General features: G+C 71.1%; 48 protein-coding genes (1 of these 48 only partly in view). 27 read left to right on the top strand and 21 right to left on the bottom strand.

Annotation, left to right across the window (positions count from 1 at the left end; translation table 11 throughout):
• Positions 1 to 2: 2 nt before the first annotated feature.
• Positions 3 to 2357 (top strand): Tex family protein, encoded by a 2355-nt coding sequence (locus tag PV396_RS06420; RefSeq protein WP_319201303.1) that lies wholly within the window; start codon positions 3 to 5, stop codon positions 2355 to 2357.
• Positions 2358 to 2578: 221 nt separating this feature from the next.
• On the opposite strand, the gene PV396_RS06415 is transcribed toward PV396_RS06420, so the two are convergent.
• Both PV396_RS06415 and PV396_RS06410 read right to left on the bottom strand, forming a co-directional pair.
• Positions 2579 to 4222: an ABC-F family ATP-binding cassette domain-containing protein gene (locus PV396_RS06415; protein WP_319201301.1), complete on the bottom strand. Its 1644-nt coding sequence runs from the start codon at positions 4220 to 4222 to the stop codon at positions 2579 to 2581.
• A 48-nt stretch (positions 4223 to 4270) separates the two neighbouring features.
• On the bottom strand, positions 4271 to 5323 hold the full coding sequence (locus tag PV396_RS06410; protein ID WP_319201299.1) for an oxidoreductase: 1053 nt from the start codon (positions 5321 to 5323) through the stop codon (positions 4271 to 4273).
• A 90-nt stretch (positions 5324 to 5413) separates the two neighbouring features.
• Here PV396_RS06410 and PV396_RS06405 point away from each other — a divergent pair, with 90 nt between their 5' ends.
• Entirely contained in the window at positions 5414 to 6334 is a 921-nt protein-coding gene (locus tag PV396_RS06405; protein WP_319202272.1) for an FAD-dependent oxidoreductase, read from the top strand.
• Positions 6335 to 6506: 172 nt separating this feature from the next.
• Here the strand turns inward: PV396_RS06405 and PV396_RS06400 are convergent, their stop codons facing one another.
• The 4 genes from PV396_RS06400 to PV396_RS06385 form a co-directional block, all read right to left on the bottom strand.
• The gene (locus tag PV396_RS06400) at positions 6507 to 8465 is read right to left on the bottom strand and encodes a Xaa-Pro dipeptidyl-peptidase (RefSeq protein WP_319201297.1); all 1959 of its coding nucleotides are present in this window, start codon (positions 8463 to 8465) and stop codon (positions 6507 to 6509) included.
• A 236-nt stretch (positions 8466 to 8701) separates the two neighbouring features.
• A complete protein-coding gene (locus PV396_RS06395; RefSeq protein ID WP_319201295.1) occupies positions 8702 to 10885 on the bottom strand; it encodes a 3-hydroxyacyl-CoA dehydrogenase NAD-binding domain-containing protein in 2184 nt (727 codons plus the stop codon).
• Between the two features lie 67 nt (positions 10886 to 10952).
• On the bottom strand, positions 10953 to 12167 hold the full coding sequence (locus PV396_RS06390; RefSeq protein WP_319201293.1) for an acetyl-CoA C-acetyltransferase: 1215 nt from the start codon (positions 12165 to 12167) through the stop codon (positions 10953 to 10955).
• Between the two features lie 45 nt (positions 12168 to 12212).
• Positions 12213 to 13349: a CaiB/BaiF CoA-transferase family protein gene (locus PV396_RS06385; protein WP_319201291.1), complete on the bottom strand. Its 1137-nt coding sequence runs from the start codon at positions 13347 to 13349 to the stop codon at positions 12213 to 12215.
• A gap of 207 nt (positions 13350 to 13556) precedes the next feature.
• Between PV396_RS06385 and PV396_RS06380 the strand changes: the two genes are divergently transcribed.
• A complete protein-coding gene (locus PV396_RS06380; RefSeq protein ID WP_319201289.1) occupies positions 13557 to 14744 on the top strand; it encodes a saccharopine dehydrogenase family protein in 1188 nt (395 codons plus the stop codon).
• 21 nt (positions 14745 to 14765) lie between these two features.
• On the opposite strand, the gene mmpA is transcribed toward PV396_RS06380, so the two are convergent.
• The 4 genes from mmpA to PV396_RS06360 form a co-directional block, all read right to left on the bottom strand.
• Positions 14766 to 14912 (bottom strand): morphogenic membrane protein MmpA, encoded by a 147-nt coding sequence (gene mmpA, locus PV396_RS06375; protein ID WP_203690270.1) that lies wholly within the window; start codon positions 14910 to 14912, stop codon positions 14766 to 14768.
• 99 nt (positions 14913 to 15011) lie between these two features.
• Positions 15012 to 15713, bottom strand: coding sequence for an endonuclease V (locus PV396_RS06370; protein WP_319201285.1), 702 nt, complete (start codon positions 15711 to 15713; stop codon positions 15012 to 15014).
• A gap of 46 nt (positions 15714 to 15759) precedes the next feature.
• Positions 15760 to 16086: a plasmid stabilization protein gene (locus PV396_RS06365; RefSeq protein ID WP_319201283.1), complete on the bottom strand. Its 327-nt coding sequence runs from the start codon at positions 16084 to 16086 to the stop codon at positions 15760 to 15762.
• 65 nt (positions 16087 to 16151) lie between these two features.
• A complete protein-coding gene (locus tag PV396_RS06360; protein ID WP_319201281.1) occupies positions 16152 to 17276 on the bottom strand; it encodes an oxidoreductase in 1125 nt (374 codons plus the stop codon).
• A gap of 158 nt (positions 17277 to 17434) precedes the next feature.
• Here PV396_RS06360 and PV396_RS06355 point away from each other — a divergent pair, with 158 nt between their 5' ends.
• From PV396_RS06355 to PV396_RS06340, 4 genes are all read left to right on the top strand, one after another.
• On the top strand, positions 17435 to 17851 hold the full coding sequence (locus tag PV396_RS06355) for an SsgA family sporulation/cell division regulator (RefSeq protein ID WP_319201279.1): 417 nt from the start codon (positions 17435 to 17437) through the stop codon (positions 17849 to 17851).
• Between the two features lie 279 nt (positions 17852 to 18130).
• On the top strand, positions 18131 to 19801 hold the full coding sequence (locus tag PV396_RS06350) for an ABC-F family ATP-binding cassette domain-containing protein (protein ID WP_319201277.1): 1671 nt from the start codon (positions 18131 to 18133) through the stop codon (positions 19799 to 19801).
• 106 nt (positions 19802 to 19907) lie between these two features.
• On the top strand, positions 19908 to 20684 hold the full coding sequence (ddaH, locus tag PV396_RS06345) for a dimethylargininase (protein WP_319201275.1): 777 nt from the start codon (positions 19908 to 19910) through the stop codon (positions 20682 to 20684).
• A 210-nt stretch (positions 20685 to 20894) separates the two neighbouring features.
• On the top strand, positions 20895 to 21872 hold the full coding sequence (locus tag PV396_RS06340; protein WP_319201273.1) for an acyl-ACP desaturase: 978 nt from the start codon (positions 20895 to 20897) through the stop codon (positions 21870 to 21872).
• Positions 21873 to 21973: 101 nt separating this feature from the next.
• Here the strand turns inward: PV396_RS06340 and PV396_RS06335 are convergent, their stop codons facing one another.
• Positions 21974 to 22228: a WhiB family transcriptional regulator gene (locus PV396_RS06335; RefSeq protein WP_319201271.1), complete on the bottom strand. Its 255-nt coding sequence runs from the start codon at positions 22226 to 22228 to the stop codon at positions 21974 to 21976.
• Between the two features lie 247 nt (positions 22229 to 22475).
• Here PV396_RS06335 and PV396_RS06330 point away from each other — a divergent pair, with 247 nt between their 5' ends.
• Positions 22476 to 23267, top strand: coding sequence for a VOC family protein (locus PV396_RS06330; protein ID WP_319202269.1), 792 nt, complete (start codon positions 22476 to 22478; stop codon positions 23265 to 23267).
• Positions 23268 to 23379: 112 nt separating this feature from the next.
• Here PV396_RS06330 and PV396_RS06325 read toward each other — a convergent pair whose 3' ends face one another.
• A complete protein-coding gene (locus PV396_RS06325; protein WP_319201269.1) occupies positions 23380 to 24399 on the bottom strand; it encodes a LacI family DNA-binding transcriptional regulator in 1020 nt (339 codons plus the stop codon).
• Positions 24400 to 24474: 75 nt separating this feature from the next.
• Complete coding sequence (locus tag PV396_RS06320) at positions 24475 to 25521, bottom strand: multicopper oxidase domain-containing protein (RefSeq protein WP_319201267.1); 1047 nt, start codon at positions 25519 to 25521, stop codon at positions 24475 to 24477.
• A 296-nt stretch (positions 25522 to 25817) separates the two neighbouring features.
• Between PV396_RS06320 and PV396_RS06315 the strand changes: the two genes are divergently transcribed.
• Positions 25818 to 28247 (top strand): ThuA domain-containing protein, encoded by a 2430-nt coding sequence (locus tag PV396_RS06315; protein ID WP_319201265.1) that lies wholly within the window; start codon positions 25818 to 25820, stop codon positions 28245 to 28247.
• A 50-nt stretch (positions 28248 to 28297) separates the two neighbouring features.
• Positions 28298 to 30469 carry an OmpL47-type beta-barrel domain-containing protein gene (locus PV396_RS06310; RefSeq protein ID WP_319202267.1) on the top strand — a complete coding sequence of 724 codons (2172 nt, stop codon included), beginning with the start codon at positions 28298 to 28300 and terminating at the stop codon, positions 30467 to 30469.
• Positions 30470 to 30538: 69 nt separating this feature from the next.
• Here the strand turns inward: PV396_RS06310 and ligD are convergent, their stop codons facing one another.
• Complete coding sequence (gene ligD, locus PV396_RS06305; protein ID WP_319201263.1) at positions 30539 to 31549, bottom strand: non-homologous end-joining DNA ligase; 1011 nt, start codon at positions 31547 to 31549, stop codon at positions 30539 to 30541.
• A 74-nt stretch (positions 31550 to 31623) separates the two neighbouring features.
• Here ligD and PV396_RS06300 point away from each other — a divergent pair, with 74 nt between their 5' ends.
• Together PV396_RS06300 and PV396_RS06295 are read left to right on the top strand one after the other, a co-directional pair.
• Entirely contained in the window at positions 31624 to 32691 is a 1068-nt protein-coding gene (locus PV396_RS06300) for an ATP-dependent DNA ligase (RefSeq protein ID WP_319201261.1), read from the top strand.
• 149 nt (positions 32692 to 32840) lie between these two features.
• On the top strand, positions 32841 to 33860 hold the full coding sequence (locus PV396_RS06295) for a DUF3048 domain-containing protein (protein WP_319201259.1): 1020 nt from the start codon (positions 32841 to 32843) through the stop codon (positions 33858 to 33860).
• Between the two features lie 63 nt (positions 33861 to 33923).
• Here PV396_RS06295 and PV396_RS06290 read toward each other — a convergent pair whose 3' ends face one another.
• Both PV396_RS06290 and PV396_RS06285 read right to left on the bottom strand, forming a co-directional pair.
• Positions 33924 to 34709, bottom strand: coding sequence for an IclR family transcriptional regulator (locus PV396_RS06290; protein ID WP_319201257.1), 786 nt, complete (start codon positions 34707 to 34709; stop codon positions 33924 to 33926).
• Between the two features lie 111 nt (positions 34710 to 34820).
• Positions 34821 to 35285, bottom strand: coding sequence for a MarR family winged helix-turn-helix transcriptional regulator (locus PV396_RS06285; RefSeq protein ID WP_319201255.1), 465 nt, complete (start codon positions 35283 to 35285; stop codon positions 34821 to 34823).
• A gap of 221 nt (positions 35286 to 35506) precedes the next feature.
• Here PV396_RS06285 and PV396_RS06280 point away from each other — a divergent pair, with 221 nt between their 5' ends.
• The 8 genes from PV396_RS06280 to PV396_RS06245 all read left to right on the top strand — a co-directional run bounded on the left by PV396_RS06280 (position 35507) and on the right by PV396_RS06245 (position 42845).
• A complete protein-coding gene (locus PV396_RS06280) occupies positions 35507 to 36262 on the top strand; it encodes a CoA transferase subunit A (protein ID WP_319201253.1) in 756 nt (251 codons plus the stop codon).
• Positions 36262 to 36909, top strand: a complete 648-nt coding sequence (locus PV396_RS06275; protein WP_319201251.1) for a CoA transferase subunit B — start codon at positions 36262 to 36264, stop codon at positions 36907 to 36909. The genes PV396_RS06280 and PV396_RS06275 overlap by 1 nt, the downstream gene beginning before the upstream one ends.
• Before the next feature lie 8 nt (positions 36910 to 36917).
• Positions 36918 to 38120, top strand: a complete 1203-nt coding sequence (locus PV396_RS06270) for a thiolase family protein (RefSeq protein ID WP_319202265.1) — start codon at positions 36918 to 36920, stop codon at positions 38118 to 38120.
• A gap of 8 nt (positions 38121 to 38128) precedes the next feature.
• The gene (gene pcaH / locus PV396_RS06265) at positions 38129 to 38902 is read left to right on the top strand and encodes a protocatechuate 3,4-dioxygenase subunit beta (protein ID WP_319201249.1); all 774 of its coding nucleotides are present in this window, start codon (positions 38129 to 38131) and stop codon (positions 38900 to 38902) included.
• Positions 38902 to 39492 (top strand): protocatechuate 3,4-dioxygenase subunit alpha, encoded by a 591-nt coding sequence (gene pcaG, locus PV396_RS06260; RefSeq protein WP_319201247.1) that lies wholly within the window; start codon positions 38902 to 38904, stop codon positions 39490 to 39492. The genes pcaH and pcaG overlap by 1 nt, the downstream gene beginning before the upstream one ends.
• Positions 39489 to 40850, top strand: coding sequence for a 3-carboxy-cis,cis-muconate cycloisomerase (gene pcaB / locus PV396_RS06255; RefSeq protein WP_319201245.1), 1362 nt, complete (start codon positions 39489 to 39491; stop codon positions 40848 to 40850). The genes pcaG and pcaB overlap by 4 nt, the downstream gene beginning before the upstream one ends.
• On the top strand, positions 40847 to 41989 hold the full coding sequence (gene pcaD, locus PV396_RS06250; protein ID WP_319201243.1) for a 3-oxoadipate enol-lactonase: 1143 nt from the start codon (positions 40847 to 40849) through the stop codon (positions 41987 to 41989). The genes pcaB and pcaD overlap by 4 nt, the downstream gene beginning before the upstream one ends.
• Positions 41990 to 42053: 64 nt before the next feature.
• On the top strand, positions 42054 to 42845 hold the full coding sequence (locus tag PV396_RS06245; protein ID WP_319201241.1) for an SDR family NAD(P)-dependent oxidoreductase: 792 nt from the start codon (positions 42054 to 42056) through the stop codon (positions 42843 to 42845).
• Between the two features lie 25 nt (positions 42846 to 42870).
• On the opposite strand, the gene PV396_RS06240 is transcribed toward PV396_RS06245, so the two are convergent.
• Positions 42871 to 45552, bottom strand: a complete 2682-nt coding sequence (locus tag PV396_RS06240; protein WP_319201239.1) for an ATP-binding protein — start codon at positions 45550 to 45552, stop codon at positions 42871 to 42873.
• Positions 45553 to 45848: 296 nt separating this feature from the next.
• Here PV396_RS06240 and PV396_RS06235 point away from each other — a divergent pair, with 296 nt between their 5' ends.
• The gene (locus PV396_RS06235) at positions 45849 to 46823 is read left to right on the top strand and encodes a DUF2510 domain-containing protein (protein ID WP_319201237.1); all 975 of its coding nucleotides are present in this window, start codon (positions 45849 to 45851) and stop codon (positions 46821 to 46823) included.
• A 156-nt stretch (positions 46824 to 46979) separates the two neighbouring features.
• Here PV396_RS06235 and PV396_RS06230 read toward each other — a convergent pair whose 3' ends face one another.
• Entirely contained in the window at positions 46980 to 47597 is a 618-nt protein-coding gene (locus tag PV396_RS06230; protein WP_319201236.1) for a TetR/AcrR family transcriptional regulator, read from the bottom strand.
• 214 nt (positions 47598 to 47811) lie between these two features.
• On the opposite strand from PV396_RS06230, the gene PV396_RS06225 reads away from it, so the two are divergent.
• Both PV396_RS06225 and PV396_RS06220 read left to right on the top strand, forming a co-directional pair.
• Positions 47812 to 48609 (top strand): phosphatase PAP2 family protein, encoded by a 798-nt coding sequence (locus tag PV396_RS06225; RefSeq protein WP_319201233.1) that lies wholly within the window; start codon positions 47812 to 47814, stop codon positions 48607 to 48609.
• Positions 48606 to 49634, top strand: coding sequence for a hypothetical protein (locus PV396_RS06220; protein ID WP_319201231.1), 1029 nt, complete (start codon positions 48606 to 48608; stop codon positions 49632 to 49634). Before PV396_RS06225 ends, PV396_RS06220 begins: the two co-directional genes overlap by 4 nt.
• Before the next feature lie 102 nt (positions 49635 to 49736).
• Here PV396_RS06220 and PV396_RS06215 read toward each other — a convergent pair whose 3' ends face one another.
• Positions 49737 to 50642 carry a phospholipid scramblase-related protein gene (locus PV396_RS06215; RefSeq protein WP_319201229.1) on the bottom strand — a complete coding sequence of 302 codons (906 nt, stop codon included), beginning with the start codon at positions 50640 to 50642 and terminating at the stop codon, positions 49737 to 49739.
• A gap of 88 nt (positions 50643 to 50730) precedes the next feature.
• Entirely contained in the window at positions 50731 to 52785 is a 2055-nt protein-coding gene (locus tag PV396_RS06210; protein WP_319201227.1) for a phosphocholine-specific phospholipase C, read from the bottom strand.
• A gap of 304 nt (positions 52786 to 53089) precedes the next feature.
• Between PV396_RS06210 and modA the strand changes: the two genes are divergently transcribed.
• The 4 genes from modA (at position 53090) to PV396_RS06190 (ending at position 56417) form a co-directional block, all read left to right on the top strand.
• Positions 53090 to 53914 carry a molybdate ABC transporter substrate-binding protein gene (gene modA / locus PV396_RS06205; protein ID WP_319201225.1) on the top strand — a complete coding sequence of 275 codons (825 nt, stop codon included), beginning with the start codon at positions 53090 to 53092 and terminating at the stop codon, positions 53912 to 53914.
• Positions 53911 to 54813, top strand: coding sequence for a molybdate ABC transporter permease subunit (gene modB / locus PV396_RS06200; protein WP_319201223.1), 903 nt, complete (start codon positions 53911 to 53913; stop codon positions 54811 to 54813). Before modA ends, modB begins: the two co-directional genes overlap by 4 nt.
• On the top strand, positions 54810 to 55907 hold the full coding sequence (locus tag PV396_RS06195; RefSeq protein WP_416071344.1) for an ABC transporter ATP-binding protein: 1098 nt from the start codon (positions 54810 to 54812) through the stop codon (positions 55905 to 55907). The genes modB and PV396_RS06195 overlap by 4 nt, the downstream gene beginning before the upstream one ends.
• 90 nt (positions 55908 to 55997) lie before the next feature.
• A complete protein-coding gene (locus PV396_RS06190; RefSeq protein ID WP_319201219.1) occupies positions 55998 to 56417 on the top strand; it encodes a TOBE domain-containing protein in 420 nt (139 codons plus the stop codon).
• A gap of 321 nt (positions 56418 to 56738) precedes the next feature.
• Here PV396_RS06190 and PV396_RS06185 read toward each other — a convergent pair whose 3' ends face one another.
• Positions 56739 to 57421 carry the 3' portion of a C40 family peptidase gene (locus PV396_RS06185; protein ID WP_319201217.1) on the bottom strand. The gene runs 454 nt beyond the window's last position, so only the last 683 of its 1137 coding nucleotides appear in the window; its start codon lies off the right edge, out of view; it ends in the stop codon at positions 56739 to 56741.

Below are 57421 nucleotides of genomic sequence, written 5' to 3'. Positions count from 1 at the left end.
TCGTGACGACACCCGGGTCCATCGAAGTAGGGTCCATCGAAGGCAGGATCGCCGAGGAACTCGGCGTACGGGAGCGGCAGGTGAGGGCCGCCGTCGAGCTGCTCGACGGGGGTTCGACAGTGCCCTTCATCGCCCGCTACCGCAAGGAAGCGACCGAGATGCTCGACGATGCGCAGCTGCGCACGTTGGAGGAGCGGCTGCGCTATCTGCGGGAGCTGGAGGAGCGGCGGACCGCGATCCTCGAGTCGGTGCGCGAGCAGGGCAAGCTGACGCCCGAGGTCGAGGCGCAGATCCGCGGGGCCGAGACGAAGGCGCGCCTGGAGGACATCTACCTGCCGTTCAAGCCGAAGCGGCGAACAAAGGCCCAGATCGCGCGCGAGGCCGGTCTGGAGCCGCTGGCCGAGGGGCTGCTCGGGGACCCGTCCGTGGACCCGCTCGCCGCGGCGGCGGCCTTCGTCGACGCGGACAAGGGCGTCGCCGATCCGCAGGCCGCCCTGGACGGCGCCCGCGCGATCCTGACCGAACGGTTCTCGGAGGACGCCGACCTGATCGGCGAGGTCCGCGAGCGCATGTGGGTGCGCGGACGGCTGGCCGCGAAGGTGAAGGAGGGCAAGGAGGAGGCGGGCGCCAAGTTCGCCGACTACTTCGACTTCGCCGAGCCCTTCACCGCGCTGCCCTCGCACCGCATCCTCGCGATGCTGCGCGGCGAGAAGGAGGACGTCCTCGACCTGGTCCTGGAGCCGGAGGAGCCGACGGAGGGCCCTTCCTCGTACGAGGGGATCATCGCCCACCGTTTCGGGATCGCCGAGCGCGGCCGTCCCGGCGACAAGTGGCTGAAGGACACCGTGCGTTGGGCCTGGCGGACCCGGATTTTGGTGCACCTCGGCATCGACGTGCGCCTTCGGCTGCGTACGGTCGCCGAGGACGAGGCGGTCAACGTGTTCGCGGCGAACCTGCGCGACCTGCTCCTCGCCGCACCGGCCGGCACGCGCGCGACGCTGGGACTGGACCCCGGGTTCCGTACGGGCGTGAAGGTGGCCGTCGTGGACGCGACGGGCAAGGTCGTCGCCACGGACGTGATCCATCCCCACGTACCGGCGAACAGGTGGGACGAGGCGCTGGCCAAACTGGCCCGGCTCGCCAAGGAGCACTCGGTCGACCTGATCGCGATCGGCAACGGTACGGCGTCCCGCGAGACGGACAAGCTCGCCGGTGAACTCATCACCAAGCACCCGGAGTTGAACCTCACCAAGGTCATGGTGTCCGAGGCGGGCGCGTCGGTGTACTCGGCGTCGGCGTTCGCCTCGCAGGAGCTGCCGGGCATGGACGTGTCGCTGCGCGGGGCGGTGTCGATCGCGCGGCGGCTGCAGGACCCGCTGGCCGAGCTGGTGAAGATCGACCCGAAGTCGATCGGGGTCGGGCAGTACCAGCACGATCTGTCCGAGGTGAAGCTGTCGCGGTCGCTGGACGCGGTGGTCGAGGACTGTGTGAACGGGGTCGGTGTCGACGTCAACACCGCGTCCACGCCGCTGCTGTCGCGGGTCTCCGGCATCTCCTCCGGGCTCGCGGAGAACATCGTGGCGCATCGCGACGCGAACGGGCCGTTCACCTCACGGGCCCAGCTGAAGGGCGTCGCGCGGCTCGGGCCGAAGGCGTACGAGCAGTGTGCGGGGTTCCTGCGGATCCGGGGCGGGGACGATCCGCTCGACGCGTCCAGTGTGCACCCGGAGGCGTACCCGGTGGTGCGGCGGATGGTGAAGTCGGCGGGGAGCGGGGTGGCGTCGCTGGTCGGGAACACGGCGGTGCTGCGGTCGCTGCGGCCCGATGACTTCGTCGACGAGAAGTTCGGTCTGCCGACGGTCACGGACATTCTGCGCGAGCTGGAGAAGCCCGGGCGCGACCCGCGGCCCGCCTTCAAGACGGCCACGTTCAAGGACGGGGTCGAGAAGATCGGCGACCTGTCCTCCGGGATGGTGCTGGAGGGGGTCGTCACCAACGTGGCGGCGTTCGGGGCGTTCGTGGATGTCGGGGTTCACCAGGACGGGCTGGTGCATGTCTCGGCGATGTCGAAGACGTTCGTCAAGGACCCGCACGACGTGGTGAAGTCCGGTGACATCGTCAAGGTGAAGGTGCTCGAGGTCGACATTCCCCGGAAGCGGATCTCGCTGACGCTGCGGTTGGACGACGAGGCGGTGTCCTCCGGGGAGGGGCGGCCTCCTCGTGGAGGGCGGCCGCCGCAGCCTCGGCAGCGGCAACAGGGGCAGGCTCGGCAGCAGTCGCCTTCGCCGGCGCCCGGCAACAGCGCGATGGCGGATGCGTTGCGGAAGGCGGGGTTGGTGGATCCCAAGCGGCGGTGAGAGTTGCGTGATGCCGGGTGCCCTTGTTGGTAAGGGCACCCGGTGCCGAAGCTGACGCCGGGTGGGTCGCGCAGCCCGGCGCTGTACGGGGTGCCGCCGCGCCCACCCGTGCCGCCCCAGCGGCACGACTGCCCGCAGCTGGGCGGGCCTTCAGGGCGCGGGGAACTGCGCGGCCAGCCCCCGCCGGGCCGCAGACACGACCCAGCCGACCGAGCCCCCCCTCAGCTGAGTTCCGTCACCTTGCCGTCCGTCACCTCGAAGCGGCGTGTCACCTGTACCGCGTCCAGCATTCTGCGGTCGTGGGTGACCAGGAGCAGCGTGCCCTCGTAGGAGTCGAGGGCCTGTTCCAACTGTTCGATGGCCGGGAGGTCGAGGTGGTTGGTCGGTTCGTCCAGGACCAGGAGGTTCACGCCCCGGCCCTGGAGGAGCGCCAGTGCCGACCTCGTGCGTTCGCCCGGGGACAACGTCGCCGCTGGGCGTAGGACGTGATCCGCCTTCAGGCCGAACTTGGCCAGGAGCGTGCGGACCTCCGCCGGTTCCGTGTCGGGGACCGCCGCACAGAACGCGTCCAGCAGCGACTCGGAGCCGAGGAACAGCTTGCGGGCCTGGTCCACCTCCCCGACCACCACACCCGAGCCGAGCGTGGCATGGCCCGAGTCCAGCGGCACCCGGCCCAGGAGTGCGGCCAGAAGCGTCGACTTTCCCGCACCGTTCGCACCCGTGACCGCGATCCGGTCGGCCCAGTCGATCTGTACGGTCACCGGGCCGAGCGTGAAGCCCGCGCGGCGCACCTCCGCGTCCCGCAGGGTCGCGACGACCGAGCCGGAGCGTGGCGCCGCCGCGATCTCCATGCGCAGTTCCCACTCCTTGCGCGGCTCCTCGACCACGTCCAGACGTTCGATCATGCGCTGGGTCTGGCGGGCCTTCGCGGCCTGCTTCTCGCTGGCCTCGCTGCGGAACTTGCGGCCGATCTTGTCGTTGTCGTTGTTCGCCTTGCGCCGGGCGTTCTTGACGCCCTTGTCCATCCAGCCGCGCTGCATCTGGGCCCGGTCCTGGAGCGCGGAGCGTTTGTCGGCGTACTCCTCGTAGTCGTCGCGGGCGTGCCTGCGGGCGACGTCCCGCTCCTCCAGATAGGCCTCGTAGCCGCCGCCGTAGAGCTTGATCTGCTGCTGGGCGAGGTCGAGTTCGAGGACCTTGGTGACCGTGCGGGTGAGGAACTCGCGGTCGTGGCTGACGACGAGCGTGCCCGCGCGCAGGCCCTTGACGAAGCGCTCCAGGCGCTCGAGGCCGTCGAGGTCCAGGTCGTTGGTCGGCTCGTCGAGGAGGAAGACGTCGTAGCGGGAGAGGAGCAGGGAGGCGAGGCCGGCCCTTGCCGCCTGGCCCCCGGACAGGGACGTCATCGGCTGGTCCAGGCCGACGGTGAGGGCCAGGGAGTCGGCGACCTCCTCCGCCCGTTCGTCCAGGTCGGCGCCTCCGAGGTCGAGCCAGCGCTCCAGGCTCACGGAGTACGCGTCGTCCGCGCCCGGGGCTCCGTCCACCAGCGCCTGTGTCGCCTCGTCCATGACCCGCTGGGCCTCGGCCACGCCCGTGCGGCGCGCGAGGAACTCGCGGATGGTCTCGCCCTCCCGGCGTTCCGGCTCCTGCGGGAGATGGCCGACGCTCGCGGTCGGCGGGGAGAGGCGCAGTTCGCCCTGCTCGGGCTGGAGCAGCCCGGCGAGCATCCTGAGCAGCGTGGACTTGCCCGCGCCGTTGGCACCGACGAGCCCGATCACGTCCCCGGGCGCGACGACGAGGTCGAGCCCGGAGAACAGGGAGCGGTCGCCGTGGCCGGCGGCGAGGTTCTTGGCGACGAGGGTGGCAGTCATCAGGAGGCCGATCCTAGCTGCCGTCGGCGGGGCGTCGCGTCCGGGATTTCAGCGGGCCATCGGCTCCACCAGCACGGTTCCCGACGTACGCGCCACGATGAACGACTCCCCCTTCACCGCCTTCGCCTCCAGGGGGATGCGGTGCCTGCCGGGTTCGAGGATGCCGTCGAAGACCTCGAGGGCGTGGGTGCGGTACAGCCGGTCCAGTCGGTACGCGGTGAGGTGGACGCGGCAGGTGGAGGTGACCTCTATGCCCGCCTCTCCCCCGGCGGCGACCAGACCGGTGAGCCGGCGCCGTTCCAGCGGGCTGCGGTCCAGGGCGTGTTCGATCTGGGCGACGAGCAGCGGGACGATCGGGGCGAGACCGTCGACGTACGCCACCTCGACGCCCGCGCGTTCGAAGGAGTGGCGTACGGCGGCACGTTCCGTCTCCTCGATCGCCCGGCCGAAGGCGACCGCGCCGTAGCCCCGCAGTTCGTCGGCCGGCACGTCCGTGGCGTCCCGGGTGATGTCCGCGCCGATGCCGATGGTGCGCAGCGCGGCGGCGAGCTTGGCGAGGACGGCGACCCGGGCACCGATCAGCAGCACCCGGCGCCGGGCCGCGCCGGGCTCAGCGGAGCCCGGCGCCCCGGTGTTCCCCGCGGTGTCGAGGAGGGAGCCGAGCGCGTCCCGGTACTCGGCGCCGGTGAAGCGGAAGGGCCCGATGCCGTGGTAGCCGTTGAGCTCCAGGTCGGCATGGGTGTCCGTCTGCCAGGCGAAGTCGCGCCACACGTAGTCGTCACCCTCCCGCTCGATGGCCGCCGTCACGGCGCCGCACGCCAGGTCGGCGCACTCGGGACAGCCGTAGATGATGTACCGGCCGCCCTCCAGGGGAGCGTCCGTCTCCAGGAGCAGGGCGCGGACCTGGGCGGTGAAGATCGCGGGCGGGATGTCGGACGCGAGCGGGGAGACCGCGTCGAGGTCGGACAGTTGGTAGAGGAGGGGGCGCCCGTCGACGATGAAGTCGAGGAAGTCCCGGTGGACTTGGTAGTCACCGTTGGCGAGGACTCCACCGGCACGCATCGCCGGTGCCAGGCCGAAGGTGGCGTACTCGGCAGACATGGTGTGAGTATCCCCAGATCGGGACCGATCTGAGCACGGCATGACATATTCCGCTACGGTCCCCGGGTGAAGACGCGTGGGAGTGGTGAAGTGATCGTGGTCGGCGGCGGGGTCATCGGCCTCACGACGGCGGTGGTGCTGGCCGAGCGCGGCCGGCGGGTCCGGGTGTGGACGCGGGAGCCCGCCGAGCAGACCACCTCGGCGGTTGCGGGCGCGCTGTGGTGGCCGTACCGGATCGAGCCGGAGGCGTCCGCCGGGGAATGGGCGCTCACGTCGCTGTCCGTCTACCAGGAGTTGGCGGAGCGGCCCGGGGAGACGGGCGTACGCATGGTCGAGGGTGTACAGGCCGGGCTGCGGCTGGACGAACTGGGGCCGTGGGCCGGGCGGGTCCCTGAGCTTCGGGAGACGGGTGAGGGGCTGCGGGCCCTGCTGCCGTTGATCGACATGCCGGTGCATCTGGGGTGGCTGCGGGAACGGTTCCTCGCGGCGGGTGGCGTGATGGAGGAACGGTCCGTCAGTGATCTCGCCGAAGCCGTCGAGTCCGACGCGGTGGACGCCGTCGTCAACTGCACGGGGCTCGGTGCGCGTGATCTCGTGCCCGATCCGGCGGTACGGCCCGTGCGGGGACAGCTGGTCGTCGTGGAGAACCCGGGGATCACGACGTGGTTCACGGCGGCGGGGCACGGCGACGCGAGGACCACGTATTTCTTTCCGCAGCCGGGCGGTCTGATCTGCGGGGGCACGGCCGACGAGGACGAGTGGTCGCTCGTGCCCGATCCGGCGGTGGCCGAGGAGATTCTGCGGCGGTGTGCGGAGGTGCGGCCGGAGATCGCGGGGGCGCGGGTGCTCGGTCACCGGGTCGGGCTGCGGCCCACTCGTCATGCGGTACGGCTGGAGCGGGAACCGGTTTCCGGTGGGCGGGTGTTGGTGCACAACTATGGGCATGGGGGTGCGGGGATCACGGTCGCGTGGGGCTGCGCGGAGGATGTTGCGCAGCTTGTCGGGGGCTAGGGGTTGCGCTGGTCGGACGGATCTTTTGCTGCGGGCCGGTGGGGGCTTGTCGCGCAGTTCCCCGCGCCCCTGACCGGGGCGCTGCGCGCGCCCGGCCGTCCGACGAACGGGCGGGGCCGGTCGGACCCGGCCCGTTCGGCGGTCGGTGGGCGTCACTTGGTGGTGGGCGGTGTCATGCGGGTCCCGGGACGCGGTGGGTGGTGCGTGGGGCCTGGACGCCGTCGAGGAGGGGTGGGGTCGGGGTCGGGGTGGTCGCGACGGTGGCCGTCGTGGCCCGTGCGAACGCGGTCGTGCCGCCGACCAGGGGGACCCTGGCCGACGTACGGGACAGGTCCAGCGTCAGGGTCGGGGTGCTCGACGGAGGGTCGATGAGGTCCTTGTCCGTGCCCGCGACGATCAGGGCGAGACGGTGGCCCGCCGGGACGACGTGGTCGCTCGCGTGCAGGGCGAGGGTGATCCGGTACGGCTTGCCGGGGGTGAGCGGGAAGCCCTTGCCGGCCGCGGCGTGGTTGCCCAGGTCGGCCCAGCCCCGGCTGAAGATCGTGTAGTCGACGGCGGTCGTCTTCGCCCGCGTCGAGCGGAAGCAGGAGCTGTCGCCGGTGGTGCTCGGGCCCCAGCAGGTGCGGTCGGTGAGCGTGGTGATGCCCTCGGCCGCGTCGGCGTAGTCGCGGATGGTGTCGGGGCCGAGATCGACCAGGACGGCGGTCAGATGAGCCGTCGAGGTGCTCGGGGTGGCTGTCACGGTCACGATGGACGAGCCGGACACGCGCAGAGCCTCGGTGAGGGGCTTGGTGATGAAACCGGCCTTGGCGGGCGTGGGCCGGTCGATCTGCGCCGACCAGTCGGTCTCGCTCAGGCTCGGGTCGTCGGTGAACGTCGCTGTGCCGGACTGCTTGCGCAGGCCCAGGGTGCCCACGCCGGGCTGTGCGCCGGTGCCGGGGCGCAGGCTCACCGGGTGCGTGGTGCGGGGCGGCCAGACGGCCGAGGTGACCCACTGGTCGGGGTGGCGTTCGATGTCGGCCATGGGCTCGTCGTCGATGCCGTTGTCGTAGCCGAGGAGTTCGTGGTCGAACCAGCGGTGCAGGGTGTTGGCCCAGGCGGCGCGGCGGAAGTCGAAGGGGTCGACGTGGCCGGTCTGGGAAAGCCAGATCTTGCGCTCGACGCCGCGCTTCGCGAGGGCGTCCCACCACTGGCCGAAGTGCTTGGGGCGGACGTTGAGGTCCTGCCGGCCGTGGATGACGAAGACGCTCGCCCTGACCTTGCGGGCGTCCTTCGCGTAGTCGCGCTCGGTCCAGAAGGACGTCCAGTCGCCGCTGCGAGGGGCTCCGTCGACGATCTTCTGCTGTACGGCGGCGCACTTGGCGCGGGCAGCCGGGCTCTCGACGTAGTCGGACAGCCATTCGGGGCCGGAGTCGTAGAGGGGGGCTCCCTGGGCGAAGTAGTAGTCGTACCAGGAGGAGATGGCGCTGATCGGGACGATCGTTCTCAGTCCCTTGACGCCGGTGGCGGCGACTCCGTTGGCGATGGTGCCGTCGTAGCTCTTGCCGATCATGCCGGTTCTGCCGTTGGTCCAGGTGGCCTTGGCCCGGTCGGTGCCGGTGCGGCTCGTATAGCCCTTGGCGCGGCCGTTGAGCCAGTCGACGACGGCCTTCGCGGACTGGATGTCGGAGCGTCCGCCGACGTCGACACAGCCGTCGGAACGGTTGGTGCCGGCCAGGTCGACGCCGACGAAGGCGTAGCCGCGCGGTACGAAGTAGTTGTCGTAGAACAGCGGCATCTGGACGACGTTGCCGCTCGCGTCGTACGTCTTGCGCTGGCTCTCGTTGCCGCGTCCGCAGCAGGAGTAGTAGGGACTGGCGTCCATGATCACGGGTATTCTGCGGCCCTGCGCGGCGGGTTCGCGCGGCCGGACGATGTCGACGGCGACGCGGTCGGTCTTCCCGTCGCTGTCGCCGTCGAGTCCGGTGTCCACCCAGACGGCCTCGCGGATCGCGTTGTCGTACGAGTAGACGGGCCTGCTCTCCCGTGGTGCGCTGTGGGCGACGGCCGGGGTGAGCAGGGCGGCCATGAGTGCGGCGGTCGCCGCTGTCGCGAGCGTTCTCCAGGCTGTGAGGCGCGTGCGTTTTGGCATGCGCCGGACGGTACCGGGACCAACTCCCGTACAGAAGAGGGCAACTGGCCAGCACCCGCAGCCCGTCCGGCGTTTGAGAACAAGGCGCCGGCCGACATCTTCAGCCCGTCCGGCGTTTGAGAACAAGGCGCCGGCCGACATCTTCAGCCCGTCCGGCGTTTGAGGACAAGGCCCGTTCAGGGCCGTGGCGGGGGCCTGGGGGCGGCAGCCCCCAGACCGGGGCCCGGGGGCGAAACCTACCCGTCCCCGAATCCCTCCCCCCTCGCCGCCTTCTCCACCAGCAGCGCCGGCGGCGCGAACCGCTCCCCGTACCGCTCCGCCAACTCACGCGACCTGGCGACGAATCCGGGCAGGCCGCCCTCGTAGCCGTTGACGTACTGCAGGACCCCGCCCGTCCAGCCGGGGAAGCCGATCCCGAAGATCGAGCCGATGTTGGCGTCGGCGACCGACGTCAGCACGCCCTCCTCAAGCAGCCTCACCGTGTCCAGCGCCTCGGAGAACAGCATGCGTTCCTGCATGTCCACGAAGGGGATCCGCACCCCCTCGGCGCCCGCCCGCCCGAAGTGCTCGCGCAGCCCCGGCCACAGACCCGCCCGGCTGCCGTCCGCCCCGTACTCGTAGAACCCCCCGCCCCCGCTGCGGCCGGTACGGCCGAACTCGTCCACCATGCGGTCGATCACGGCCTCCGCGGGATGCGTGACCCAGGTGCCGCCAGCCTCCTCCACCGCCCGCCTGGACTCGGCCCGGATCTTGCGCGGCAGGGTCAGCGTCAGTTCGTCCATGAGGGACAGCACCTTCGCGGGGTAACCGGCCTGCGCCGCCGCCTGTTCGATCGACGCGGGCTCGATGCCCTCGCCGACCATCGCGACGCCCTCGTTGATGAAGTGGCCGATGACCCGCGAGGTGAAGAAGCCGCGCGAGTCGTTGACGACGATCGGGGTCTTCCTGATCTGGCGGACCAGGCCGAAGGCACGGGCCAGCGCCTCGTCCCCGGTCCGCTCGCCCTTGATGATCTCGACGAGCGGCATCTTGTCGACCGGCGAGAAGAAGTGCAGTCCGACGAAGTCGCCCTGGCGTTCGACGCCTTCGGCGAGGGCGGTGATGGGCAGGGTGGAGGTGTTGGAGCACAGCAGGGCGTCCGGGGCGACGAGGTGCTGGATCTCCTGGAACACCTTGTGCTTCAGGGCGGTGTCCTCGAACACCGCCTCGATGACGGCGTCACAGCCGGCCACGTCCTGCGGGTCGGCGGTCGGGGTGATGCGGGCGAGCAGCGCGTCCGCCTGCTGCTGGGTGGAACGTCCCCGGGAGACGGCCTTCGCGCACAGCTTCTCGGAGTAGTTCCTGCCCCGGGCCGCCGCTTCGGCCGTCACGTCCTTGAGGACGACGTCGATGCCCGCGCGGGCGCACGAGTAGGCGATGCCGGCGCCCATCATCCCGGCGCCGAGGACCGCCACCTTGCGTACCGGGCGCGGCTCGACGCCCTTGGGGCGGTTGGCGCCGGAGTTGACGGCCTGGAGGTCGAAGAAGAACGCCTGGATCATGTTCTTCGAGGTCTGTCCGGCGGCCAGTTCCACGAAGTAGCGGGCCTCGATGACCTGCGCGGTCTCGAAGTCGACCTGGGCTCCCTCGACGGCGGCGGCGAGGATGCTGCGCGGCGCCGGGTAGGGCGCGCCGTTGGTCTGCTTGCGCAGGTTGGCGGGGAAGGCGGGCAGGTTCGCCGCGAACTTGGGGTTGGCGGGGGTGCCGCCGGGAATGCGGTGGCCGGGCTTGTCCCAGGGCTGGTGCGACTCGGGGTTGGCGTCGATGAAGGCGCGGGCCTTGTCCATCAACTCGTCCTGGGTGGCGGCCACTTCGTCGATCAGGCCGTTCTGCTGGGCCCGCTGCGGGCTGTACTGGGTGCCCTGGAGCAGGACCTTCAGGAGCGCGTCGGCGATGCCCAGCATGCGTACCGTACGGACGACTCCGCCGCCTCCGGGGAGGAGGCCGAGGGTGACCTCGGGACAGCCGATCTTCGAACCGGGGGCGTCGAGTGCGACCCGGTGGTGGCAGGCCAGCGCGATCTCGTAACCGCCGCCCAGGGCTGCGCCGTTGATCGCCGCGACCACCGGCTTGCCCAGGGTCTCGATGCGGCGCAGGTCGCGCTTGATGGCGAGGCCGCCGTCGAACAGCTCCTGGGCGGTGTCGGGGGTGACCCGGATCAGGTCACGCAGGTCGCCGCCGGCGAAGAACGTCTTCTTGGCGGAGGTGATGATGATGCCGCGGATCGTGTCCTTCTCGGCCTCCAGGCGGTCGGTGACCACCGCGAGGGAGTCGCGGAACGCCTGGTTCATGGTGTTCGCGGACTGGTCCGGGTCGTCGAGGACGAGGGTGACGAGACCGGTGCGGTCCTGTTCCCAGCGGATGGTGGTGCTCTGTGTCATGACGAGGGTCTCCGTAGAAGCTCAGAAGTCTCTGGATGCCGCTGATGCCGCTGATTCCGCCGGGGGTTCAGATCCGCTCGACGATCGTCGCGATGCCCATGCCGCCGCCCACGCACAGTGTGGCGAGGCCGTAGCGCTTGTCCTGGCGCTCCAGCTCGTCGATCAGGGTGCCGAGGATCATCGCGCCGGTGGCGCCCAGCGGGTGGCCGAGCGCGATGGCACCGCCGTTGACGTTGATCTTGTCGAGGGACAGGCCCATGTCGCGGGCGAAGCGCAGGACGACGGCCGCGAACGCCTCGTTGATCTCGACGAGGTCGATGTCGTCGATGGTCAGCCCGGCCTTGGCGAGTGCCTTGCGGGTGGCGGGCGCCGGGCCGGTGAGCATGATGGTGGGCTCGGAGCCGGACACGGCTGCGGAGACGATCCGCGCGCGCGGACGCAGCCCGTAGCGCTCGCCGACCTCCTTGGAGCCGACCGCGACCAGTGAGGCGCCGTCCACGATGCCGGAGGAGTTGCCCGCGTGGTGGACGTGGTCGATCTTCTCGACCCAGTGGTACGTCTGGAGGGCCACGGCGTCGAAGCCGCCCAGGTCGCCGATGTCCGCGAACGACGGCTTCAGGCCGGCCAGGGAGTCGGCCGTGGTGCCGGGACGCAGGTGCTCGTCGTGGTCGAGGACGACGAGGCCGCTGCGGTCCTTCACCGGGACGACGGACTTCTCGAAGCGGCCCGCCTTCCACGCGGTCGCCGCCCGCTCCTGGGACAGGGCCGCGTACTCGTCGACGTCGCGCCGCGAGAACCCCTCGATGGTGGCGATGAGGTCGGCGCCGATGCCCTGCGGCACGAAGTTGACGGCGAGGTTGGTCATCGGGTCGTTGAACCAGGCGCCGCCGTCCGAGGCCATCGGTACCCGTGACATCGACTCGACGCCGCCCGCGAGGACCAGGTCCTCCCAGCCCGAACGCACTTTGGCGGCTGCCATGTTGACGGCCTCGAGGCCCGACGCACAGAAGCGGTTCTCCTGGACGCCGGCCACCGTGTCGGGCAGTCCGGCGACGACCGCGGCGACGCGCGCGATGTCGGAACCCTGGTCGCCGACCGGTCCGACGACGCCCAGCACGACGTCGTCGATCGCGGCGGGGTCGAGGTCGGGGAAGCGGTTCCTGATCTCGTGGATGAGGCCCACGACGAGGTCGACGGGCTTGGTGCCGTGCAGGGCTCCGTTCGCCTTGCCACGCCCGCGCGGGGTGCGGATGGCGTCGTACACATACGCTTCGGTGCTCACTGGTGGGCCTTTCGGGGAGGGTGGGCGAGCGGGCGTCGACCGAGGTCAGTCGCCATCCTGCAGGAGTCGGGGCACGTCCCAGTCGCGCGCCACGGCCGCCGTGTCGGAACCTGGCTGGGCGGGGCCGCTGTGGATCGACGTGTGGGTGACGGAGAAGCGGGGCGCGGGGGCGGGCTGGGTGATGCCGCCGTGGTCGGTGAAGGTGCCGCGGGCGGCCAGGTGCGGGTGGTGCGGTGCCTCGCGCAGCGAGAGGACGGGCGCCACGCAGGCGTCGGAGCCCCCGAAGACGGCCGCCCACTCGTCCCGCGTACGGGTTCTGAAGCGGGCGGTGACGGCCTCGCGCAGGTCGTTCCAGCGGGTGATGTCCTTGCGGGAACCGGAGTGGTCCCGGATGCCGAGCAGGTCGAGGAACTCGGCGTAGAACTGGGGTTCCAGCGCGCCGACCGCCATGTACCCGCCGTCGGCGGTCTCGTAGGTCCCGTAGTACGGGCAGCCCCCGTCGAGGAGGTTGGCGCCGCGCCGGTCCTGCCAGCGGCCCGCCGCGAGCATGCCGTGGAGCATCGTGGCGAGATGGGCGGCGCCGTCGACGATCGCGGCGTCCACGACCTGGCCGGTGCCTGTAGCGCGCGCGTGGTGGAGCGCGGCGAGGACGCCCACGACGAGGTAGAGGGAGCCGCCCGCGTAGTCGCCGAGGAGGTTGGCCGGGGCGGGCGGCGGCTGATCCGGGGCGCCGATCAGGCCGAGTGTGCCGGTCGGGGCGAGGTAGGCGATGTCGTGCCCGGCGCGGCGGGCGAGCGGGCCCTCCTGGCCCCAGCCCGTCATCCGGCCGTAGACGAGCCTCGGGTTGCGGGCGTGGCAGGTCTCGGGTCCGATGCCGAGGCGCTCGGCGACACCGGGGCGGTAGCCCTCGACCAGGATGTCGGCTCGGGCGGCCAGGTCGAGGACGCGGGCGGGTCCGTCGGCTGCCTTCAGGTCGACGATCACCGACCGTTTGTTGCGGTTGGTCACGTCGTACTCGGGGTCGACGGCGAGTCCGGTGCCGCCGGGGCGGTCCACCCGGACCACGTCGGCGCCCAGGTCGGCGAGGAGCATGGCGGCGAACGGTCCCGGGCCGATGCCCGCCAGCTCGACCACGCGCACTCCGGTGAGCGGGCCGCTGCCCGTCGTCCCCGCCACTGACATCGAGCCCCCACTCCCCGTGACACAACCGACGTGACACCAGCGATGCTAGGAATGCCTTTCACTCCGCACAAGGTTTCACCGGGCACAAATTAAGCAAGCGCTTGGCCAATCCACTCCTTCCGTAGAACGGCCGGCCGCACGACTCCGTTCCCCCTCACGCTAGCCTCGACCACCGACAACGGCGCGGGGCGCACAACGAGGGGTGTCATGAGCAGGCCGAACAAGCTGGAACGTCCGTACGACATCGTGCTGTTCGGAGCCACCGGCTTCGTCGGTGCGCTCACCGCCGACCACCTCGCCGCGCACGCGCCCGAAGGTCTGCGCTGGGCGATCGCCGGCCGGAACCCGGACAGGCTGGAGCGGCTGCGCGAGCGCCTGGCTGGCGTCGGCAAAGGCGCCGAGGTGGAGGTGGTGCAGGCGGATGTGTCCGACCCGGCCTCGCTGCGCGCACTCGCCGGCCGCACGCGCGTGCTGGCCACGACGGTGGGCCCCTATCTGACGTACGGCGAGGAACTGGTCGCCGCCTGCGCGGACAGTGGCACCGACTACCTCGATCTCAGCGGTGAGCCCGAGTTCGTCGACCTGATGTACGTCCGGCACGACACGCGCGCGCGGGAGACGGGCGCCCGCCTGGTGCACGCGTGCGGTTTCGACTCGATCCCGCACGACCTGGGCGCGTATTTCACGGTCGCCCAGTTGCCCGAGGGGGTGCCGCTGACCGTGGACGGGTTCGTGCGCAGCGAGGCGATGTTCTCGGGCGGCACCTTCGCCTCGGCGCTCAACCAGTTCTCGCGGGGTCCGCAGATGCTGGCCGCCGCACGCGACCGGCGGCGCCATGAGCCCCGGCTGCTGGGCCGCCGGGCGACCGCGCCGGCGGGTCCGCCCCGGTTCGCCGGGGAGGTCGGCGCCTGGGCGCTGCCGCTGCCCACCATCGACCCGCAGATCGTGGTGCGTTCGGCGCGGGCACTGGAACGGTACGGCCCCGACTTCCGTTACCGCCATTACGCGGCGGTACGGCGGCTGCCCTTCGCGGTGGGCGGGGTCGCGGCGGTCGGCGCGGTGTTCGCGGCGGCCCAACTGCCGCCCGCGCGGCGCTGGTTGTCCGGGCGGCTGCAGCCGGGCGACGGGCCGAGCGCGGAGCGGCGTGCGAAGAGCTGGTTCTCGGTGCGGTTCGTGGGCGAGGGCGGCGGACAGCGGGTGTTCACGGAGGTCGCGGGCGGCGATCCCGGCTACGACGAGACGGCGAAGATGTTCGCCGAGTCGGCGCTCTGCCTGGCCTTCGACGACCTCCCGGCGACTTCCGGGCAGGTGACCACCGCCGTGGCGATGGGCGACGCCCTGATCGAGCGTCTGCGCAACGCGGGCATCACGTTCCGGGTGGCTGCCTGCAAGTGACCGGCGGAGGCGGTGGGGCGTCTACTGGGCCCAGCCCGTGACCGTGTAGATCATGCCGACGATCCAGGCGAGTCCCGCCAGTACGGCGACGATCAGCGCGGCCGTGACGGCGCGCTCGACGGGCTGGGCGGGGCTGGCGACGGGCTTCGGGGCGCGGTGCGTGGTCATGGGCACAGCCTGCCGACAGCTCGGGTCCGCCGACATCCGTACGGGTACTCAGAACACATACTCAGATGATCACTTGATACCGCCGACCCTCCGGTCCCCTCAGGCGGTTGCTTCCTTCAGGGCCCGTCGGCACAGGGCGTCCGCGCGCCGGGTCGTCTCCGGGAGGCGGTACTGCGGGGTGAGCGCAAGGGTGTGGGCGCAGGCCGTGTCGAGGGTCGTGCGATGGCCGACCGAGACGAACACCGGTTTGACCTCGTCCCGGGTGCGCAGGGCACGGCCGACGTCCTCCGCGCCCGCCAGGAGCGGGGACGACGAGCCGCGCCGGGTGCCCGGTTCCTCGTAGGCGAAGGTGAACGGGTTCTTCGCCACGCCGATCGTGGGCAGGCCGGTGAGGACGCCGAGGTGGCTGGCGAGGCCGAAGCGGCGCGGATGGGCCAGGCCGTAACCGTCGCAGACGACGAGCCCCGGCGGGACGGCCAGGGCCTCCAGGGCGGCCATCACGGCCGGGATCTCGCGGAACGCGAGGAGGCCGGGAACGTACGGGAAGGAGACCCTCCCGACGGCCGTGGCCTCGGCGACGACGTCATGGCTCGCCGCGTCCAGGACGACGGCGGCGGCCGCCACCAGGTCCCGCTCGTCGTCGTAGGCGACGTCGACGCCGGTGACGTGCCCTGTCCCGGGCGGCGGGCCCGGCTCGTCCAGGACGACCCGCAGCCGCAGTTCGTCCTGGACCGCGCGGGCCCGTTCCTCGGTCGCGGGCCAGTCCGCCGGTACGGGCACGGTCGTCGTCTTCGTCTCCATGGTGACGACGAGCGTACGGGCCGGCCCGCCGGCGTCCCACCGCAGGTCACTTGCTGCCGAGTGCCCTCTTCAGCTGTGCCTTGTTCATGTCCGAGCGGCCCTGCACGTTCCGCTTCTTGGCCTCCTCGTAGAGCTGCTCGTACGTCGGCCCCTGGGCGCCCTTGTGGGAGCGCCGGCCGCCGCGCTCGCTGGACGACATGTCCTGGGTGGACGTACGGCTGGCGGTCTTGGACTCACCGGACCGGGCGCGTTCCTTGTTGACGGTCCGCGCGGCGATCTCCTCGGCGCGCTTCTCGCTCTCGCCGCGGTCCCGGGCACTTTCCTTGATGTGCTCGTACTGACGTTCCCGCTTGGGGCTCGCACCGCGTGGCATGGACGTTCACTTCCTTCGCTCGCGCTGTCCTCTCGGGCTGGTGTCGGTGAACGGGTACCCAGGCCTCAGGATTCGAGCCGTGCCACGCGCCCCTTCTCTCCGGCGGCCCAGCAGCCGAGGTCGGGGGTGCAGTCCACGGTGTCGTACGAGCCCGTGTCGACGGTCTTCCAGGTGCGGCCCGCGTCCGTGGTGAGGTCGGTGCCGGTCGGGCCGACCGCGAGCGCGGCCGTGCGGCTGTACGGGAGCCAGGCGACCCCGGAGCGGTAGGCGGGCGGGGAGGCGGCAGCCGTCGTCCAGGTGCGGCCGCCGTCCGTGGTGCGCGCGCCCGCCTGTGGTGAGGCCTGGTCGGCGCGGTAGTCGCCGCCGACCGCCAGTCCGTGCGTGCGGTCGCGGAAGGCGAGCGCGAAGACACCTCGGGCCGGGTCGCCCGCCGGTATCGGCGAATCGCTCGCCCGCCAGGTGAGCCCGCGGTCGGCGGAGTGCAGCACGCGCGCGCGTGCGCCCCCGCCCGTGGCCAGCCACACATCCCGGGGCCCCGAGCTGACCAGGCACTGTCCGCTCGCCGCGAAGCCCGCCTCGCCCTCCAGCGCGGCGGGCATGCCCGCGCTGGGCAGCACCTCCCAGGAGCGTCCGCCGTCGCTGGTGGAGAGGATGCGGAACTTCCCGTCCACCGGGTCGCTCATCGCGAGGCCGTGGCGGCTGTCGAAGAAGGTGAGGCAGTCGTAGAAGGCCCTGGCGTCGGTGTTGCGGAAGGACTCGGTCCAGGTCCGGCCACCGTCGTCGGTGCGGTAGACGCGGGACGCCTCGCCCTCGCCGATGGCCAGGACCACGGCGCGGCGGGCGTCGAAGGCCTCGATGTCCCGGAACTGGAGTTCGGCCGCGCCCGGCGGAGAGACGTTTCGCCAGGTCGTTCCACCGTCGGTGGTCCGCAGTACGGTGCCCTGGGTCCCGGCGAGCCAGGCGGTGCTCCGGCTGACGGCGGACAGTCCGCGGAAGCGGACGTCGGGGGCGCCGCTGTCCTTCGGCGCCCAGTGCGGCATGCGGTGTCCGGGCCCGGGAACGGCGCCGGTTCCCTCGTACGCCTGAGCGGGTGCGGCCAGTCCGGCGGCCACGGCGGCGAGCGCCGCCACGCACGCACCCGCCGTCACTATGCGCCTCGCCCGACCCGTACGCGTGTTCTGTCGCTGCATCCCCTTGATCCTCATGGCGGGCGAAGGTAGCAGGGAATGAACTCGGTGACAGAGGTCACTCGAAATCAAGGTGCACTGTTTGACTCATTCCAGCGTCTCTCTCAGTGTGCGGACCGTTCCACCAGGAGTCCGGCCAACCGTCACAAGGGAGCAAGGCGTTGTCCACCGTCATCGAGCAGCTCGTAGAGGCCCGTCTCGTCGCCGCCGCACCGCGGATGACGAGCATTCCCGCAACCCTCACCTACGACCGGAGCGACCCGTTCGCCGTCCGGATGACCTTCCCCGCACCGGCCACCCTGGAGGGCGTGGAGGTCCGCTGGACCTTCGCCCGCGAGCTCCTCGCGGACGGCATGCTGGAAGCGCGAGGTCACGGGGACGTGCGCGTGCGGCCGTACGGGTACGACCGCACGGTCCTGGAGTTCCACGCCCCCGAGGGCACCGCGGTCGTGCATGTCCGCTCGGGCGAGTTGCGCAGCTTCCTCGCGGCCACCACGGAACTGGTGCCGGTCGGCCTGGAGCACCTCCAGACGGACCTGGACCGCGACCTCGCGGAGCTGATGCGCGACGCTCTGTGAAGCCCGCTTTAAATGCTTTGACAGCCTGAAACGCCTCTTCCTACGCTTGCAGCGGTCCTGTTGCCGTCGAATGGAGAAGGACGTTGCTCTACTGAGGTCCTGAGACACCGCGCCGCACACCCTCCTGTGGTGTGTCCGCGCAGCGTGCGACCTCGGTGTTCGAGCCGTCCGTGCCTCCGTCCGGAGCAGGGCCTTTCTCGTGCCACCAGGATTCTCCCGCCGCCCGTCGGTGTCTCGACACGCGATTGCCCCCACCGAATCAAGCAACCGCGAGGCCACATGTCAGCCACCACTTCCATCGCCGTCACCTCCCTGTCCTTCGCCTGGCCCGACGGCACCACCGTCTTCGACGGCCTCGACGCCGTGTTCGGCCCCGGTCGCACCGGCCTCGTCGGCGTCAACGGATCAGGTAAATCCACGCTGTTGAAGCTGATCGCCGGTCAACTGCCACCGGCGGACGGCACCGTCCGGGTCGCGGGCGACGTCGGCTACCTCCCGCAGACCGTCACCCTCGACACCGGGCTGCGGGTCGACGAGGTACTCGGTATCGCCGCCCGCCGGGCCGCACTGCACGCCATCGAGGCGGGCGACGTGGCCGAGAAGCACTTCGAGACGATCGGCGACGACTGGGACGTGGAGGAACGCGCCCTGGTCACACTCGGCGAACTCGGGCTCGGTCACATCGAGTTGGACCGCACGGTCGGCGAGGTCTCGGGCGGCGAGGCGGTTCTCCTGCGGCTGGCCGCGCTGCTCCTCGACCGCCCGGACGTGCTCCTGCTGGACGAGCCGACCAACAACCTGGACCTGTACGCGCGCCGCCGCCTGTACACGGCCGTCTCCTCCTGGTCCGGGGTGTTGATCGTGGTCAGCCACGACCGCGAACTCCTGGATCTGGTCGACCAGATCGCCGACCTGCACCGAGGAAGAGGTACGGCGCGCAGCGCCTCGGTTGAGGGTGGTGGCGGGCGACGGGTGGGAGAGGTCACCTGGTACGGCGGCAACTTCTCGGCGTACGAGGAGGCGCTCGCCACCGAACAGGAGGCGGCCGAGCGGATGGTGCGCGTGGCCGAGGCCGACCTGAAGAAGCAGAAACGCGAACTGGTCGACGCCCAGGTCACCTTGGCCCGGCGCAAGCGGTACGGGCAGAAGATGTTCGACCAGAAGCGCGAACCGAGGGCGGTCATGCGGGTGCGCAAGCGCACGGCGCAGGTGTCCGCCGGCAAGTACCGCATCCTGCACGAGGAGAAGCTCGCCGACGCGAAGGAACGGCTCGACGACGCAGTGGAGGCCGTACGGGACGACGACGAGATCCGCGTCGACCTGCCGTACACGGCCGTACCGCCGGGCCGGACCGTACTCACGCTCCTGGACTTGGAGTTGGCGTACGGCGCGAGCGCGGGCTCCTTCGATCTGCGGGGGCCGGAGCGGGTCGCGCTGATCGGGCGCAACGGGGCGGGCAAGACGACCCTGCTGCGGACGATCGCCGGGGAACTGGCGCCGGTCTCCGGGGAGGCACACGCGCATGTGCCGTTGCGATTTCTGCCGCAGCGGCTCGACGTCCTCGACGACGAGCTGACAGTCGCGGAGAACGTGGCCCGGTTCTCGCCCGGCGCGACCAACAACCGGGTGCGCGCCCGGCTGGCCCGCTTCCTGTTCCGGGGGGCGCGCGCCGACCAGCAGGCGGCGACGCTGTCGGGCGGCGAGCGTTTCCGCGCCGCTCTGGCCGCCCTGATGCTGGCCGAGCCCGCACCCCAGCTGCTGATGCTGGACGAGCCGACCAACAACCTGGACATGGCCAGCGCTCGACAGCTCACCACAGCCCTGGATTCCTACGAGGGCGCGCTGATCGTGGCCAGCCACGACCTGCCGTTCCTGGAGTCGATCGGGATCACCCGGTGGCTGCTGCTGGACGGGGAGCTGAAGGAGATCTCGCCGGAGGAGGTGGGGTGATCGTTCAGGGGGGCGTGGGCCCCGGTCTGACCACCGGGGCTTTTGTCCGCACAGTCCACACTGCATGATGTGCGCGGACACCCCCTTCCGATACGGAGTTCCACTCGTGCCCAGCAAGAAGGCGCTCATACGCCGCCCCAGCCCGCGCCTGGCCGAGGGCCTCGTCACGCACATCGAGCGCGAGGAGATCGACCCCGACCTCGCCGGCCGGCAGTGGGAGGCGTACGCGGAGGCCCTGCGCTCACACGGCTGGGAGACCGTCGAGGTCGAGCCGGCGGACGACTGCCCGGACTCGGTGTTCGTCGAGGACGCGGTGGTCGTCTACCGCAACGTCGCGCTGATCGCACGGCCCGGCGCCGACTCCCGGCGCGGTGAGACCGGCGGGGTCGAGGAGGCGGTGGCCCGGCTCGGCTGTTCGGTGAACTGGGTCTGGGAGCCGGGCACCCTGGAGGGCGGTGACGTCCTCAAGGTCGGCGACACGATCTACGTCGGACGGGGCGGGCGTACGAACGCCGCCGGGGTACAGCAGCTCAGGGCCGTGTTCGAGCCGCTCGGGGCCCGGATCGTGGCCGTACCGGTGAGCAGCGTGCTGCATCTGAAGTCGGCGGTCACCGCGCTGCCCGACGGGACGGTCATCGGGCATGCGCCGCTGGTGGACTCCCCCTCCCTCTTCCCGCGTTTCCTGCCGGTGCCGGAGGAGTCGGGGGCGCATGTGGTGCTGCTGGGCGGCGGGAAGGTGCTGATGGCGGCGAGCGCGCCGAAGACGGCCGAACTGCTCGCCGATCTCGGTCATGAGCCGGTGCTCGTGGACATCAGCGAGTTCGAGAAACTCGAGGGCTGTGTGACGTGCCTCTCGGTGCGACTGCGGGAGCTGTACGTCTGACCGGGCGATCGGGGCACCCGTTCGGCCCCCGACCTGCGCGTCCGGAACGTCATCGCGTCCTGGTACGAACCCGCTGATCAGCGATCTTTACAACGCACTTAACCTACGCTCGCGTAACCTACGGAAACGTAGCCTACGATGCCGTAGGTTGGCCCTCGGGTTCGCAGTCCGCTCACCGCACATAGCTCGCAACGTCTTTCTGGAGCATTCATGACGATCACTTCTCCGCACCTCGGCAGCCCGTCCGGCGCCTGGACCGACGCCCGGCTGCTGTACGCCCTGGAAGAAGTGGTCGAGACCGAACTCAACCGGCATCTGAAGGTCGCCAAGGACTGGATGCCGCACGAGTACGTGCCGTGGAGCGACGGCCGCAACTTCCCCGGCATCTTCGAGGACGGCGAGGCCTGGGACAAGGAGCAGTCCAAGGTCACCGAGCTCGGCCGGATCGCCCTGGTCGTCAACCTCCTCACCGAGGACAACCTCCCCAGCTACCACCACGAGATCGCCAGCCTGTTCGGCCGCGACGGCGCCTGGGGCACCTGGGTGCACCGCTGGACGGCCGAGGAGGGCCGGCACGGCATCGTGATGCGCGACTACCTGCTCACCTCCCGCGCCGTCGACCCCGACAAGCTCGAGGCGTTCCGTATGCAGCACATGGCCGAGGGCTTCGAGTCGGACAACCGGCACTCGATGCTGCACTCGGTGGCGTACGTCGCCTTCCAGGAGCTGGCCACGCGTGTCTCGCACCGCAACACCGGCCACCAGTCGGGCGACCCGGTCTGCGACCGCATGCTGGCCCGCATCGCGACCGACGAGAACCTGCACATGGTCTTCTACCGGAACCTGCTGAAGGCCGCCTTCGAACTCGCGCCCGACCTGACCATGCAGGCCGTCCGGGACGTGATCGTCAACTTCCGCATGCCCGGTCACGGCATGCCCGGCTTCGAGCGGGCCGCCGCGCAGATGGCGATCGGCGAGGTCTACAACATGCGCATCCACCACGACGACGTGCTGCAGCCCGTGCTGCGCCATCTGAAGGTCATGGAGATGAGCGACCTCACCGGTGAGGGTCTCCAGGCCCAGGAGGAACTGGGCATGTTCATGGGCGGCCTGGACGCGGAGGCGTCCAAGTTCGACGAGAAGCTCGCGGCCCGCAAGGCCCGCATGGCTGCGCGCGCCGCCGGCTGACCCGCCCGGCGACACCGCTCACTCGTACGCCGTCACCTCGGCCGGCGCCGCGTCCTGGACGTCGGCGCCACGGGGTGGCGGCGCGGTGTTTTCGGCAGAGGTCAGTGGGAGGTGTGCGAGGTGCGTCGGAGGTTGAGCCGTTCCTTCTCGGAGAGGCCGCCCCAGACGCCGAACCGTTCGTCGTTGCTGAGCGCGTACTCCAGGCAGGCCGGGCGCATCTCGCACATCCCGCAGATGCGCTTCGCCTCGCGCACCGAGCTGCCCGGCTCGGGGAAGAAGAAGTCGGCCCCGGTCTCCGCGCAGAGGGCCTGCGCCTGCCAGGCGCTGTCCATCGGGGTGATCGTCTCGTAGTGCATGGGTGAGATCGTGCCGGGCGGTGAAAAACGTTCGCTCAACGTCCGATCAACGCGGGGTGCGGGGGTCGGCCGGCGAAGGGCCCGGGCGCCTCGGACGGCTGCCGGTCCGCCCGATGATGCTCCTGCCGGACGCGCGAGCGCACGGCGGCGCGCGGACTCCGGCGGCGATTGTCAGTGGGCGGTGCAAGACTCGGCAGAGCAGTCGAGGGTCCCCCGCAGAGGGCGGGGCCCACTGAGGAGGGCAATGATGCTCACCACCCGTTTCGTGACCGGCGCTCCGAACTGGATCGACCTCGGCACCCCCGACATCGAGGGTGCCATCTCCTTCTACCGCGCGCTCTTCGGCTGGGACTTCCGGTCGGCGGGCCCCGAGGCCGGCGGCTACGGCTTCTTCCAGCTGGACGGGCGGACCGTCGCGGGTGGCATGCAGAACGGCGAGGAGCAGGGCCCGCCGTCCTGGAACGTGTCCTTCCAGACCCCGGACGTCGACGCCACCGTCAAGGCCGCAGAACAGGCCGGGGGCACCGTCCCGGCGCCGCCCATGGACGTCATGGACGCGGGCCGGATGGCCGTCCTCACCGACACCACCGGGGCGGCCTTCAACCTGTGGCAGCCCGGCCGGATCAAGGGCCTGGAGGTCGCGGGCGAACCCGGCTCCCTGTGCTGGGTCGAGCTGTACACGACCGACGTGCCCAAGGTCGCCGCGTTCTACGGCGCGGTGCTGGGCCTGGAGACCTCGGGGGTGTCGTTCCCCGGCGGGTCGTACACCTGCGTGAACCCGGCGGGTGCCGGGGAGGACGGGATGTTCGGCGGGGTCGTCGACGTGGACGAGGACCCGGCGGGCGTCGAGACGACTCCGTACTGGCTGCCCTACTTCGAGGTCCCCGACACCGACGCGACGGTGGCCACGGCCCAGGAACTCGGCGGCCGGGTGAGGATGCCGGCCACGGACGTGGAAAGCGTCGGACGCATCGCCCGCCTCACCGACCCGTACGGGGCCCGCTTCGCGGTGATCAAGAGCGCGCCGCGACAGATGTAGGGGGCGCCATCGGTGCCCCGCAAGGGGCGCGTGGCCCTTCCTCAGGGGCCCGGGGAACTGCGCGACCAGCCCCCACCGGCCCGCGGAAAAGCAACGTCCGCCGCGCGCAGCGCTACGCCGAGGCGCGGCGGACCAGCGTGGTCGGCAGGACCATGGTGGCCGGCGCGCCGCCCGCGGGGTCGACCGCACCCAGCAACAGGCGTGCCATCAGTCTGCCCATCTCCTCGATGTCCTGGCGGATGGTGGTGAGCGGCGGGTCGGTCTGTTCGGCGACCGGCAACATGTCGTCGAAGCCGACCACGGCGACGTCCTCGGGCACGCGCCGTCCGCGTTCGCGCAGGACCCGCAGGGCGCCCGAGGCGGTGAGGTCGTTGGCGGCGAACACGGCGTCGAGGTCCGGGCACCGGTCGAGGAGCTCCCGCATCGCGCGTTCCCCACCCGCCGGGGTGAAGTCGCTCTCGACGATCAGCCGTGGGTCCGCGTCGGGCATGACGTCCCGGAACCCGTCGCGCCGGTCCGCGGCCGAGGTCTGGTCGAGGGGGCCGGTGATGTGCGCGATCCGCGTCCGCCCGAGGGAGACGAGATGCCGTACGGCGGTGCAAGCGCCGCCCCGGTTGTCGCTGTCGACGTACACGGCGTCGCGGGTGCCGTCGCTCCAGCCGGGCCGGCCGCCGAACACGGTGGGAACGCCGGCGCGCTGGACCAGGCCGGGCAGCGGGTCGTCGAGGTGGAGGGAGAAGACGAGCGCGCCGTCGACATGCCCACCGGCGAGATACCGGCCGACGCGGGAGTGGTCGTCGCGCCCCTCGGTGAGCAGCAGCACGAGCTGGGAGTCGTGGGCGGTCAACTCCTTGCTGATTCCCCGGAGTTGGAGAGCGAAGAAAGGGTCGGCGAAGACCCTGGTCTCCGGTTCGGCGATGACGACGGCGACGGCGTCGTGCCGTCTGGTCACCAGGGAGCGGGCCGCCTGGTTGGGCACGTAGCCGAGTTCCTCGACGGCCTGCCTGACCCTTTCGACGAGGGGCTCACGCACGCCGTCCCCACCGTTGACCACGCGTGACGCGGTGGCCCGGGAGACCCCCGCCCGCGCGGCCACGGCCTCCAGGGTGGGTCGCGACGCGGTCTCGGTCACTTGGGGGCTCCTCATCGGCGGTTGCCGATCAGGATAGTCCCGGCCCGTACGGGATGAGAGCGCTCTCGGGTCCTGTCAGTGGTCGTGCGACGACGGTGATCGCGGAGGTTGCTGAGGTAGTTGCGATCCCTGAGGTTGCTGGGACTGCTGCGACGGGCCGGCCGCGCTCCCGCCGTGCGGTTCGTATCCGGGGATCGTCCCGTCCGTCCTCCGCACCAGGAACAGTCCCGCCATCCCCATGTCCGAGTGGCTCTGTACATGGCAGTGGTACATCCACGCGCCGGCCCCCACCCCCTCCCCCGCGATCACCTGGAAACCGAAGGAGTCCGCCGGGCCCACGATCTTGTTGTCGACGACCTGGCTCGGGTCGTCGGGGCCGGTGAGCAGCCCGGTGCGGTTGTCCGCCCAGCGGTGACCGTGCATATGGAAGGTGTGGTAGTACTCGCCGTGCGTGATCATCACGAACTCGACGCGATCGCCCACCGTGGCCTCGAAGTTCGGGCTCTGATGGCCCGGCCTGTTGTTGATCGTCATGTCGTTGAAGACGATCGTGTACGTGGTGTCCGGAAGGACGTCCCCCTTGCGCCGGACGATCACCGGGCCGTAGAGGCCCTTGCGGATGCCCCCGGTGCCGTGTTCGGTGCCGACGACATGATCGTGGTAGTGCCAGTAGCCGGCACTCCCGGCCCGCCAGGTTCCGTCCGTACGGCGGCCCGGGGCGTGTGTGCGCCAGGTGTAGGTGCGGCTGCCTCCTGGTTCGACCTCGCTGTGGCTCAGTTTCGTGCCGTCGCTGGAGATCTCGTAGTCCATGCCGTGGACGTGCAGGCTCACCGCCACGTCCGTCGTGTTCTCCAGGGTGATGTGCGCCGTGTCGCCCTCGTTCAGCTCGATGAGCGGGCCGGGAACCGACGCCGTGCCCCGCGCGAAGCCGTAGCCCATCTGCCCGTCGGCGAGCCGCTCGGCGTACAGCCGGAGGTGGCGCACCTCGCCGCCGGCCGGAGCCGCCCTCGCGAGGGCGGTGGTCGCGGCGGTCGCACCGCCGGCCTCAGGGGCGACCGACAACGATGTCGCCACGGCGGCGCCCCCGAGCAGCACCCGTCGGTTGAAGTCACGTCTGTCCATGCCGAACTCCCCACCCTGGTAAGGAAGATGCGCAGCGGGAACGAGAGGAACCGGTGAGACGGTAGCGGCCCGGCACCGGTTTATCCACACTCAGGACAAAGTTCGCGCGATCCCGGTCATACCTCTTGGCGAGCCACCCAAAGGGGTCTAGCTTCCTTTGCGTTTGCTGTGACCGAAGAGGGGTCGGTGACCACATGCGGTTCACATCGCATCAGGAGTCCACGCAATTAAGGGAGTTGAGAGCCAGAAGCGGAGGCCGCGGCGGGAGTGGACGGAGACGGGCCTGGGCGGCCACCGTGGCCGCCGGAGCCGTCACCGCCGGACTGCTGTCGGGCCCCGCCGCCAGCGCGCGGCAGGCTCCCGACCCGTCCGCGACAACGATGTCCGTCAAGTCGCCGCCCGGCGGCAGCGGTGTACGTGTCCTCGTCTTCCACGGTTCGGCCGCCGCCGGGGACGAGTCTCCGGTCGTCAACGCCGGGATCGAGGCGATCGAGCGGATCGGCCTGTCCGGCCCGGCGGCACAGCGCTTCGACGTCGAGGCGACCGACGACGCCTCCGTGTTCACGGACGGGCCCCGGCTCGGGACCTACAACGCGATCGTCTTCCTCACCGGCGGCGGTGACGTCCTCGACCCCGAGGAAGAAGCCGGGCTGGAGACCTATATGGAGGCCGGCGGCGGCTTCGTCGGCATCCATGACGCCGCCCGCGCGGAACCGTACTCCGACTGGTTCACCGGCCTGGTCGGCGCCCGGCCCGCCGCCACCAGCCCAACCACCGTACAGCGCGCCACCGTTGAGGTGGGCGACCGCCGGCATCCCGCCACCAGGGAGCTGCCCGCGCAGTGGAAGCGACCGGACCAGTGGCTGAACTGGGTGAAGAACCCGTCCGGCGACGTCCACACCGTGGCCCGGGTGCGCGAGTCGACGTACAAGCCCGGCGCGAGCGCCAACGGGTGGGACCACCCGGTGAGTTGGTGCCGTGACTACGACGGCGGCCGGTCCTTCTACACGGGCATGGGCGGTACGGCGTCGTCGTACGACGAGACGGACTTCCGCAGCCATCTGCGCGGGGCGCTCCTGTGGACGACCCGGCTGGCGCAGGCCGACTGCAAGGCCACCATCAACTCCAGTTACCGGGCGGAGCGGTTGACCCAGCCGAACCAGCCGGGTCAGAGCGACCAGATCGGTGAACCGCACGGGCTGGTGACCGCGCCCGACGGGCGGGTGTTCTACATCGGGCGGGGCGGCGCCGACTCCTCCCAGCCGGTGGTCACCGACTGGAACAACCCGGCCATCGGCAAGGGCAAGGGACAGATCCACATCTACGACCCGCGGACCAAGAAGGTCACTCTGGCGGGCGAGTTGACCGTCTTCGGCAACAAGGGCGGCGGGGACGAGCTGATCAAGGTCGAGGAGGGGCTGCTCGGCATCGAGCTCGATCCGTCCTTCGAACGCAACGGCTGGGTGTATCTCCACTACACGCCCCATTCGCGGATCAACCGCGACACCAGAATGGCCGAAAGGTACGTCTCCCGTTTCACCCTCGACCCGGCCACCAACCGGCTCGACCTGAACAGCGAGAAGGTACTGCTCAAGTGGCCGGTGCAGATCCACAGTTGCTGTCACTCGGGCGGCGGGATGGCCTGGGACTCCAAGGGCAATCTGTACGTCGCCACCGGTGACAACAACTCCAGTGGTTTCAGCGAGGGTTACTCCGGCAACAACCCCCAACCGGCTTACAAGGGCGTGTCGTTCGCCGACGCCCGACGCACGGCCGGCAACACCAACAACCTCAACGGCAAGATCCTGCGCATCCATCCGGAGCCCGACGGGACGTACACGCTTCCCGAGGGCAACCTCTTCACGGGCCGGGAGACCGCCGAGGGCGGTGGGAAGACACGCGGTGAGATCTATGTGATGGGGGTCAGGAACCCGGCCCGCATCTCCGTCGACAAGACGACCGACACCCTGTACGCGGGCTGGGTCGGGCCGGACGCGAGCGCGCCCTCGACGACCTGGGGTCCGGCGAAGTACGACACGTTCGCCGTCATCACCCGGGCGGGCAACCGGGGTTGGCCGTACTGCATGGGCAACAAGCAGCCCTATCGTGACCGCAATCTGCCCGACCCTTCCAAGCCCCTGGGCTGGTACGACTGCGACCACCCGAAGAACGAGTCGCCCAACAACGACGGTCTGGTCAACCTGCCGCCCGTCACCGGCAACAACATCTGGTACTCGCCCCAGGGCGGCGCGCCGGACTTCCCGCGCGACGCGAACGGCGTCCCGTCGTACAAGCAGGCGGAGAGCACGTATCTGCTGCCGTGGCTCAAGGGCGGCGGCCAGGCCGCGATGAACGGCCCGGTGTACCGCTACGACGCGGCGAGCGCGAGCACGACCAAGTGGCCCGCCTACTGGGACGGCAAGTGGTTCGTGGGCGACTTCTACGACGCCGACCAGCCGCGCAACGCGGTACTCACCGACCCGAAGACCCACGGCGACGGCGGACTACCCATCCACTCCGAGTCGTTGAAGAAGATCGTGCCGATCGGCAACGACGGCATCAAGAACCTCATGGACTGGAAGTTCGGTCCCGACGGCTCGCTCTATGTCCTCGACTACGGCCGGGGTTTCTTCACCTCGGACGCCAAGTCGGCCCTGTGGCGTGTCACTTACACCGGCGGCGGCCCCACGCCCGCGGTCGGCGACCTCGCGAGGGGAGCGGAGTAGTGCGCAGACGACGCAGCAGGCTCTGGACGGCGGTGCTGGCATCGCTGTTCATGGTCCTCGGGCTGACATCGACGGCGGGGGCACGCCCCGCGGGCGAACCGTCCGCCGTGCCGACCGCCACCGATGCCGCCGCCGCTCAGGTGCTCACCTGGACCGCGGGCGACGACATCACCCAGTACGCCTCCGTACCGGCCACGGCCGTGGCGGGCGCGACGACGATCGTCTTCGAGAACAGTGCGGCGACCGGCAACACCATGGGAATGCCGCACACGTTGACGTTCGACGTCTCCGATCCCGAGTACAACAACGACGTCCCGCTCAACATCCTCGCCAACCCGAACGACGACCAGGGCGGCCGGCACACCGCCGAGGTCACGCTCACCCCCGGCCGCTACCGCTACTACTGCACGATTCCGGGCCACGGCCAGATGCAGGGCATCCTCGTGGTGACGGAGGGCGGCGGCTCCGACACCACGGCCCCGGTCACCTCGGCGACCGTCACCGGTGCACGGAACTCGCAGGGCGAGTACGTCGGTTCGGCGAGCGTGGCGATCGGCGCGAGTGACGAGGGTTCCGGTGTCGACCGGGTCGAGTACGCGATCGGTGCGGAGGGGGCCTGGCAGCCGTACACCGCAGCGGTCGTGATCGACCAGGTCGGCAGCCATTCGGTGCGCTACCGGGCGTTCGACAAGGCGGGCAACGCGGCCGCCGAGAAGAGCGTCGCGTTCACGGTGGTCCCGCCGCCGACGGACGACAAGGCACCGCCGGAGACCTCGGCGACCGTCACCGGTGAGCGGAACCCGGCCGGGGCGTATCTCGACATGGCGACGGTCACCGTCTCCGCGTCGGACACCGGTTCCGGGGTCAACACGGTCGAGTACGCGGTGAACAGCGGGAGTTGGCAGCCGTACACCGGTCCGGTGATGGTGCATCAGGTCGGCAGTCACAGTGTCCGTTACCGTGCCACCGACAAGGCGGGCAATGTCTCCCCCGAGAAGAACGTCGCGTTCACTGTCGTGGCGCAGCCCGCCGAGGACACCGTCCCGCCGGTGACGGGAGTGACCGTCGAGGGCACCCGCAACGCGAACGGCGCCTACGTCAACAGCGCCAGGCTGACCGTCAGCGCGACGGACCACGGTGGGTCGGGGGTCGCCACGGTCGAGTACTCGCTCGACGGCGGCCCCTATCTGGCGTACACAGCGCCGGTGATCGTCGACCGGGCGGGCGCGCACTCGGTGACGTACCGGGCGAGCGACAAGGCGGGCAACACCAGTGAGGCACGCTCGGTGAGCCTCACGGTTGTGGCGGGCGGCGGGGTTCCGGCGCCCAACTGCCCCGAGTACGACGAGCGGTTGACGGTGATCGTCGGGACGGTCGACTCCGGGGTGGCCAACCGGGTCACCAACAACCGGTGCCGAATAGGTGAGTTGATCGAGGACGAACGGAAGTGGACGTCCCATGCCCTGTTCCTCAAGCACGTACGGACCGTTCTCGACCGGCTGTTCAAGGACGGCGCCGTCGACGAGCGCGAGGACGCGGCGATCGAGGAGGCGGCGCGCGCGTCCGGTATCGGCAGGCCGGGGCAGACCGAGGGCTACCGCACGATCCTCGACGGTACGCCCGCGTCCCTCGCCAAGTGGCAGCAGGTGGGCGGCGGTTCGTTCGCGCCGAACGGCGACGGGTCGATCACCAGCAGCACGACGGTCGCGGGGATGGGCATGCTGTGGTTCCCGGAGCGCAAGTACGGCGACTTCTCGCTGAAGCTCCAGTGGCGGGACGACGCGCCGGGCACGGGCAACGCCAACTCCGGTGTGTTCGTGCGTTTCCCGTGGGTGCTCGGTCACCCCGAGGAGTCCCGGCCGGAGTGGGTCGCCATCAAGTACGGGCACGAGGTGCAGGTGCTCGACCGGCCCGACGGTGACATGTACAAGACGGGCTCGGTCTACGGCTTCGACCGGGTGGGTCTCGCCGGGGCCGGCGTCACCCAGAAGGGAACCTGGAACGACTACGAGATCCGGGTGGTCGACCAGCACTACTCGGTGTACCGCAACGGCGTGCTGATCAACGAGTTCAACAACACCGGGGGCCAGGACTTCGCCCCGCCGCGCTCGGACGACCCGGGCACGGACGGGCGGCGGTTCGCGTCCGGGTACATCGGCCTCCAGGTGCACGGCACGACCGATGTGGTCTCGTACCGGGACATCCGCATCAAGGAACTGTGAGACGGACGATGCGTCCGGCGCGTCACCACCCCGTGTGGTGGCGCGCCGGAATCGTCGGCTGCCGCCAGGTCAGTCCTTCCGGGCCCTGCTGGGCTGTACGCGCTTGGGCTCGCCCGGCATCTTCGGGTACTCCGGGGGATACGGCAGGTCACCGAGTCCGTGCTCGTGTTCGTCGCGGCGGGCGAGTTCGAGCAGGGCGTCGAGTGAGAAGGCGTGGTCGTCCATGTCGGCGTGGACGTCGCCCAGTTCGGCGAACCGGCCGGGCATGGTCGCGAGGTCGAAGTCGAGCGGCCGCGCGTCACCGACCTCGTCCCACGTCAAGGGGGCCGAGACCGGGGCGTGCGGCCGGGGCCGTACGGAGTAGGCGGAGGCGATGGTCCGGTCGCGAGCGGTCTGGTTGTAGTCAACGAAGATCCGTTGCCCCCGCTCCTCCTTCCACCACCTGGTCGTCACCTGCTCCGGCATCCGCCGCTCCAGCTCCCGTCCGGCGGCGATCGCCGCCCGGCGCACCTGGGTGAACGTCCACCGGGGCTCGATCGGCACGAAGACATGCAGGCCCCGCCCGCCGGAGGTCTTGGGCCAGCCGCGCAGCCCCCCGAACTCGTCGAGCACGGACCGTAGTTCGTGCGCGGCACGCACCGCGTCGTCGTAGTCGGTACCGGGTTGCGGGTCGAGGTCCAGGCGGAGTTCGTCGGGGCGGTCGACATCGGCGCGGCGCACCGGCCAGGGATGGAAGGTGAGGGTGCCGAACTGGGCGGCCCACAGCACGGCGGCGACCTCGGTCGGGCACATCTCGTCGGCGCTGCGACCGCTGGGGAAGGTGATGTGGGCGGTCGGAATCCAGTCGGGCATGTTCTTGGGCGCCCGCTTCTGGAAGAAGTTCTCGCCGCTCACCCCCTCCGGATAGCGTTCCAGGGTGGTGGGCCGGTCACGCAGCGCGCGCAGGATGCCCGGACCGACGGCGAGGTAGTACCGCGCGAGGTCGAGCTTGGTGAAGCCACGCTCGGGAAAGAAGACCTTGTCCGGGCTGGACAGCCGCACCGTCCGCCCGAACGCTTCCAGCTCCACCGCTTCGCCCATGCGAGCCACGGTAGGTGTACCGCCCAAAGCTCGCACACCGGGCGATTACGGTCGGGCGCGCGCAGAATCGAACCATGGATCTCCCGGTCATGCCCCCCGTGAAGCCGATGCTCGCCAAGTCCGTCGCGCAGATCCCCGTGAACATGCAGTACGAGGCGAAGTGGGACGGGTTCCGGGCGATCGCGTTCCGCGACGGGGCCGAGGTCGAGGTCACCAGCCGTACCACCAAGTCGCTGACCAGGTACTTTCCCGAGCTGGTGACGGCCCTGCGGGAGCGGTTGCCCGAGCGGTGCGTGGTGGACGGGGAGATCGTGATCGCGCTCGGTGGGCGTCTCGACTTCGATGCGCTGACCGAGCGTATCCACCCCGCCGAGTCGCGGGTGCGGACGTTGGCCGAGCGGAATCCGGCCTCGTTCGTCGTGTTCGACCTGCTGGCACTGGGCGACGAATCACTCCTCGGCGTTCCGCTGGCCGACCGGCGCGCGCTGCTCGCCAGGGCGTTGTCCGGCGTGACTCCGCCTGTGCATGTGGCGCCGGCGACCACCGACATCGAGGTGGCTCGGCAGTGGTTCGACCAGTACGAGGGGGCCGGGCTCGACGGCGTCATCGCCAAGCCGCTCACCCTGCGCTACCGGCCGGACGAGCGGGTGATGTTCAAGGTCAAGCACGAGCGGACGGCGGATGTCGTGGTGGCCGGGTACCGGTTGCACAAGAGCGGTCCGGTCGTGGGCTCGCTGCTCCTCGGGCTGTATGACGCCCGGGGTGTCCTCCAGCATGTCGGGGTGAGTGCGGCGTTTCCGATGAAGCGGCGGGCCGAGCTCGTCGAGGAACTGGAGCCGCTCCGGCTGGCGGACGTGGGCGAGCATCCGTGGGCCGCCTGGACCGACGAGACGGCACATGAGGCCGCGCGGCTGCCGGGGGCGCCGAGCCGGTGGTCGGCGAAGAAGGACTTCTCGTGGATCCCGCTGCGACCTGAACTGGTGGCCGAGGTGGCGTACGACCACATGGAGAACGGCGCGCGCTTCAGACATACGGCCCGTTTCCGCCGCTGGCGCCCGGACCGTACGGCCGACAGCTGCACGTACGACCAGTTGGAGGAGCCGGTGGGGTACGACCTGGCGGAGATCCTCGGCGGCCCGTAGGGGCCTCAGGGCTGAGGTCACCCTCGGGGGCGCGTCCCCCGTGAGCCGTTCGGCCCCACCACCGTGCGCGATCAGAAACTATCGGGTATGGCCACCTATCAACCGATAAGCGCACAATCGTAGACACGGACTTGGTGGCGACGGTGGACATGCGACAGCTGACGCGAACGACCCGGACGCGGCGCCCTGGAACGGTGACGGCGGCGCTGGTGGCGGCCGCCGCGATGTCGGCCTCCCTGATGGCCGGCTGCACATCGGACGACCGCCCCTCCGACGACGGGCGGGGCAGCCGGACCCACAGCCGAAGCCAGGAACCCGACCAGCCGGAATCGCCGACGCCCAAGAGCAAGGACGCGGGCCCTGTCCTCGCCGTGAAGATCGACAACGTCCCGGCAGCCCGCCCCCAGACGGGCCTGGAGGCGGCGGACATCGTGTACGCCGAGCAGGTCGAGGGCGGGCTGAGCCGGCTGATGGCGGTCTACGCGACCCGGCTGCCGACGGCCATCGGACCGGTGCGCAGCGCACGTGAGTCCGATCTGGAGCTGCTGCGTCAGTTCGACGAGCCGACGCTCGCCTTCTCCGGGGCCCAGCGCAAGCTGCTGCCGTTGATCGACCGGGCGCAGCTGAACGCCGAGTCGCCGGAGGCGGCGGCCTCCGGAGCGTACTTCCGGGGCCGGGACAGGGCGGCGCCACACAACCTTTTCCTGCGGCCACAGCGGCTGATCGCCGCCGCGCCGGGAGCGGACGCGCTGACGACCGGCTTCCGTTACGGCGCCGCGCCCGAAGGCGGGACGCCGGAGAAATCGCGCACGGTCCGCTTCCCGTCGGCGCGCTTCACGTTCACGTGGTCCGCGGACCGGCACGGCTGGCTGGTGTCGATGGACGGCGCCCCGACCGTCACGACCGACGACGACCGGATCGCCGCCGCGACGGTCGTCGTGCAGTACGTGAAGGTGCGCGAGTCGCGATTCCACGACGTGCTCGGCAACAACTCCCCCTACACCGAGTCCGTGGGCTCGGGACGGGCCCAGGTCCTGCGCGACGGGCGTGCGTACGACGTGAAGTGGCGGCGCGGGACAGCCACGGACGGTACGGACTTCACGACGGCGGACGGCACGCCGGTGAACTTCGCGAAGGGACAGGTGTGGGTGGTGTTCGCGAAGGCGTGACCAGCACGGCCGTTCGCCGCGCGAAGGTGACCCAACCCCGCGCCCCCAGCGGAGCGCCCGCGCTCACGGCTCGAACGGCAGGCCCGCCCGTGACAATTCCTCCGCCGCGCCGCGCAGTGCCGCCGCGAAGCGGGTCACCCGTTCCGGTGTGAACCGCGTGCTCGGTCCGCCGAAGGACAGTGCGGCCAGCACCGCCCCGCTCCTCCCCCGTACCGGTACGGCCACCGCCGACAGGCCCTCCTCGCGCTCGCCGTGGCTCACGGCGTACCCGTGGGCGCGGGCCTCCTCGATCCAGGTTCTGAGGGTCGCCAGATGTCCGGCCCCGTGCGGCGAGGCCTCCGCGATCCGGAGGAGCAGCGTGTCAGGGGCGTCCAGCAGCAGCGCCTTGGCCACGCCGCCCGCCCACAGCGGGAGTTCGTCGCCCACCCGGACGACCTGGCGCAGCGCCTGCGGGCCCTCCTCCTGGGCGATGCAGACCCGGTGGATGTCGCGGCGCACGTACAAGTGCACCGTCTCCTTGTGCTCGGCGGCGAGGTCGCGCAGCAGCGCCCGGGCCGGGGCCGGCAGCCGCCAGGCCTGTTCGGCCAGCCGGGACCAGCGCAGCAGGGCGGGGCCGGCCATGTAGCGGCCGTGCTCGTCGACCCAGAGCAGTCCGTTGATCCGCAGGGTCTGGAGCAGGCGCAGCGCGGTGGTCTTCGGCAGGCCCGAGGCGCTGACGATCTCGCGGAGGGAGAGCGCGGGCCGGACCTCGTCGAAGAGGCCGAGTACGTCGATGGCCCGTTGGACGGTACGCATCCCCGCGGGTTCGGACTCTCCCGCGGCCCCTCCCGCGGATCCTCCGGCTGCCATGCCTGCCCCTCCTCGGCTCCGGACCGGCCCTGGTCCGGGCGGCGGTCTCGTCACCGCACGGTATCCGCTCGAGGTCCGCTGAGCGGACCTGGCCGGCTCGCGGAGGCGTGGTCAGCGGGGGGAGGCGAGCGGTTCCGCCGGGTTGCGCAGCCCTTCCGCCGCGTCGGAGACCCGCTGGATGAGGTCGAGGAACACGGTTTGCTCGTCGGCGGAGAGCGGGGCCAGGAAGACCTGGTTCATGCGGGCCGTGCGCACGGTCAGCTTGCGGTGGGTGCGCACCCCGTCCTCCGTGGGACGCAGCAGGGAGCGCCGACCGTCCTCCGGGTCGCGCACCTTGTCGATGAGGCCCCGGCGGCCGAGCCTGCTCACCACCTCGGCGACCGTGGACCGGTCGAGCCCCACCCGCTCCCCGACCGTGCGCTGGTCCAGGCCCGGTTCGGCGACCAGCGCGTTCAGTACAGCGAACTGCGGCGAGGTGATCTCCTCGGAGACCATCGTGTTCCACAGCAGGTAGTGGGCCTGCTGCAGTCGCCGGGCGAGGTGCCCGGGGTGGGTGGAGAGGTCCACCGCGGCCATGTCCGCTCCTGGGGGTCGTCGTCTTGAGGGGCTAGGAATTTCGTTGGCGTACTGACGATACAGTCAAGCCTCCCAGCTGTCTCCCGCCCGCGCACGATGCCTCCACCTGCTGCTTTCTCCCGACTCTTGACGACCCGGCCAGCGAGTGGCAGCGTGAGGGAACCTTGCTGAAATACTCAGTGCCCTGAGTAATTGCGCTCGGAAGAGATGGGGCTTCACGGATGGACAAGGTGGTCGCCACAGCCCTGGAGGCGGTGGCCGATGTGCCGGACGGCGCGTCGCTCGCGGTGGGCGGTTTCGGGCTCAGCGGTGTGCCGAACGTGCTGATCCAGGCCCTGTACGAGCGTGCGGTCTCGGGCCTGTCGGTGGTGTCCAACAACTGCGGGGCCATGGAGTCCGGCCTCGCGGTACTGCTCGCGGCGGGCCGTATCGCCCGCGTCACCGGTTCGTACATCGGCGCGAACAAGGAGTTCGCCCGCCAGTACCTGGCCGGTGAGCTGGAGGTCGAGCTGATCCCGCAGGGCACGCTCGCCGAGCGGCTGCGCGCCGGCGGCGCCGGCATCCCCGCCTTCTACACGCCCGCCGGGGTCGGCACCCAGGTCGCGGAGGGCGGACTGCCCTGGCGGTACGACGGTTCCGGCGGCGTCGCGCTGGCATCGCCGCCGAAGGAGGTACGGGAGTTCGACGGGACGGAGTACGTGCTGGAACGCGGTATCCGCACCGACTTCGCGCTGGTCAGGGCCGCCAGGGGCGACCGGCACGGCAACCTCGTCTTCAACAAGGCCACCCGGAACTTCAACCCCCTCGCGGCCATGGCCGGCCGGATCACGGTCGCCGAGGTCGAGGAGCTGGTCGAGCCCGGCGAGATCGACCCGGACGCGGTGCACCTGCCGGGCATCTTCGTGCAGCGGGTGATCGCACTGACGCCCGAGCAGGCGGCCGACAAGCGGATCGAGCAGCGGACGGTGAGCAGCTGATGGCCTGGAACAGGGAAGAGATGGCCGCCCGGGCCGCGCGTGAGCTGCGCGACGGGCAGTACGTGAACCTGGGCATCGGTCTGCCGACGCTGATCCCGAACTACCTCCCCGCCGATGTCGAGGTGATCCTGGAGTCGGAGAACGGCATCCTGGGCACCGGCCCCTACCCGACCGAGGACCAGGTCGACCCGGATCTGATCAACGCGGGCAAGGAGACGGTGACCGTCCTGCCCGGTGCCTCCTTCTTCGACTCGGCGCTGTCCTTCGGGATGATCCGGGGCGGACACATCGATGTCGCCGTGCTGGGCGCGATGCAGGTGTCCGCCGGGGGCGACCTGGCGAACTGGGCCATCCCGGGGAAGCTGATCACCGGGATCGGCGGCGCGATGGACCTCGTACACGGGGCCCGTACGGTGATCGTGGTCATGACGCACACCGCGAAGGACGGCTCCCCGAAGATCCTGGAGCAGTGTGAACTGCCACTCACCGGCAAAGCGTGTGTGAACCGGATCATCACCGACCTGGGTGTTCTCGATGTCAACGGCGACGGGCTGACGCTCGTCGAGACCGCGCCGGGCGTCACCGTGGAGGAGATCGTGGCGAAGACCGCCGCGAAGGTCCGCATCCCCGAGGAGATCCAGTCGTGAGCAACAGCCTGAAGGACGTCTACGTCGTCGACGCCGTACGGACCCCGATCGGCCGCTACAACGGCGGTCTCGCCGGTATCCGCCCGGACGACCTGGCCGCCCACGCGATCCGTGAACTCCTCGCCCGCACACCCGACCTGGACCCCGCACGCATCGAGGACGTCTACTTCGGCAACGCCAACGGCGCCGGCGAGGACAACCGCAACGTCGCCCGGATGGCGGGCCTCCTCGCCGGGCTGCCCACCTCGGTCCCCGGCGTCACCGTCAACCGGCTGTGCGCCTCCGGGCTGGAAGCGGTGATCCAGGCCGCCCGTGCCATCGCCGTCGGCGACGCCTCCATCGCGCTCGCGGGCGGTGTCGAGTCCATGACCCGCGCCCCCTATGTGCTGCCGAAGAACGACCGGCCCTTCCCCGCCGGGCACACCGAGCTGTACTCGACCACGCTCGGCTGGCGCATGACCAACCCCGGCATGGACCCGCGCTGGACCATCCCGCTGGGTGAGTCCGCCGAACGCATCGCCGACAAGCACAAGATCACCCGCGAGCAGCAGGACGAGTTCGCCCTCGCCAGCCATCAGAAGGCGGCCGCGGCGCAGCAGGCGGGCCTGTTCGACGCCGAACTCGCCCCCGTGCCGGTCCCCCAGCGCAAGGGTGACCCGGTCGCCTTCGCCGCCGACGAGAGCGTGCGCGCCGACGCCTCTCTCGCGGCCATGTCCAGGCTCAAGCCGTCGTTCCGCACGGAGGGCGGCACGGTCACGGCGGGCAACGCCTCCCCGCTCAACGACGGCGCCGCCGCTCTCCTCCTGGTCGACGAGGAGGGGTTGAAGGCCACCGGCCGCGAACCCCTCGCCCGGGTCTCGGCGACCGGCGTCTCGGCCATCGACCCGGACTACTTCGGTCTCGCCCCCGTAGAGGCCGTCAACCGGGCGCTCGCCAAGGCAGGCAAGGGATTTGACGATCTGTCGACTCTCGAGCTGAACGAGGCGTTCGCCGCCCAGGTCCTCGGCTGTGTCGCCGAATGGCCCGAGTTCGACCCTCAGGTACTCAACCCGCAGGGCGGGGCGATCGCCCTCGGGCATCCGCTCGGCGCCTCCGGTGCCCGCCTCGCCGGGACCGTGGCTCACCAACTGGCCCGCAAGGGCACGGGAATCGGCGTCGCCACCCTCTGCATCGGCGTGGGCCAGGGCCTCGCCCTCGTCCTCGAACGCTAGGAACCCTCATGGCTCTCACCCAGTCGGACATCGACGTCGAGGTCAGCGACCTCCAGGACGCCTACGACAAGGCGGTCGCCGAAGGCGCCCCCATACAGAACCATCCGCCGCGCGACTACGCCCCCTACCGCAGTTCGGTGCTGCGGCATCCGAAGCAGCCGCTGGTCGCGGTGCACGGCGGGGACCCGGAGACGGTCGAGCTGTCAGGGCCGGTGTTCGGGGTCACCGACATCACCGACATCGACAGCGACCTCACGATCCAGCACCAGGGCGAGCCGCTCGGTGAGCGCATCACCGTGTCCGGACGTCTCCTCGACCGCAGCGGACGGCCCGTACGCGGCCAGCTGATCGAGTTGTGGCAGGCCAACGCCTCCGGCCGGTACGCGCATCTGCGGGACCAGCACCCAGCGCCGCTCGACCCCAACTTCACCGGTGTGGGACGAGTCCTGACGGATGATCAGGGACGGTACAGGTTCACCACGATCAAGCCGGGCGCGTACCCGTGGCGCAACCACACCAACGCCTGGCGGCCCGCGCACATCCACTTCTCGGTGTTCGGCACCGCGTTCACCCAGCGGCTCGTGACGCAGATGTACTTCCCGAACGACCCGCTGTTCCGCTACGACCCGATCCTGCGCTCGGTGACCGACGAGGCCGCGCGCAACCGTCTGGTCGCCGAGTACAACCACGACCTGTCCCAGCCCGAGTTCTCCCTCGGCTACGAGTGGGACATCGTGCTCGACGGTCCCTCCGCCACCTGGATCGAAGAAGGCCGCGACTGATGAGCGTCTCCCCTGCCTCTCCCGTGACCCCGGAGAACCTTCTCCCCACCCCCTCCCACACCGTGGGCCCCTTCTACGGCTACGCGCTCCCCTTCCCCGAGGGCGAGCAGGTCGCGCCCAAGGGCCACCCGGACACGCTCACCCTCCACGGGTACGTCCTGGACGGCGAGGGCAACCCGATCCCCGACGCCCTGCTGGAGTTCTGGCAGGCGGCGCCCGACGGCTCCCTCGCCGGCGCCCCCGGTTCGCTGCGCCGCGACCCGGTGACGGGCGGTTTCCTGGGCCGCAACGGCACCGACTTCACCGGCTTCGGGCGGGTCGCCACGGACGCCGACGGGCACTACACGCTGTACACGCTGCCGCCGGGCAACCCCGGCCTGCCGTACATCAGCGTGTGTGTGTTCGCGCGCGGGCTGCTGACCCACCTGTACACGCGTGCGTATCTGGCGGACGGCGCCGATCCGCTGCTCGACTCCCTGCCGGCCGAGCGGCGCGCCACGCTGGTCGCCGCCGAGGGCGAGCGGCGCACGTACCGTTTCGACATCCGCCTTCAGGGCGAGGGCGAAACGGTCTTCCTGGAGTTCGAGTGACACCACCTGCCGATGCCGAGTCCGCCGCCGACACCGGCCTGCTCTCCCCCGGGTGGGCCGGTTCCCCGGCGGCATCCGCGACGAGCGACACCGCGTATCTGCGGGCGCTGCTCGACGCGGAGGCCGCGCTGACCCGGGCGCAGGCCGGGCTGGGCCTCGCGCCCATGGAGGCGGCCACGGCGGTCGACACGGCCGGCCGGCGGGCCTCCGCCTTCGACGTGCGGTCGATCGCGCTGCGCGCCCGGGCCGGCGGCAACCCCGTGATCCCCCTGGTCGCGGACCTGACGGCGGCGGTCGGCGCGGAGTACGGGCCGTACGTGCACCGGGGTGCGACCAGCCAGGACATCCTGGACACGGCGACGATGCTGGTCGCCGCCCGCACCCTGGACCTGGTCCTCGCCGACCTCGACCGCACCGCACGGGCCCTGGCCCGGCTGGCGGCCGCCCACCGCGACACCGCGATGCCGGGCCGCACGCTCACCCAGCACGCCGTACCGACGACGTTCGGTCTGAAGGCGGCGGGCTGGCGTTCGCTGGTGCTCGACGCACGGGACCGTGTGACGACCGTACGCGACAGCCTCCCCGCCCAACTCGGGGGCGCGGCAGGCACCTTGGCCGCGTTCACCGTGTTCGGCGCGGGCGACGCACCGGTGGACACCGGTGCCCTGGTCGCCGCCTACTCCCGTGAACTCGGCCTCGCCGAGCCGGTGTTGCCCTGGCACACCCTGCGCACGCCCATCGCGGACCTTGCCGGGGCGCTCGCGTTCACGGCCGGCGCTCTCGGGAAGCTCGCCGCCGATGTGCTGACGCTGGCCCGTACCGAGATCGCCGAGGTTTCCGAGGGCACCGGCGGGGGGTCGTCCGCGATGCCGCACAAGGCGAATCCCGTGCGGTCGACACTGATCGCCACCGCGGCCCGGCGCGCACCGCAGCTCGCGGCCACGCTGTACGGGGCCCTGGTCGCCGAGGACGAGCGGCCGGCCGGCGCCTGGCACGCCGAGTGGGAGCCGCTCAGGGAGCTGCTCCGAGTCGTCGGGGGCGCCGCCCGGGATGCCGTGGAGCTGATGGAAGGGCTGCGGGTGCATCCGGACGTGATGCGTCAACACCTGGGCCTCACCCATGGGTTGATCGTCTCCGAGCGGCTGGCCGCCGAACTCGCGCCGGTCCTGGGCCGGGCCCGCGCGAAGGCCCTGCTCACCGAAGTGGCCGCCCGCACCTACGCCGAGGGGCGACCGCTCCCCGAACTCCTCGCCGAGGAGCCGGAGTTGAAGGACCTTTCGCTCGACGACCTGACCGATCCCGCCCGTTACACCGGTTCCGCCGAAATCCTCACCGACCGCGCTCTGGAGCGACCGTGACCGACAAGCTGCCGCACCACCGCGTCGAGGGCTCCGCCACCGCTCCCCCGCTGTTCCTCGGACCCTCGCTCGGAACGTCGTACGCCCTCTGGGACAAGGTGGCCCCCGAGCTGTCCGTCAGTCACCGCGTGGTCCGCTGGGACCTGCCCGGGCACGGGGGTTCGGCGCCCGGGCTGATCGGGCCGGGCGCCACGGTCGGTGATCTGGCCGCGCTCGTGCTGGCGCTCGCCGACTCCCTCGGGATCGACCGATTCGCCTACGCGGGCGTGTCGTTGGGCGGTGCGGTGGGTCTGCATCTGGCCGTCCACCACCCGGAGCGGGTGTCGTCGCTGGCCGTCCTGTGCTCCTCGGCCCACTTCAACGGCAGCAAGCCGTGGGAGGAACGGGCCGCCCTGGTACGGAGCGAGGGGCTGGCGGAGCTCGCGAAGAGCGCCGACGCACGCTGGTTCACGCCCGGGTTCACGGTGCCGGAGCTGGTCGCCGACCACCGGAACGCCGATCCGGAGGCGTACGCCGCCTGCTGCGACGCGCTCGGCGCCTTCGACCTGCGCGACCGGCTGGCCGAGATCGACGTGCCCACCCTGCTCGTCGCCGGGCGGCAGGATCCGGCCACTCCCCCGGCCCATCTGCGGGAGATCGCGGACGCCGTGCCGGGTGCCACCCTCGTCGAACTGCCGGGCGCCTCGCATCTGGCGGTCGCGCAGTGCCCGGAGGCCGTACTGGCCGCGCTGCGCCCGCACTTCGGAGCGGCGCCCCGGCGGGGCATGGAGGTGCGTCGGCAGGTCCTCGGCGACGCGCACGTGGACCGGGCGCAGGAGCGGCAGACGCCCTTCACGGCCCGCTTCCAGGACTTCATCTCGCGCTACGCGTGGGGCGAGATCTGGACCGACCCGACGCTCACCCGGCGCGAGCGCAGCATGATCACGCTCACTGCCCTGGTCGCGCACGGCCACTACGACGAGCTGGCGATGCACGTCCGCGCGGCCCGCCGCAACGGGCTCACCCCCGAGGAGATCGGCGCGGTGCTGCTCCAGACGGCCGTGTACTGCGGGGTTCCCGCGGCCAACTCGGCGTTCGCGGCGGCGCAGCGCGTACTGGCGGAAGAAGACAGCGCGGCAGAGGACGGCGCGCAAGGGTGACCCCGCTGGTCGTAGGCCCAGCAGCATCTCGTGCGTGGCCGCGTCCCGTGCCTACGCTGGGGGTATGTCCACTGTCCTGATCACCGGCGCCACTTCGGGGCTCGGCCGGTACGTCGCCTTCGAGCTGGTCCGCGCGGGTCACACCGTTCTCGCCCATGGGCGCGACCCCGTGCGCACCGAGCGGCTTGTCACCGAGCTACGGGCCGAGGGCGCGGCCGAGGGGTTCGTGGCGGACCTGGCCTCGCTGGCCGCCGCACGGGAGCTGGGCGCCCGGGTGTCCGCCGCGCACGCGAGTCTCGACGTGCTCGTCAACAACGCGGGGGTCGGCGCCGGTCCACGCGGTGCGGGCCGTGAACTGAGCGTCGACGGGCACGAGTTGCGGCTCGCGGTGAACTATCTCGCGCCCGTCGTCCTCACCCGCGCGCTGCTGCCGGTGCTGCGTGCGGGCGCGCCCGCGCGGATCGTGAACGTCGGTTCGGCCGGCCAGGCGCCGCTGGACTTCGACGATCCCGAACTCACCCGCGGCTACAGCGGAACGACCGCGTACGTCCGGAGCAAGTTCGCGCTCGCCGCCCACACCTTCACCCTGGCCGAGGAGTTGGCGCCGTCGGACATCTCCGTCAACGTGCTGCACCCCGCGACCTACATGGACACCACCATGGTCCGCGAGGCCGGGGTCACCCCCTGGTCGAGTGTCGCCGACGGCGCCGAGGCCGTTCTGGCGCTGGTGACCCGGGAGTCGGGCAGCGGACGCTATTTCGACGGTACGAGCCCGTCGCGGGCGCACGAGGACACGTACGACGAGGGAGTGCGAGGGCGCCTGGAGAGGGTCACGGAGGAGTTGCTCCGGGTCTGACCGCCTCTGCCGGGCGCCCCGTGGGTCAGCGCAGTCCGCGGCCGTTGTCCAGGACCTCCCGCGCCTGGGCGACCAGGCCGTCCGCACCGCACGACTTGGCCAGCGTCAGACCGCGCTGGATCTCGGCGACGGAGCGGGCGGCGATGCCGTACTCGACGCGGGCCGCCGCGTGTTCGTACTGGCAGGGTGACGCCTCCAGGTAGGCGACCGCCTGGGCCGCCAGGCGTACCGCGCGCTGGCCCGTCTCCAGGGACGCGGCGCAGCGAAGGGCCTCGCCGATGGCGGTGTCCGTGCCGAAGCGCTCGGCGTGCCGGCGGGCGTCGGTGGCCAGCACCGCGGCGCGCAGCGGGTCCTCCGTGGCCAGGGCGCGGGCGAGGTCGACGGCCCAGGTGGCGAGCACCGGGTTGTGGAAGCCCCGCGCGGTCGCCGCCTTCTCCGCGGCCTCCAGTTCGTTGATGCCCTCCTTGGTGCGGCCGACCGCGATGAGCAGTCTGCCGCGTACGGCGCGGGGTTCGGGCAGCACGATGGTGGACGGGTAGGGCGGGGCGAAGCCGTACTGCTCGGCGACCGACCAGGCCTCCTCCACATGGCCGCGGGCGAGGAGCGTGTCGACGAGGTTGCAGATCGCCGACCAGTACAGGGGCAGGCCGCGCCCGACTCGTTCGGCGAGCCGCAGGGACTCGCGCAACGACGTCTCGGCCTCTCTGAGGCGTCCCCGCCTGCGGTGGCCCAGACCGACGTAGGCATGGGCGAGGGAGAGGTGGCCGCCGCTCCAGCCCGCCGTCTCGTAGGCGCGCAGGGCGTCCATGAAGAGGGACTCGGCGCGGTCGAGGCGGTCGGTGTACACATACGCGCAGGCCAGCATCATCAGCAGCTCGAGGCCCCACTCGGGGTCGGTCCAGCCGAGTCCGGGTGCGAGGCGGCCGTTGACGAGAGCCCGGTCGCACACCTCCACGACCTCCTCGGCGTTCTCGCCGTGGGTCATGGCGTCGAAGCCGCGCAGGATGAGCAACGCGCGCTCGGAGTTGTCCCGGCCCGTGCAGGGGCGGGCGAGGTCGGCGAGGCGCTCGGAGCGGCCCGGCACGGGCACGTCGCCTCCGTAGATGCCCTCCCACATGAAGTGCACGGCCTGCAGCCGCATCCGGTACGGGCCCGGTTCGTGCCGGGCGGCCTCCGTCTCGACCGTGCGGATGGCCGCCTCCAACTGGTCGTTGTGCAGCAGGGCCTGGGAGAGCCTGACGACCGCGTCGACACGCTTGCCGCCCTCGAGGCCGGGCATCGCGAGCGCCGTCTGGAGGTGGCCGATGGTGGTGGCGGGCGCGGTGAGGAGGGTGGCGCAGCCCAGTTCGTAGAGCACATGGGCATGGCTCTCGGGGCGGGGCGGTTCCAGCAGGGCGCGCTCCAGACAGCGGCGGGCCGCGTCCGGCGCGCCGACCGCCTGGTGCTCGCGGGCGGCCTCGCGCAGCTGGTCGACGAGTTCCTCGTCGTCGTCCGGATACACATGGAGGAGGTGGTGGGAGGCCGCGGCGGCGCCGAGCCCGGACTCGGTGACGACCTGGGCCGCGATGCCGTGCATGGCGGTGCGCATGCCGTCCGGAATGGAGTCGTAGACGGCTGTGGCGATCAGCGGGTGGACGAACTCCAGCTCGCTGTCGGTCGCCTGACCGGACGTCAGATCCGGTTCGGTGAGGATGCGTTCGGCGCAGAGGAGGTTGGCGCAGCGGTAGGCCTCGTTGGGGCCGAGGGTGGCCAGCCGTGCCACGAGGTCCACGGTGATGCCCGTACCGAGAATGGCCGCCGCCTGGGCGAAGCGGGTGGCCGCGACGCCCAGTTCCTGAAGGCGGGCGACGAGGCCGCCGCCGCGCGCCGAGTGGTTCAGTGCGCGCAGTTCGCCGCAGGAGGCCTCGACCGGGGCGAGTCCGGCGCCCTGGACCTTGACCAGGAGTTCGACGGTCTCGTACGGGTTGCCGCCGGTGACGGCCCACACCTCGCGGCAGAACGGGGCGTCGGCGTGCGGGCCGAGGGTGGCGCGGGTGAGACCGGCGGAGGCCGCCGGAGTCAGGGCGTCGAGCGCGTCGACGGGAGCGGCCGTCCCGGCGATCGCCTCGAGGTACTCGGCGCGGGCGCCGGTGGCCTCGTCGGGCCGGTGCGCGACGACGACCAGGACGGACAGGTCGTCGAGCCGCTCGGCGAACGCGGCCAGCCAGCGCAGGGTCTCCTGGTCGGCCCAGTGGGCGTCGTCGATGAGCAGGACGAGCGGCCAGTCGCGCTTGGCGAGCCGTCGCACGGCCGCCACCAGGCCGTCGCACACGCCCTGCGGGTCGGCCTGGCGCTCACCGGGTTCGGTGATGCCGAGGGCGGGGCCCGCGATGTCGTACCAGTCGCCCAGGTACTCGCGGGCCTCCTCCGGCATCAGCGACAGCAGGGCGGGTTGCAGTAACTGCCGTACGACGTTGAAGGGGACGGACCTGAGGGTCTCGCCACCGCGCACCGACCACACCGTGCAGTTGCGCCGTTCGGCGACGCGCCGGGTGTGGGCCATCAGCGCGGTCTTGCCGAGGCCCGCCTCACCGATGAAGAGCAGCAGACTGCCCGAGGAGGAGTTGTCGACACACAACGCGTCGATCGCCTGTTCGACGGCGGCGACCTGTGTCTCACGCTCCCACAGGGCGGCAGAGCCGGCCGTCCCGGGCCGTTCCTCCGTCATCCCGCTACCTCCCCAAGTCGCCTGAACGACGTACAGAACCTGAGAGTAGCCGTCCGGCTGTCGCCGTGGAGGGGGGTCCGCGCAGACTCCGCCGGGACGAGCGACAGGGTGGGCGACAGCGCGACGCGACGGGCTCGCCGGCTGCCGTGGCGAGAGTCGTCGCCAGTCATCGGTGGCGGTGTTCCGACGGCTCGTATCCCGTTATCTCGGCATCTCGGACCGCCTTTCCACGCCGTTCCCGGCGGAAAGGGCAGTCCTCTCATCCACCTTTCACACGAGCCTCATACGGTGGGGGCATGACGCAGGAGACTCCACCCGGCTGGTATCCCGACCCCGGGCAGACAAGTGACGGCCCCGCCACCGAGCGCTGGTGGGACGGCAAGGCATGGACGGAACAGACGCGCCCCGAGGGCTCGGCCGCCGCCTGGGGTCCACCGGTGCTGGCCACCGGCGGGTATCCGGCGTATCCGGACCACCCGCCGACGGGCACCCGGCGCGGGCTTCGCACGGGCATAGCCGTCGCGGTGGCGATAGCCGTCCTCGCCGGCATAGGCGGCGGCGTGTACGCGCTGACCAAGGACGACGGCGGCAGCAATGTGAGCTCACAGGTGCCGGGCGGGCAGGGCGGAAACGGCGGCCAGAACGGCGGCGGCCAGGGCGGTCCCGACGGCGGCACCGGGGGCGGGCCGGGCGGGCGGACGCCGGATCCGCAGCGGACGGAGCCCTCGGAGAGTCCGAGGATCGACAGCGGTTCGGTGCCCGACTCGACCAACGGGATCAGCATCCCGATCCCCGACGGCTGGTACGGCCAGTCGATCACCGTGGGCGGGCAGGTGACCTCCGACAGCTCGTACAAGTGCCCGGGCGACACGACGAAGACGTGCACGAAGGGCGGGGCGTACTCGGCGCCCGCGCTGGCGCTGGGCACCCCGGGCAGCACGGCCGAGGCGGTCGCCAAGGCGGACATCGAGGCCAACGCCGAGGAGTCGTACGGCGGTACGACCTACGGGAAGATCACCTCGCACGACGTACTGGCCACCAAGGCGGTCACCGTGGCCGGGCAGAAGGGCTATCTGGTCCGCTGGAAGGCGGTCACGAGCAAGGGAGCGGACGGCATCGTCGAGTCGCTGGCCTTCCCGGCGCCGTCGAACCCCCGCCAGATCGTCGTCGTCCGCTTCGGCATCGACGCCGACCAGAAGGAGTCGCTGATCGACCAGATAACGGCGGGCATCAAGGTCTCGTCGGTGGGCGGCAGCGGGCAGGACGTCTGATCCGCGGCCGGTCCCCCGGCAGTGGATCGGCCGGGTGGAGCGCCTCTCCGCTCAAGAGGAACCCCACCCGGCCGGGGGGTGCGCGCCGCCCCCGTCCCCACGGGTCGGCGCGGACAGGTCACCGTCCGGTGGATGCCACGGACGGCGGCCTGCGTCTCAGGTGACGCCGAGTGCGGGCAGCACCGCGGCGTCCACGAATCCGACGAGGTAGTCCGGGTCGGCGTATCGTCCCTCCAGCATCGGGCGCACGCGCAGGACGCCCATCATCTGCGCCGGCACGTACTTGAGCGCCGGATGGTCGGCCGGCACCTCGCCCCGCTCGACCGCGCGGCGGATCATCTCGCCGAACGCGCACACCTCGGGTTCGACGAGCGCCTCGCGCAGCGCCTCCCGGAGATCGGGGTCCTGCATGACGGCATGTCCGAGGGCCTGCATCAGCTGGGTGTCGTGTCCCGACCACTCGCCCGCCGCCCGCGCCGCCGCGCGCAGGTCCCCGGCGAGGGTCCCCGTGTCGACGTCGGCGAAGCGGGCGCACCGGTTGGCGCGCAGCGCGGCGGCCACGAACTGCGGTTTCGTCTTCCACTGCCGGTAGAGCGTCGACTTGCTGCAGCGTGCGCTGGCGGCGACGCCCTCCATGGTCAGCGCCTCGTATCCGCACTCGCGGATCTGGCGGAGCACCGCGTCGAAGTACTCCTGCTCACGCTCCGGCGTGATCTTGGAGCGGCGCGAGGCGACGCCCGGTTCCGGCGGTCCCTCCACGGCCTGCGACGTCATGTCCGTGCTCCTCTTCCTGGCCGGTCCTGCCGTTCGTGTCGGGCAGCCCGGTGGCTTATTCCCGATTTCAGTGTGTCGTAAGTCCATCGATACGGGAGTGTACCGGAACGGATCCGTTTCGGTACACTCCCGTATCGGTACACCAACGTATCGATGAGCGGACCGCCCCTGGAGACGAGTTCACGCCCATAAGCACTACCGAAGGGGTCGGGAGATGGAAGCCCGCACCGAGGCCGCCGAGACGGAGCCCGCCGGTATACGACGGCCGCCGCTCGTCCGTGAACTCCTGCTGGTCGCGGGACTGTTCCTCGTCTACAAACTCGGCCGGCAGTTGGCGACCGGGCACACCGCCGAGGCCTTCCACAACGCGGACCGCGTCTGGGACTGGGAGCGCGCTCTGCACCTCCCCGGCGAGGGCGCCGTCCAGTCGGCGCTGGTGCACAGCGACACCGCGATCCATCTCGCGAACACCTACTACGCGACCGTGCACTTCCCCGCCACCGTCGCTTTCCTGGTCTGGCTCTACCTCCGGCGCCCCACGCACTACGTCTGGGCCCGCCGGGTCCTCGCCCTGGTCACCGGAGCGGCCCTGGTGATCCATCTCACCTTCCCCCTCGCCCCGCCGCGACTGCTGGGCGAGGCCGGCCTCATCGACACCGGCCAGGTGTTCGGACCGACGGTCTACGGCGCCTCGCCCGAGGCGGACACCCTGTCCAACCAGTTCGCGGCGATGCCCTCACTGCACTTCGGGTGGGCCCTGATGGTGGCGATCGGCCTGATCGTCGCGACCCGCTCCCGCTGGCGCTGGCTGTGGCTGCTGCATCCACTGGTGACGCTGCTGGTGATCGTCGGTACGGCGAACCACTACTGGCTCGACGCGCTCGTGGCCTCCGCGCTGCTGGGTATCGCTCTCGCGGTCGTCCACCTGCCGCACCGCACCGAGTCGACCGCACGCCAGGGCAGCCCGCTCGTCCCGGCCGAAGAGCCCGTCCTCGTGGGAGCGGGCCGATGAACGCCGCCACACTCGCCGCCGTCGTCCTCTCCCTCTTCTCCGCCGTCGCCTACGCCTCCGCGGCTGTCGCGCAGGAACGGCTCGCCTCCCGCAACGCCGGGGCGGGGCTGCGCCGGCTGATCTCGACCGGCGCCTGGTGGGGCTCGGTGCTGCTCAACGCGGCGGGCGCGCTGCTGCACGTGGTCGCCCTCAAGTACGGTCCGCTCACGGTGGTGCAGCCGCTGGGCGCACTCACCCTGGTCGCCGCGGTGCCGTTGGGCGCGCGGGTCGCCGGCCGGCGGGTCAGCGTGGTGGAGTGGCGCGGTACCGCACTGACGCTGCTCGGCCTGGCGGCGATCCTGGTCACGGCGTCCGGTCCGGCGCCCGAGGACGTGTTGAGTCTCCCGCAGGCCCTCGCGGTCGCGGGTACGACGATGCTGGTGATCGGGGTGCTGGCCCGGCCCGGCGCCCGGCCCGGACTGCGGCACGCGAGCGCGTCGGGCATCGCGTCCGGGGTGGCCTCGGCGCTCACCCAGACCGTCACGGTCGCGGCGACGGCCGGCTCGGACTCGCTCCCCGGCTGGCAGGTGATCGGGGTGGCGCTGCTGGTCGCGGCGTTCGCGGCCGGCGGGCTGATCCTGTCCCAGACCGCCTACCGGGGTGGCCTCGGCGGTCCGCTGGCCCTGGTGACGCTGGCGAACCCGGTCTCCGCGGCGGTGATCGGCCTGGCGCTGCTCGGCGAGCGGCTCCAGGGCGCCGCCGCGGGTCTGCTGCTGGCGCTGGCGGGCGCGGGGCTCGCGGGGTGGGGTGTGGTGGCGCTGTCGCGGTCGACGCCGGAGCCGGTTCCGGCTTCCGTCCCGGTGGCTCCGGAGCGCGTCGTGATTCCGTCCCCGGCTTCGGCCGGCGCCTCAACCGGCGCTTCGGTGCTGGACGACGAGGAGCATCCGGTGGCGTCGGTCCTGGCGCTGGAGGCCCGTTCGGCGCCCGTCGAACCGTCGTTGCTGCCCCGGCGGCCTGCGGAGCCGGGGCATCTCACCTCGCTGTGAACCGACCGGCCCCTGTGAACACACCCGTGAACAGGGGCCTCGGTCGCGCTCTGTGAACCGAAGCGTCGCTGTGAACCGACTCGACGGCTGTGAACCGACCCGTCAGCCCAGACCCCGTGAATCCTGCTTCAGCGCCGTGTCGACGGTCAGCGCCGTCGCCACCACGAGGCTCAGCAGAGGCTCGGGCAGCTGGTAGTGGATCTGCAGGACGTAGTTGTCCGAGGTGGTGAACATCGTCTTCGCCAGACCTTCCCAGGTCTTGGTGATGCGGGCGACCTCGTTCTCCGCGTGGTCGACGATCGCGAAGTTCCAGGCCCGCCAGTTCTCCGCCTTGATCGCGCCGACCTGCTGACCACCCGCGTTGATCGCGAAGTTGATCTTCCCGATCATGTTCTGCTGGACGATCTCACCGACCGGCGAACCGTCCGGACGCTGCACGATCACCCGGGACTTCAGGAACTTGCGGGGGCGCGTCAGCAACAGCACCGGCTGCCCGTGGGCGTCCCGGATCTCCAGCTTGTGCGTCATGAACTGGTCGAGGCTGGAGACGAAGCGCAGGATCTTCTTCAGCACGCTCTGGCCGACCTGGACGACCGAGCCGAGGTCCCGGCCGTGCTGGTCCATGACCTTGTACTCGTTGGTCAGCTCGATCAGCTTGGCCTTCTGGTTCACCACCAGCACCGGCTCGCTGAACAACGTGCCGCCCCCGGCCCCACCCGCCGCGACCCCGGCCTGCTGCTGCACCTGCCGCTGCACACGCGGGTCACCGGCGGCGGCCGGCTGCGTCGGCCCGAACCCCTTCTGGGGCCCGCCGAATCCCTGCTGGGCCGGCTGCGCGGGCTGCGCCGGAGCCGCCTGCGGCTGCTGCTGGGCCGGGGCCTGCTGCGCCTGCTGCTGGTCGCTGTTGGTGTGCTCGGTCCACCGGGAACCGTCCCAGTATCGGAGCGTCTGCGGCGCTCCATTCGGATCCGCGTACCAACCTGCAGGTATGTTCGATTGCGTGGTCACCGGGGCACACTACCGTGGCGTGGCTGCGTGACAACCATGTCCCGGTCAAAGCGTCCCCGGCTCCACCCGCCCCCCCGTGTGCGGACTCTCAGCAGGTCACGATCGCCGGATCGCTCACACCCGCCCGGCCGTTCTCCACGTGCCCGGCGAACCGGCGCAGGAAGGACGCGTCCGACACCGAGGTGACGGTCAGGTCGTACCACCGCCTGCTCGCCCCCAGGTCCACCCGGTGCCGCACGGTCGCGCCGGCCCGTACCGAGATCGTGCGCGGGTGTCCCCCGTACCCGCTGCTCAGCTTCAACTCCACAGTCTTGGAGCTCTTGTTGGTGAGGGTCAGCTCGAGGTCGTCGCCGGTGTGGCGTGCGGTCACCTCGGGTCCGGCGGCGCCCTTGCCGCGCCCCTTGAAGACGCGCAGGAAGCCGTTCGGGCCGTGCACCGTCAGGTCGTGGGCGTCCTTCGAGTACGCCGAGTTCCAGGTGTCGGAGACGTTCTTGCCGGCTTCGGTGGTGTACGCCCACGGGCCGTCGGTGCGGTTGCCGGAGGTGACCAGGAACGCGGCGCCGGCGTGGGCGCCGGAGGCGAAGGAGAGCGTGAACTTCCCGGCCGCGAGGTCGGCCGAACCGTCCACGTGGGGCGCGTACTTGAGCGGGCGGGCCGGACGCAGGCCGCGCTCCTGCCGGGGCAGGACCGGGTGGGCGGGCGGGACCGGGACGTAGTCGGGGTGGCGGTCCCTGTCCGGCGGCGCGTAGCCGTCGGTGTCGGGGAGGGCGACCGGCCTGGTGTCCTTGCGGGAGAAGTCGAAGGCGGCCGTCAGATCGCCGCAGACCGCGCGCCGCCAGGGCGAGATGTTGGGCTCGTGCACGCCGAACCGGCTCTCCATGAACCGGATGATCGAGGTGTGGTCGAGTGTCTCCGAGCAGACGAACCCGCCCTTGCTCCAGGGCGAGACGACCAGCATCGGCACCCGCTGCCCGAGACCGTAGGTGCCGGCCGCGTGGCTGCTGTCGCCCTTGAAGAGGTCCGGGCCGACGTCGACGGTCGACTTGCCCTGCGCGGCCGACTGCGGCGGGAACGGCGGCACGAGGTGGTCGAAGAACCCGTCGTTCTCGTCGTACGTGATGAACAGGGCCGTCTTCGCCCACACCTCGGGGTCGGAGGTGAGCGCGTCCAGGACCTGGGAGATGTACCAGGCGCCGTAGTTCGCGGGCCAGTTGGGGTGCTCGGTGAATGCCTCGGGGGCGACGATCCAGGAGACCTGCGGCAGCTTGCCCCCTGCCACGTCCGCCTTGAGCTGGTCGAAGAAGCCCTCGCCCTTGCGGGCGTCGGTGCCGGTGCGGGCCTTGTCGTAGAGGGGGTCGCCGGGCTTGGCGTCGCGGTACTGGTTGAAGTAGAGGAGCGAGTTGTCGCCGTAGTTGCCCCGGTAGGCGTCCTGGATCCAGCCCCAGGAGCCGGCCGCGTCGAGCCCGTCGCCGACGTCCTGGTAGATCTTCCAGGACACGCCCGCCTTCTCGAGGCGTTCCGGGTACGTCGTCCAGCCGTACCCCTCCTCGTCGTTGCCGAGGACGGGGCCGCCGCCCAGCTCGTCGTTGCCCGTGTAGCCCGTCCACATGTAGTACCGGTTCGGGTCGGTGGAGCCGATGAACGAGCAGTGGTACGCGTCGCAGATGGTGAAGGAGTCGGCCAGCGCGTAGTGGAACGGGATGTCCTGGCGGTTGAGATAGGCCATGGTCGTCGACGACTTGGCCTGGATCCACTTGTCGTACTTGCCGTTGTTGAAGGCGACGTGGCCGTCGCTCCAGCCGTGCGGGAGGTCCTGGATGAAGGCCAGCCCCAGGTCGTCGGCGTCCGGCCGGAAGGGCAGCACGTCCTTGGTGCCGTCCGACTGGTGCCACACCGACTTGCCGTTCCCCTGGCTGACCGGATGCGGGTCCCCGAAGCCCCGGACACCGCGCAGCGAACCGAAGTAGTGGTCGAAGGACCGGTTCTCCTGCATCAGGACGACGATGTGCTCGACATCCTCGATCGTCCCGGTGCGGTGGTGCGCGGGGAGGGCGGCGGCGCGCTCGATGCTGCTGGAGAGAGCGGTGAACGCCGTGGTCGCGCCCGCGAGTTGGAGGAAGCGGCGCCGATTGACTTCGGACATGACGGGGTGACCTCTCGTCCTGGGGAATACGCGCGGTTGGAGTGTTGCAAGAGCACCAAACGACAGGGAAGTGCCTGATGACGCTGGTGTGAAAGTCGGGAGTACGCAAGGTGTGTTGAACAGAGCTTGAACCGACCGAACAAGGAGGAGGGCGACGGGAGACCTTCGCGTTACCGACCGCACATGCCAGGTGATTTCTGAATGTTCCTGGATCATGCGATGCCACAGGATTCCTACACCTCGCATTTGCGGCAGTAGTATCGGTGCGTGCCTGTCCGTGAGAAGCAGAGGGAGTAGCCCCGTGATGACCCGTTCCGCTCGCCGGACCCGCCGGACCCTGCAGGTGGCCGGCGTGAGCGTCGCCGCGCTGCTGGCGGTGAGCGCCTGCTCCTCCTCCGACGACTCGTCGGCGAAGCCGGGCTCCCCCGCGTCGGGGTCCTCCGTGCCGAAGCTGTCCGGCGCGGTGACCGTGTTCGCCGCCGCGTCTCTCAAGGAGAGCTTCACGACGCTGGGCAAGACGTTCGAGAAGAAGTACCCCGGCACGAAGGTCACCTTCAGCTTCGGCGGCAGCGACTCCCTCGCCGCGAGCATCACCGGCGGCGCCCCGGCCGATGTGTTCGCCTCCGCCAGCCCCAAGACGATGAAGATCGTCACCGACGCGAAGGACGCCGACGGGACCCCGGTCACCTTCGTCCGCAACCAGCTGGAGATCGCCACCCTGCCGGGCAACCCCGACAAGATCGCCTCTCTCAAGGACCTCACCAAGTCCGGCTTGAAGGTTGTCCTCTGCGACAAGGAGGTGCCGTGCGGTGCCGCCGCCCAGAAGGCCCTCGACGCAAGCGGCCTGAAGCTCACGCCGGTGTCGTACGAGCAGGACGTCAAGAGCGCTTTGACGAAGGTCGAGCTGAAGGAGGCCGACGCCTCCGTCGTCTACAGGACCGATGTCAACGCGGCAGGTGACAAAGTGGAGGGTGTGGAGTTCCCCGAGTCGGCCCAGGCCGTCAACGACTATCCGATCGTCCTGCTCAAGGACGCGCCGCACGCGGACACCGCGAAGGCCTTCATCGAGCTGGTCCGGTCCGCCGCGGGCCAGCAGGTTCTGACCGGCGCGGGATTCCTCAAGCCGTGACCGGACCCGACGACGCCCGCGCCGCGGCCGACACCCTGACCGGTGGCGGACCGCGGCGCGGGCGTGTCCGAGGCGGGTCCAGGGACCGGGGCCCGGGCAAGGGCCGGGCCCGGGGCCGTCGGTCGGCCGTGCCGGTTCCGCTCCTTGTTCCCGCGCTCGCGGGTCTGGCGTTCCTTCTCCTGCCGCTGATCGCGTTGCTGGTACGGACTCCCTGGCGCACGCTGCCCGACCAACTGACCAGCCCCGAGGTGTGGCAGGCTCTGCGACTGTCCCTGTTCTGCGCCACCGCGGCGACGGTGGTGAGTGTGGTGCTGGGCGTCCCGCTCGCCTGGCTGCTGGCCCGCACCGAGTTCCGCGGCCGCGGTCTCGTACGGGCGCTGGTGACGCTGCCGCTGGTGCTGCCGCCGGTCGTCGGGGGTGTGGCGCTGCTGCTCGCCCTCGGGCGCAACGGGGTCGTCGGGCAGTGGCTGGACTCGTGGTTCGGAATCACGCTGCCGTTCACCACGGCGGGCGTGGTGGTCGCGGAGGCGTTCGTCGCGATGCCGTTCCTGGTCATCAGTGTCGAGGGCACACTCCGGGCCGCCGATCCGCGCTACGAGGAGGCCGCCACGACGCTGGGCGCCTCCCGCTTCACCGCGTTCCGCCGGGTCACCCTGCCGCTCATCGCCCCCGGGGTCGCGGCCGGCGCGGTCCTGGCCTGGGCGCGGGCGCTGGGCGAGTTCGGGGCGACGATCACCTTCGCGGGCAACTTTCCGGGCCGTACGCAGACGATGCCGCTGGCGGTCTATCTGGCCCTGCAGAGCGACCCGGCCGCCGCCATCGCCCTGAGCCTGGTCCTGCTCGCCGTCTCGATCGCGGTCCTGGCCGGGCTGCGCGACCGTTGGATGACCCCGTCATGACCTTCATGGACGAAACGAAGTCCCGCCTCGCCCCCGGTTCGGACAACGCGTCCGACGGGGGGCTCGATGCCCACGTCGTCGTCGACCGGGGCTCCTTCCGGCTCGACGTCAAGCTGACCGCTGCGCCCGGCGATGTCGTGGCGCTGCTCGGGCCCAACGGCGCCGGCAAGACCACCGCGCTGCGCGCCCTGGCGGGGCTCACCCCGCTCGACGACGGCCATCTACGGCTGGACGGGGTGGAGTTGGAGCGTACGCCGCCCGAGTCCCGGCCGGTCGGCGTCGTCTTCCAGGACTACCTGCTCTTTCCCCATCTCACCGCCCTCGACAACGTCGCCTTCGGTCCGCGCTGCCGGGGGGCGAGCAAGGCGGAGGCCCGAGCGACGGCCGCCGAGTGGCTGGAGCGGATGGGGCTCACCGACCAGGCCGGCGCCAAGCCGCGCAGGCTCTCCGGCGGCCAGGCCCAGCGCGTCGCCCTCGCCCGCGCCCTGGCGACCCGGCCCCGACTGCTGCTCCTCGACGAACCGCTGGCCGCGCTGGACGCCCGAACGCGCCTCGAAGTCCGCGCCCAACTCCGGCACCACCTGGCCGACTTCGAGGCCGTGGCGGTCCTGGTCACGCACGATCCGCTGGACGCGATGGTGCTCGCGGACCGGCTGGTGGTCGTCGAACACGGCCGGGTCGTACAGGAGGGGCCGCCGCAGGACATCGCGCGCCGGCCGCGCACCGACTACATCGCCCGACTCGTCGGCCTCAACCTCTACCCGGGCCAGGCGCAGGGCCACACCGTCACACTGGACACCGGGCCGGCGATCACCACCACCGAGGAGCTCACCGGCCCGGTCTTCGTCGCCTTCCCGCCCGGCGCCGTGACCCTGTACCGCCACCGGCCGACCGGGTCCAGCGCCCGTAACCTGTGGCGCTGCGAGGTGGCCGGCCTGGAGACCCACGGCGACCAGATCCGTGCGAACCTCACCGGCGAACTCCCCCTCGCCGCCGACCTCACCACCATCGCCGCGGCCGAACTCGATCTGCGTCCGGGTGCCGAGGTCTGGGCGACCGTCAAGGCGACACAGACCCACGCGTACCCGGCCTGACCGGGACCCGACCCCCGGCCCGGTTAGCGTGAGCCTCACACCGCCCAAAAGCACATATTCCGCACCTTCTCCCCTGTGAGGCGTACCGCCATGAGTCTGAGCATCCGCAACCAGATCCCCGGCACCGTCATCGCCGTCACCACCGGAGAGGTCATGGCCACCGTCAAGGTCCGCCTCGACGGTGGCCAGGAGATCACCGCCGCGATCACCCGGGACTCCGTCAGGGATCTCGGCCTGACCGCGGGCACGGCCGTGCGCGCCCTGGTCAAGTCGACGGAGGTCTCCCTCGCCACGGCCGCGGTCGAGGGCGTCTCCATCCGCAATCAGCTCCCCGGTACGGTCGCCGACCTCACCACGGGCGTCGCCATGGCGTCCGTCAAGGTCACCGTCGCGGGCGGCTCACTCACGGCCGCGATCACCACGGACGCCGTGAACGACCTGGGCCTGACGGCCGGTTCGCCGGTCGTCGCCCTGATCAAGTCGACCGAGATCTCCCTCGCGACGGGGTGAGTGTCCGGTCGCCGAGGATGAATGGGCCGCTCGGCGACCGCGGCCCGCGCCCCCAGGAGTTTCCGGCGCAGACCTCTCACCGCTGCCGCTGCCGCAGGCAGGCTGTGGTGCACCCCGTGGCCGACGCGGCACGACGGAGGTCCGGTCATCGGGCGCTCCGCGACTCGTCGTTCGGCCGGTCGGGCACGACTCCCGTCGGCACCGCCATCGCCGGCTCGGTGGCTCGGTGGCTCGGTGGCTCCGGGCGGTCGTTGTCGCCCACCGTCGCCCGAGACCGCCGGAGCCAGCCCCTCCGGCAGCCCGCGACGGCATGCCCCGGTGTCAGCAGGTCGGTACGCCGGGGAGCCAGGCCTCTCCCTTGATGTAGATGTTCGTCATCCAGGAACCGTTCGTCAGCTTGGACCAGGCGTCATTGGTGTAGCCGTCGGCCGTCACTTCCTGGGCGTGCGCCTGGCAGACCACGTTGACCGTGGTCGGCTGCGCGAAGTAGTCGACCACACCGGCGTTGACGTTCGGCTCACTGTGCGTACGGACCCCGGTCCCCCAGGTCTGGAACGGCTTGCTGCCGTTCGCCGGCGGCGGGGTGCTGCTGCCGCCGCAGTCCGGAATGCCGGGCAGCGACGCCGGGCCCTTGATGTAGATGTTCGTCAACCAGGAACCGTCGGCCAGCTTGGACCAGATGTCGTTGGTGTAGCCCTCGGCGGTGACGCTCTCCGCGTGCTGCTGGCACTGGACGGACACCTGGGTCGGTCCGGCGAAGGTGTCCACCACCGCACCGTTCACACTCGGCGTGCGGTGGGTCCGTACTCCCGTGCCCCACGTCTCGAAGGTCGTACCGCCGTTCGCGGGCGGTGGGATGGGGGTGCCCGACCCGTTGATCCGGATCGCGCCCGCGTAGTCGCCGCCGGTACGCACGGGCGCGACCCGGATGTGGGTGCCCGATTCGAACGCCTCGACCATCTGCCCGCCGCCCAGGTAGATGGCGACGTGATGGACGTGCCCCT

Origin of the sequence: Streptomyces sp. ME02-8801-2C, from assembly GCF_033793965.1 — a bacterium.
Taxonomy (GTDB): Bacteria; Actinomycetota; Actinomycetes; order Streptomycetales; family Streptomycetaceae; genus Streptomyces.
This window is presented reverse-complemented; position numbering and strand designations above follow the sequence as displayed.

Coding starts and splice junctions, on each gene's coding strand:
- PV396_RS06370 (WP_319201285.1), bottom strand. CDS start 15,713: ATGGAGACGAAGACGACGACCGTGCCCGTACCGGCGGACTGGCCCGCG.
- PV396_RS06310 (WP_319202267.1), top strand. CDS start 28,298: ATGGTCCTCGGGCTGACATCGACGGCGGGGGCACGCCCCGCGGGCGAA.
- PV396_RS06235 (WP_319201237.1), top strand. CDS start 45,849: ATGACGCAGGAGACTCCACCCGGCTGGTATCCCGACCCCGGGCAGACA.
- PV396_RS06415 (WP_319201301.1), bottom strand. CDS start 4,222: ATGACTGCCACCCTCGTCGCCAAGAACCTCGCCGCCGGCCACGGCGAC.
- PV396_RS06280 (WP_319201253.1), top strand. CDS start 35,507: ATGGACAAGGTGGTCGCCACAGCCCTGGAGGCGGTGGCCGATGTGCCG.
- PV396_RS06360 (WP_319201281.1), bottom strand. CDS start 17,276: ATGCAGCGACAGAACACGCGTACGGGTCGGGCGAGGCGCATAGTGACG.
- PV396_RS06410 (WP_319201299.1), bottom strand. CDS start 5,323: ATGTCTGCCGAGTACGCCACCTTCGGCCTGGCACCGGCGATGCGTGCC.
- ligD (WP_319201263.1), bottom strand. CDS start 31,549: ATGGGCGAAGCGGTGGAGCTGGAAGCGTTCGGGCGGACGGTGCGGCTG.
- PV396_RS06230 (WP_319201236.1), bottom strand. CDS start 47,597: ATGACGTCGCAGGCCGTGGAGGGACCGCCGGAACCGGGCGTCGCCTCG.
- PV396_RS06275 (WP_319201251.1), top strand. CDS start 36,262: ATGGCCTGGAACAGGGAAGAGATGGCCGCCCGGGCCGCGCGTGAGCTG.
- PV396_RS06400 (WP_319201297.1), bottom strand. CDS start 8,465: ATGCCAAAACGCACGCGCCTCACAGCCTGGAGAACGCTCGCGACAGCG.
- PV396_RS06190 (WP_319201219.1), top strand. CDS start 55,998: ATGAGTCTGAGCATCCGCAACCAGATCCCCGGCACCGTCATCGCCGTC.
- PV396_RS06195 (WP_416071344.1), top strand. CDS start 54,810: ATGACCTTCATGGACGAAACGAAGTCCCGCCTCGCCCCCGGTTCGGAC.
- mmpA (WP_203690270.1), bottom strand. CDS start 14,912: ATGACCACGCACCGCGCCCCGAAGCCCGTCGCCAGCCCCGCCCAGCCC.
- PV396_RS06320 (WP_319201267.1), bottom strand. CDS start 25,521: ATGGACAGACGTGACTTCAACCGACGGGTGCTGCTCGGGGGCGCCGCC.
- PV396_RS06335 (WP_319201271.1), bottom strand. CDS start 22,228: ATGCACTACGAGACGATCACCCCGATGGACAGCGCCTGGCAGGCGCAG.
- PV396_RS06365 (WP_319201283.1), bottom strand. CDS start 16,086: ATGCCACGCGGTGCGAGCCCCAAGCGGGAACGTCAGTACGAGCACATC.
- PV396_RS06300 (WP_319201261.1), top strand. CDS start 31,624: ATGGATCTCCCGGTCATGCCCCCCGTGAAGCCGATGCTCGCCAAGTCC.
- PV396_RS06220 (WP_319201231.1), top strand. CDS start 48,606: ATGAACGCCGCCACACTCGCCGCCGTCGTCCTCTCCCTCTTCTCCGCC.
- PV396_RS06340 (WP_319201273.1), top strand. CDS start 20,895: ATGACGATCACTTCTCCGCACCTCGGCAGCCCGTCCGGCGCCTGGACC.
- PV396_RS06350 (WP_319201277.1), top strand. CDS start 18,131: ATGTCAGCCACCACTTCCATCGCCGTCACCTCCCTGTCCTTCGCCTGG.
- PV396_RS06210 (WP_319201227.1), bottom strand. CDS start 52,785: ATGTCCGAAGTCAATCGGCGCCGCTTCCTCCAACTCGCGGGCGCGACC.
- PV396_RS06330 (WP_319202269.1), top strand. CDS start 22,476: ATGCTCACCACCCGTTTCGTGACCGGCGCTCCGAACTGGATCGACCTC.
- pcaG (WP_319201247.1), top strand. CDS start 38,902: ATGAGCGTCTCCCCTGCCTCTCCCGTGACCCCGGAGAACCTTCTCCCC.
- PV396_RS06395 (WP_319201295.1), bottom strand. CDS start 10,885: ATGACACAGAGCACCACCATCCGCTGGGAACAGGACCGCACCGGTCTC.
- PV396_RS06285 (WP_319201255.1), bottom strand. CDS start 35,285: ATGGCCGCGGTGGACCTCTCCACCCACCCCGGGCACCTCGCCCGGCGA.
- PV396_RS06245 (WP_319201241.1), top strand. CDS start 42,054: ATGTCCACTGTCCTGATCACCGGCGCCACTTCGGGGCTCGGCCGGTAC.
- modA (WP_319201225.1), top strand. CDS start 53,090: ATGACCCGTTCCGCTCGCCGGACCCGCCGGACCCTGCAGGTGGCCGGC.
- PV396_RS06240 (WP_319201239.1), bottom strand. CDS start 45,552: ATGACGGAGGAACGGCCCGGGACGGCCGGCTCTGCCGCCCTGTGGGAG.
- PV396_RS06380 (WP_319201289.1), top strand. CDS start 13,557: ATGAGCAGGCCGAACAAGCTGGAACGTCCGTACGACATCGTGCTGTTC.
- PV396_RS06225 (WP_319201233.1), top strand. CDS start 47,812: ATGGAAGCCCGCACCGAGGCCGCCGAGACGGAGCCCGCCGGTATACGA.
- PV396_RS06295 (WP_319201259.1), top strand. CDS start 32,841: ATGCGACAGCTGACGCGAACGACCCGGACGCGGCGCCCTGGAACGGTG.
- PV396_RS06385 (WP_319201291.1), bottom strand. CDS start 13,349: ATGTCAGTGGCGGGGACGACGGGCAGCGGCCCGCTCACCGGAGTGCGC.
- pcaH (WP_319201249.1), top strand. CDS start 38,129: ATGGCTCTCACCCAGTCGGACATCGACGTCGAGGTCAGCGACCTCCAG.
- PV396_RS06290 (WP_319201257.1), bottom strand. CDS start 34,709: ATGGCAGCCGGAGGATCCGCGGGAGGGGCCGCGGGAGAGTCCGAACCC.